Origin of the sequence: Crenothrix polyspora, from assembly GCF_900163755.1 — a bacterium.
GTDB lineage: Bacteria > Pseudomonadota > Gammaproteobacteria > Methylococcales > Methylomonadaceae > Crenothrix > Crenothrix polyspora.
Genome location: NZ_FUKI01000057.1, coordinates 5,247 through 62,359, shown reverse-complemented (window position 1 = coordinate 62,359; position 57,113 = coordinate 5,247). Strand labels below are relative to the sequence as shown.

Here is a 57,113-nt window from a genome sequence, read left to right as displayed (position 1 = left end):
CAAAAACGTTTGGGCATTAAAAATTGTGTGGCGTTTGATGTGCAAGCTGCCTGTTCTGGGGCTATTTTTGCCTTGAGTATTGCCGATCAATACATTAAATCGGGCATGGTCAAAACCGTGTTGATCGTCGGTGCAGAACTGTGCTCGCGCATTACCGACTGGACAGATCGGGGCACTTGTATTTTATTTGGCGATGGCGCGGGCGCGGTGGTATTGGCCGCTAGCGATAAGCCGGGCATATTATCTACTCATATTCATTCCGACGGCGAGTTTGAAGACCTGTTGTTTTGCCCTAATCCGCAGGCGGCCAGTGCTGAAAATAGCGCTGAAGCCGGTTACATTCAAATGCGTGGTAATGAAGTGTTCAAGGTGGCCGTTAACACATTAGGCCGCATTGTTGATGAAACCTTAGATGCTAATCAGCTGGAGAAATCCGATGTCGACTGGTTAGTACCGCATCAAGCTAATATTCGCATTTTAGCGGCGACCGCCAAAAAATTAAATATGTCGATGGAGCAGGTGATTGTTACGCTGGAAGGCCAAGGCAACACTTCATCAGCATCGGTATTGCTGGCCTTTAATGAAGGTGTGCGCGATGGCCGTATACAACGCGGACACATTGTGTTGCTGGAAGCTTTTGGTGCAGGCTTCACTTGGGGTTCTGCGTTAATTCGATACTAAATATAGCCATGACTCATACACATAATAATCTCGCATTCGTTTTTCCAGGACAAGGTTCGCAGTCAGTCGGTATGATCACCGACCTGGCGAACAACTACCCTGAAGTACGCCAACTGTTTACCATAGCTTCTGATGTATTGAGCAAAGACCTGTGGCAGATAGTGACACAAGGCCCTGAAACCGAATTAAACCAAACCTATAATACCCAGCCTGCCTTATTAGCAGCCGGTGTTGCGTTATGGAAAATCTGGTGCAAACACAGCACGGTGCGCCCTGCGTGGCTTGCAGGCCATAGTTTAGGTGAATACACTGCCTTAGTGTGTGCTAACGCGCTGTCTTTTGAAGACGGCATTAAGCTGGTTGCACAGCGAGGATTGTTGATGCAAGCCGCCGTGCCTGCTGGTGTCGGTGCAATGGCCGCTATTTTGGGTTTGAATGACGCACAGATTATTGACATTTGTGCAGCGGCCGCTGAAGATGAAGTGGTGTCTGCGGTTAATTTTAACTCGCCAGGTCAAGTGGTTATTGCCGGCAACACAGCCGCTGTAGAACGTGCCATGTTAGCGTGCAAAGCGGCTGGTGCTAAACGTACCGTGCCGTTGCCGGTTAGTGTGCCGTCACATTGCGCTTTAATGCTACCTGCGGCCGAGCAACTTGATAGCTATCTACAAAATACTGTCTTTAATGTGCCTGACATTCCATTGCTACACAATGTCGATGTGATGACGCATGCTGACCCTGTGGCGATCCGTAGCGCATTAAAACAGCAGCTGTATCAACCAGTACGCTGGGTCGATAGCGTTAAATGGATGGCAGAACACGGCGTAACCCGCTTTGTAGAGTGTGGGCCAGGTAAAGTACTCATCGGTCTTAACAAACGCATTGTTAAAGAAGCCGAGCATTACACTTTTTATGACAGCGAAACTTTAAATACGACAATGGAGCAACTGCATGACTAAAAAAGTCGCTTTGGTAACCGGCGCAAGTCGCGGTATTGGCAAAGCCATTGCCGAAAGACTGGCCGATGATGGTTTTTTTGTGTTGGGCACAGCCACATCTGACAGTGGCGCTGAAGCTATTTCAGCGTATTTGAGTGCTAATGGCGCTGGTTTAAAGCTGGATGTTGCCGATGCTGAATCGGTTGCTGAGCTTATTAAAACCATTACCGATACCTACGGCACACCGGCGGTATTAGTTAACAATGCAGGCATAACCCGCGATAATCTATTGATGCGCATGAAAGATACGGAATGGGACGATATTATCAATACCAACCTAAGCTCGGTGTTTCGCATGAGCAAAGCGGTATTACGCGGCATGATGAAAGCTAAAACCGGTCGCATTATTAATATTTCATCGGTAGTTGGCTCTACCGGTAACGCAGGCCAGGCCAATTATGCCGCTGCCAAAGCCGGTATGATAGGCTTTACCAAATCAATGGCCAAGGAAGTCGGCTCACGCAATATTACTGTCAACACGGTCGCCCCTGGTTTTATCGATACTGATATGACCAAAGAGTTAAGTGACGACATTAAAACTACCTTGTTAGCCGCTATTCCGCTGGCACGGTTAGGACAAGCAAATGAAATTGCGCACGCAGTTTCATTTTTAGCCTCTGAAGGTGCAGCTTACATTACAGGTGAAACCCTGCATGTTAACGGTGGCATGTTCATGCCTTAATAGTGTGACATTGTTGCAATATCAAGTATAATTCCCCCGCCGTCTGGGATTGCCAGTGACGGGGTTTCTAGTAAAACTAATGATAATACCCTTGTGAGTGTCGCGTTAACGCTGATTAAGCTTGCATTGTTTGAGGATAATAATTATGAGTAATGTTGAAGAACGAGTAAAAAAGATTGTTGCAGAGCAATTAGGCGTAAAACCAGAAGATATGGTTAATGCGAACGACTCCTCTTTTGTAGATGATCTGGGTGCCGATTCATTAGACACTGTTGAACTCGTTATGGCGCTTGAAGAAGAGTTTGAATGCGAAATTCCAGACGATGAAGCTGAGAAAATAACCACTGTTCAGCAAGCCATTGATTATGTAACAAAAAACGCATCTTGAGTTGAAAGTTTAGTGGATGAATTTTTTCATCCACTAACCGTAACACCCTCTTTCTCAATTCTCTTTTATTTGTTTTTCCTACGGTACATTACATTGAGTAAACGTCGAGTTGTAATAACTGGATTAGGGGCGGTGACCCCACTGGCTAATACGGTTGCAGAAACTTGGGATGGTATTGTCAATGGTAGAAGCGGTATAAGCGCGATAGATTCCTTTGATATTTCTCCTTTCGCCAGCACCTTTGGCGGTGTTATCAGAAACCTGGATATCAGCCAATACATTTCTGAAAAAGATGCTAAACGCATGGATGGCTTTATTCATTACGGTATTGCAGCTGGTTGTCAGGCACTTGATGATTCAGGCTTAGAAATCACCGAAGCCAATGCTGAACGTATCGGTGTTGCTATAGGTGCAGGTATAGGCGGTGTTACTGGTATTGAAGAGTGTTACGCAACCTATGAAAAAGGTGGGCCACGTAGAATTTCACCGTTTTTTGTGCCTGGAAACATCATCAACATGATTTCCGGTAATTTATCGATTAAATACGGTTTAAAAGGCCCCAATTTTGCCATTGTTACCGCCTGCACAACCGGTACGCACAATATTGGTGATGCTCTGCGTATAATCCAATACGGTGATGCGGATGTGATGGTAGCCGGTGGTGCTGAACGCTGTACCTCGTCGCCTACTGCGATGGGTGGTTTTGCCTCCGCTAAAGCCTTGTCGCGCCGTAATGATAATCCACAAGCGGCTAGTCGTCCGTGGGATAGAGACCGCGATGGTTTTGTATTAAGTGATGGCGCAGGGGTTGTTGTGCTAGAGGAACTGGAACACGCTAAAGCCCGTGGCGCTAAAATTTACGCAGAAGTTATCGGTTACGGCATGAGCGGCGATGCGTATCATATTACTAGCCCCGCGCCCGGTGGTGAAGGTGCTGCACGCTGTATGCGTAATGCCATGCGCGATGCACAATTAAATCCAGAAAATATCGACTACATTAACGCGCACGGTACCTCAACACCCGCAGGTGATGTTGGCGAAACCCAAGCTATGAAAGCCGCATTAGGTGAGCATGCGTATAAAGTTGCGGTAAGTTCGACAAAGTCTATGCTTGGTCATATGTTGGGTGCTGCGGGCGGTATTGAAGCTGTTTTGACAGTGCTAAGTATTAAAAATCAAATTGCCCCACCAACGATTAATATGGAAAATCAAGATCCACAATGCGATCTCGATTTTGTGCCTAATGTTGCAAGACCGATGAAAATTGATATCGCCATGTCTAATTCCTTTGGTTTTGGTGGCACTAACGGCACGTTAATCTTTAAGCGTTACTTATAAATACATGCCCAAAGTCGCCTCGCGTTATGCTGCTGGTCAACGGTGAGGCCAAGGATTATATTCCGGTTACTGATCGCGGCTTACAATACGGGGACGGCTTATTTGAAACCATTGAAGTACGAGGTGGTAAGCCGGTATTTTTAAAGCAGCATCTGGCTCGCTTACAACAAGGTTGTCTTAGGCTGCATATCCCAGTACCTAGTGCCCAACACATCGGCTGCGAAATCGTAGCACTTCTTGAACACTCTGATCACGTAACTTGGCAATCCAGCGATTGCGTCTTAAAAATTATCGTCACACGCGGTTCTGGTGGGCGCGGTTATCGTCCGCCTGACAGTGTTGAACCCACGCGCATCATCAGTTTACACCCTTCCCCTGATTATCCCTCCAGTTATCAACTGCACGGTATTAACGCCCGTTTTTGCCAGACACGCTTAGGCTTAAATCCATTATTAGCGGGCATAAAACATTTAAATCGTTTAGAACAGGTTATAGCGCGTGCAGAATGGAGTACTCTTGATATTCAGGAGGGCATTATGCTGGACATTAATAATCACATTATCGAAGGCACGATGAGCAATATATTCTTTAGCAAAGACGGCATATTGCATACACCGGTATTGTCGCATTCAGGCATTTCTGGCATCGTTCGTAACCTTGTCTTTACATTAGCTTACCGCCATCACATTACTATTTGTGAGCATTTCTTTGATAAAGAAATGCTATTATCAGCCGACGAAATATTTGTCACTAACTCAATTATTGGTATATGGCCGATAAAGCAGCTCGAAACAACCGTTTTTCGTATAGGTTCATTAACACAACAACTGCAAGTGTGGCTAGATCAACTCAAAAAAGAATAGGATGCGATTATGATTTATAAAGTTTTAGCAAGTATATTACTTTTATTGGTGATCATAGGTGGCTGGTCTTGGACAGAATACCAAAGCGCAAGAAACACACTGGCTGTTCCTGGTGAACAAGTATCCATTGATATTAAAAAAGGTGACTCATTTGACAACATCACTCATAAATTAATCGCCCAAAATGTCAATATCAAGCCATTTTGGTTTAAAGTAGTGGCAATGCAAGAGAAGGCGACAACAAAAATAAAAATTGGTGAGTACGTGCTTAAGGGTGGTATGACGGCACCTGAATTATTGGCGGTTTTGGTCAGTGGCAAACAAAAACAATATTCAATTACCTTTCCAGAAGGCTGGGCTTTTAAAGAAATTTTGCAAGAGATTGCTAAAAATTCTTATATTGAACACACATTAACCGATAGCACAATTGATTTCTCCGCCTTAATGGCGAAATTAAAGGTAGAAAAAAACCACCCGGAAGGTTTGTTTTTTCCTGACACTTACTTTTTTGAAAAAAATACCACCGATATTGCCATACTCAAACGCGCCTACGATAAAATGCAGGTGGTGTTAAATGAAGAATGGGGCAAAAAAGAAGCTAACTTACCGTTAAAATCACCTTATGAAGCGCTGATTTTGGCTTCTATTGTTGAAAAAGAAACCGGTGCTAAAGTTGAGCGCCCGCTGATTGCCGGCGTTTTTACCAGAAGACTGGAGATTGGTATGTTACTGCAAACTGACCCAACCGTTATTTACGGTATGGGCGATAATTACCAGGGTAATATTACGCTTAAAGATTTACGTACGCCGACTACATATAATACTTATACTATCAAAGGCTTGCCTCCTACACCGATTGCTTTGCCTGGCAGAGATGCCATTGTCGCAACCTTACACCCAGCCGCTGGTGACAGCCTGTATTTTGTTGCGCGCGGTGATGGCTCTGGCACACATGTGTTTTCAGCCTCACTTAAAGATCATAATGCAGCCGTAAATACTCATCAAAGGAAAGCAAATTAACTGTGCCAATAGGAAAATTTATCACCTTTGAAGGTGGCGAAGGTTTAGGTAAAACCACCAATATCTGTTTTGTGCGTGATTATTTACAGCAGCGCGGGTTTAAAGTTGTGAGTACCCGCGAGCCTGGAGGCACTGAGTTGGCTGAAAAAATACGCCAATTATTACTCAATCCTGACGCTGAGTCATTCTCGGATCATACGGAATTACTGTTGATGTTTGCCGGCAGAGCGCAACACATTAAGCATGTTATTCAGCCGGCTTTGGCACAAGGTTGCTGGGTATTATGTGATCGTTTTACCGATGCTACTTATGCTTATCAAGGTGGGGGGCGCGGTATTAGTTTGGACAATATCGCGTGGCTGGAAAATTTAGTTCAAGGCGCATTACGACCGGATGTAACGCTGCTATTTGATGCGCCTGTTGAAATTGGTATGGCGCGAGTTACACAAAGAGGGGCGGGGATTGATCGCTTTGAAGCGGAAAAAATGAGTTTTTTTGAACGGGTTCGCCACACCTATTTAACAAGAGCACGGCAAAATCCGCACAGGTTTAAAATTATCAATGCTCAGCAAACCCTGCCAGAGGTGCAGCAAACACTGGTAGCGTTACTGGATGCGCTGATAGCAGCATGAGCGCGTTAGCCGAAATATTGCCTTGGCAACACCAAGAATGGCAGTATTTGCAACGCTATATTGTGCAAAAGCGTACTCCGCAAGCGTTGCTGATTACCGGTACTAACGGTTTAGGCAAGCGTCAGTTGGCTGATCAGTTTGCCCGTGTTTTACTGTGTGGACAGTCTGATGCACACGGTATAGCCTGTGGACAGTGTCAAAGCTGCTTGTTATTTAATGCCAAAACCCACCCCGATCTCATCTATGTTGAACCGGAAGAAATTGGCAAAAAAATTACAATCGCTCAGATTCGCAGCTTAAACACAGCGCTCACGTTAAAGCCACAATTTGACAGTTACCGTGTGGTCATTGTTAATCCCGCTGAGCAGATGAATAACGCAGCAGCCAATGCGTTTCTCAAGTGTCTGGAAGAGCCGACAGAACGTACCAGTATTATTTTAATCACAGCAACCCCCAGTCGACTGCCTGCCACTATTAGAAGTCGCTGCCAAAAACTGAGTATCAGCACACCGGATACCGCAACTCTGCATGCGTGGTTAAAACATAATAATATTCACAATGATTTAGAAATACTGGGAAAATTGACTAGAAATGCACCTCTACTAGCTCTGCAAGTTGCCACTGAAAATCATATTGCTAGCCGACTGGCGTGTTTTGCTAGTTGGCTTGCGATTGCAAAACACCAAAATCATCCGGTAATTGTCGCCGAGCAATGGCTGGCTTTACCCGACACGGCCTTATTATTTTGGCTTACTAGCTGGGTAATGGATTTAATTAAATGTGTTCATCAAGTGCAAGCTGAGCATCTGTATAATGCAGACTTAACAAAACCCTTGCAAGAACTGGCAAGACAGCTAAAATTAACGGACTTGTACGCATTATATGATTTGCTGCTGACCAGCCACAAACAGCTGCATACGCAAATTAATAAACAGTTACTATTAGAAGAAATTTTAATTACTTGGTCTAACCTTAGCGCGACGCACTAAAATCATGGCAGAATCATCAACCAGGCAAAGTGGTATATTATCCTTGGCAATAAAAGACAAAAGCGCACTTTACGCCGCTTATATGCCTTTTGTTGTTCATGGTGGTTTATTTATTCCGACTAACCGAGACTATGACATGGGGCAAGAGGTATTCATGTTGCTCAATTTAATGGAAGAAACTGAGCGTTTACCGATTGCTGGCAAAATTATTTGGAAAACACCTGTTGGCTCAGGCAGCTATCGCGCATGTGGTGTGGGTGTGCAATTCAGCGATCAAGACGGTGGTCTTGCGCGTAATAAAATAGAAACTTATTTGGCAGGTGCATTGGCTGCTGATCGCTCTACACATACCATGTAACTAATTGAATTTATAATGTTAATAGACTCCCATTGCCATTTGGATCGTATTGATCTAACGCCTTACGATGGCGATTTTGCTCGCTTTATGGATGAGGCCACTCACAGTCAGATTGAATATTTACTGTGCATAGCGATTGATCTTGAAAATTATCCGGCGATGCTGACATTAATTGACGGATTTTCGCGCATATCGGCCACCGTTGGTGTACACCCTAATACGCAAGATTGTCACGATCCCAGTGTTGATGAGCTGGTTAGCTTAGGCCAAAATACCCGCGTGATTGGTATAGGTGAAACCGGACTGGATTATTTTCGCAGTGAGGGTGACTTAGAATGGCAACAGCAGCGCTTTAGAAACCATATTCGTGCGGCTAAAATTTTAAAAAAACCGTTGATTATCCATACGCGGCAAGCCAAAGAAGATACCTTGCGTATTCTTGCCGAAGAAAATGCCGGTGAAGTAGGCGGTATTATTCACTGTTTTAGCGAAGATTGGGCGTTTGCCAAAAAAGCGATGGATTTGAATTTTTATATTTCTTTTTCCGGCATTGTAACTTTTAACAGTGCCCAGGACATTAAAGAGGCTGCCAAAAAAATACCGGCAGATCGTTTTTTGATTGAAACGGATTCACCGTATCTAGCGCCGGTACCGTTTCGCGGTAGAACTAATTACCCTACTTATGTACGTTATGTGGCCGAGCATATTGCCGATTTGCGCGGCACAACCCTCAATAAAATTGCCGATTTATCGACTGAAAATTTTTATACGCTGTTTAATCTTTCCTCAAACTAAAGTCAGTGATAGTCATGTTAACGTATTGTTATATTTTCACAAAAATAATAATGATCAAGTAGATTGTGCTGCCTGCTGTTTGGTAACCCAACATGGTAAACGGGTTGGTTATGTTGGCTTGAGAAGCGCGCTCAAGTCAAGCTGCACTTTTTAGCTTAAGTTGCTAGCCGCCTTATACAAGGTATGGCAAGGCTTCAGTAAAGTATTCAAGTTGAACTAAACTTAGCCTACTTCAAGCTAAAAACTCATAACGGAGTGGCGTACAATGAGCAAAAAAATATCTTTACTAGCCGCATTTAAAATCACAGCTCTGATCAGTTTGATAATAGGCGTGCAAGCCAATGCGAGTGCTAACAATTTTTATGTGGCGACGCATGGTATTCAACAAGGCGTTACACTGCATACGTTTAAGTTACAAGCATTAACCTCATTTAGTACGCCATTTCCGGTTACTGCACTGGCGGTAGGATTAAATAATGATGTGTATTTGGTTTCTGGTAATCGTATCTATAATTACACGGCTGATGGCGTACTGATTAAAAGCCTAGAGTCTAAGTCTACGGTTAATTATACGGGTATTTCCGTTATGGGTGATCGCGTTTATGCGTCTTACTCAGGTTATAATCGTGGTGTTAACGTTCGTGATCTCGCTTTGAATTCGGTATCGAGCTTTAGCACAAGTTTTATAATTAATGCTATTGCGGCAGGCGCTAATAATGAGCTGTATTTGGCATCGGGTAACAGCTTATATCGCTATCAAAGTAACGGAACGTTATTGGCATCAATCACTTTTTCTGATAAAGGACTCTATTATAATCATGTGGCTATTATGTGCGGTAAACTATTGTCGTCATATTCTGGTTCACAACGCGGTGTTTCAATAAGGGATTTAACCACGCTGGCGCAATCGTCATCTTTTTCTACCGCCTTTGAAATAACGGGACTTATCAGTGGACAAAACAATGATGTTTACTTAAGTGCCAATAATTATTTGTTTAATTACACACTCACAGGAATTCAAAAACAAAATGCTACAGCGTCTCAACCAGCTCTTTTATATGGCGATTTAGCGCGATAGTAAGCGTGTTATTTTTAAGCTGTCAAGTGTCTGCGCTGTCTTGCTTTGCTGGTTATTTAGGTACGCACGCGCTTTAAGAAATTTTGCACTTTTCAGTGTGCCAAGCTTGGTTTTCTTTAAAATTGTAAGATTTATCGGCTAATCGTATTCAGTTTTCCTGTTACAATCAAGCGCAGCACTTAAAAGACTGTGTAAACTATCTCACCTTAACCTACCGCTAAATAATGACGATTCACCTGCCCATTGGTCCTGTAATGCTTGATGTTGCTGGCTTAACGCTAACGCAGCATGAGCGCACTGTTATTAATCACCCTAATACCGGCGCAGTTATCTTTTTTGCTAGAAATTACCAAAGTCCAGAACAAATTACCCATCTGATTAATGACATTCGCGCTGCACGGCAAGGTGATATTTTGATTGCTGTCGATCAGGAAGGTGGGTGTGTGCAGCGTTTTCGTGACGGCTTTACCCGTTTGCCGTCAGCCAGTTGCTATGCAGGTACAGCCAGTTTGGCAAAGGCCGCCGGTTGGTTAATGGCGGCAGAATTACGCGCCGTGGGAGTTGATTTTAGTTTTGCGCCAGTATTGGATGTGGATTGTGGTATCAGTCAAGTGATTGGTGACCGATCTTTTTCAAGCCAATGCACTGAGGCTGCAACGTTGGCCAGTGCCTTCAGGGCGGGTATGAACAGCGCGGGTATGGCGGCAACGGGTAAACATTTTCCAGGGCATGGCGCAGTGTCAGCAGACTCACACTTGGCATTGCCCATAGATGAACGAGACTTTGATAGCATTATGACTAAAGACGTGCTGCCCTTTAAGCAGTTGATTGCTGAAGGCTTGGAAGCCATTATGCCTGCCCATGTAGTGTATTCTAAAGTAGATGCCAATCCTGCGGGTTTTTCAGATTTTTGGATACAACAGGTGTTACGTAAACAGCTTAATTTTAACGGTACTGTGTTCAGTGATGATTTGAGTATGGAAGGTGCGGCCTTTGCAGGTGATTTTCCCGCGCGTGCTCGTATGGCTCAGCAAGCGGGTTGCGATATGCTACTGGTCTGTAATAATCCTAAGGCAGCCGAACAGGTGTTGGAGTCATTACCTATAACGCAAAACTCAATGCGAGAGCAGCGCTTAACCGCCATGCAGGGCAGGGCAGGGGCGCTGGGTCTTGCACAATTACAGCAGACCGATAAATGGCAACACAGTGTTGCGCTGATCAATCAACTCATGGCTAAACATGCTTAACGAAATCCAACACATTCAAGAGACGGCGCAGTTACTGCACACCGAGCGACAAGTTGAAGCCGCATTAGATACCATGGCACGGCAAATTAATATCGCATTGGCTGATAAAAATCCGTTAGTGTTATGCGTGATGAATGGCGGGATTGTTGTCGCTGGCAAGTTGCTGCCCCGATTGACCATGTCGCTCACGCTCGATGCCATTAATGCCAGTCGTTACCAAAATAAAACGGTTGGTCAAACAATTGCGTGGGTGGTCAAGCCATCGACGACACTTAAAGACAGAACAGTGCTGATTGTGGATGATATTCTCGACGCTGGCATTACCTTAAAAGCCATTTATGATTATTGCTTTGAGCAAGGCGCTACAGCGGTGTACAGCGCTGTTTTAGTTAATAAGTTACTCGATCATGAAAAACCTATTACAGCAGATTTTATTGGCCTAGATGTAGAAAATCATTATGTATTTGGTTATGGTATGGATTATAAAGGCTATTTACGTAATGCCGCTGGTATTTATGCTGCACAACAGGCACAATCATTATGAAAAAAATAGCAATCATTGGCGGTACAGGGTTAACGCAGCTCAACGGCTTACAGCTCATCAGTAGTGAGAAAATCGATACGCCTTATGGATTGCCTTCTGCCGAGCTTATTACCGGTAAGCTGCATAACAAGCACATTGTATTTTTAGCCAGGCACGGTAATCCGCACGCTATACCGCCACACAGTATCAATTACCGCGCCAATCTGTGGGCGTTAAAGCATCTGGGCGTACAAAGTATTATTGCGGTGGCAGCAGTGGGCGGTATTACTGCGGCGATGGCACCTGCGTGCTTGGCTTTGCCTGATCAAATAATTGATTACACTTATGGTCGTAAACACACGTTTTTTGATGATGACACCACCCCTGTAACCCATATCGATTTTACCGCGCCGTACAGCTCAGCATTACGAGCACAGTTGATTGTGGCGGCAGCGCATGCCAACATTCAACTGGTAAATACTGGAACTTACGGTTGTACACAAGGCCCGCGCCTGGAAACCTCGGCAGAAATTAAACGCATGGAGCGCGATGGTTGTGATTTGGTTGGTATGACAGGTATGCCAGAAGCGGTGCTAGCGCGTGAGCTCCAGCTTGAATATGCGGCACTTGCGGTCGTTGCCAATTGGGGGGCGGGTAAAACCGAAGGCGAAATCACCATGACGGAAATTGAACACAACTTGCACGCAGGTATGGCGAATGCACTTGGCGTATTAGAGGCGTTTATCAGTAGCACAGAATAGGGTCATCACTAATTTGGATTCATTCGTCAGAATTTCACAATTACCAACTAAATTCATCTACACTACCTCGTTCAATGATTAAGTTTTTAATTCTTGATTTTAAAGTGACTTACTAAATTAAGTCTTACCACTTAAATGCTATCATGAAGCATCTGGGGGATTGATGAAAACACCTTGATCTGTTAATTTTTCTTAGCGTGTCAAAAAATCTTGAGTATTGGGTGCTCAGTAATTTTTTGACAATGTTTCGTTCTACATCAGTTTCTGGGTAAGCGTTTTTGAGCAACACCATCGATTTAAAGCCTTAACTACGGGCTTTTCAAAATCACCAAACAGTCTGTATTTTAAAGATTTTAGTCAAGCTGTTTTGACCACCATCAAGTTTATCGGGCATTAAAGTAGATCGTATGTCTGGTTTTGTGGTTTTTCCAGTAAAAAATTTTACAGTGGCGACACCGTATTGAACTGACGCAAATTTTTAATATTTGTGTTGTGATTTTTGAAGTATTATTATGTCGGTCAGGCGAAGGTATTTATAAGGTTGATAGTTGGTGTTCAGTATTGGGCATTGACATCTGTCCCCTTTCTACTTTACAGTTACTGCCGCATAAAGAATATGTAATTTACTATAACTATTTTAATCATTTTGGAGTGTATATCATGGCAAGACCTTTAATTCAAATGGCTTTAGACTCTTTGGATTTTGACGCAACCGTTGCGCTTGCAGAGCAAGTTGCGCCACACGTTGATATTTTTGAAATCGGCACACCTTGCATTAAACACAACGGTGTTAATCTGGTTAAAGCATTAAGAGCTAAATTCCCAGACAAATTATTGTTGGTTGACTTAAAAACGATGGACGCTGGCGAATACGAAGCCACACCATTTTACGCTGCTGGCGCGGACATTTGCACCGTTTTAGGTGTATCTGGTCTTGCAACTTGCAAAGGTGTTATTAAAGCGGCCAATGCACACGGTGCTGAAGCGCAAATCGACTTGATCAACGTGTCTGACAAAGTAGCTTGCGCACGCGCAACAGCAGAAGCTGGCGCTCAAATTGTCGGTATTCACACAGGTCTTGACGCTCAAGCGGCTGGTGACACGCCATTTGGTGATTTGAATGACATCGCTAGATTAGGTTTGCCCGTTAGAATTTCAGTGGCGGGTGGTATTAAACAATCTACCGTACAAGACGTAGTTAGAGCAGGCGCGAACATTATCGTTGTCGGTGCAGCTATCTACGGTGCGCCATCACCTGCTGAATCAGCGCGTGAAATTCGTGAATTGGTTGACGCTGTATAATTACAGAGAGTCAAGCACATGCATCAGAAGCTTATCATAGACAAAATTTCAAGTATTCTTGAGGCAACCGATAGTTCGTATGATGGAAAGCTGACGCAGCTTCTTGATGCTGCTAAGCGTATTTATATTGCCGGTGCAGGTCGTTCTAAGCTGGTGGGTAACTTTTTTGCAATGAGACTGGTACACAGCGGTTACGATGTCAGTGTTGTTGGTGAAGTGGTTACACCCAGCATTAAGAGCGGCGACTTACTGATAATTATCTCTGGCTCTGGTGAAACAGAGCAATTGATTGCATTCACCAAGAGTGCTAAAAAAGTAGGTGCCAGCATTATTTTGATCTCTGCGAAAAGCAGTTCTACTATTGGTGATATGGCCGAGGCTGTATTTACTATTGGTAGTGCCGATCAATACGGCAAACTTTTGGGTATGCCAATGGGTACAGTGTTTGAGCTGTCCACCTTGGTATTCCTGGAAGCAACGGTGTCTCACATCATTCACGACAAGGGAATTACCGAAGAGTTAATGAGAGAGCGTCACGCTAACTTGGAGTAATACATCAGTAGAGCGAATAGCCGTTACGGTTATTCGCTCCGCGTGTCTGTCATGCTGAATGATGACCGCCATCAAAGAATTTCGCGATACATAATAATAACTTAAGTATTGCAGTGTTTAATCATTTATTGAAAATTTAAGGGGAATAATATGACTTCGCGTCGAGAATTAGCGAACGCCATACGCGCTTTGAGCATGGATGCCGTACAAAAGGCAAACTCTGGACATCCGGGCGCCCCGATGGGGATGGCGGACATTGCTGAAGTATTATGGAATGACTTCATGAGTCATAATCCGACCAACCCAAGCTGGTCAAACCGTGACCGTTTTGTGCTGTCAAATGGTCATGGATCCATGTTGATCTATTCGCTGTTGCACTTGGCGGGTTATGATTTGTCCATTGATGACTTGAAGCAATTTCGTCAGTTGCATTCCAGAACAGCGGGTCACCCTGAATACGGTTATGCGCCTGGCGTAGAAACCACTACTGGCCCATTAGGCCAGGGTATCACCAACGCGGTCGGCATGGCTATTGCTGAAAAAGCCTTGGCTGCACAGTTTAATAGAGACGGCCACGACATCGTCAACCATAAAACCTATGCGTTTTTAGGTGATGGTTGTTTGATGGAAGGTATCTCGCATGAAGCCTGTTCATTGGCGGGCACGCTCGGTTTAGGCAACTTGATTGCGTTCTGGGATGACAACGGTATTTCTATTGACGGTCACGTTGATGGCTGGTTTACCGACAATACCCCGATGCGTTTTGAGTCTTACGGTTGGCATGTGATTGCTGACGTTGACGGCCATAATCCAGAAGCCATTGCCGATGCCATCAAAGCGGCTCACGCGGTGACTGATAAACCGAGCATGATTTGCTGTAAAACTATTATCGGTTTTGGTTCACCTAATAAAGCCGGTAGCCATGCCTGTCACGGTGCGGCATTAGGCCAGCCAGAGGTTGATCTGACTAAAGAAGCGTTAGGCTGGAAATACGGTGCGTTTGAGGTGCCTGCTGAAGTGTATGCGGGTTGGGATGGTAAAGCCAAAGGCGCTGCTGCTGAACAAGCGTGGGATACAAAATTTGCCGCCTATCAAGCGGCGCACCCAGAACTAGCCAGTGAATTTACTCGCCGTATGGCAGGTGATTTACCTGCTACGTGGGCGGCTGATGCAGAAGCATTTGTAACAGCGGTCAATGCAGAAGCTAAAACCACCGCAACACGGTTGTCTTCTTTGGCGGCTATCCAAGGTTTTGCCGATTTATTGCCAGAAATTTTTGGTGGTTCTGCGGATTTGGGTTGTTCCAATATGACCGAATGGAAAGGTTATAAACCCATGCGTGCTAACAAGCCTGACGCTAACTACATCAATTACGGTGTACGTGAGTTTGGTATGTCAGCCATCATGAACGGTTTGGCATTGCACGGCGGCGTTATCCCGTTTGGCGCAACCTTCCTGATGTTCTCGGAATATGCGCGTAACGCTTTGCGTATGGCTTCATTAATGAAGATACGTTCTATTTTCGTGTATACCCATGACTCTATCGGCCTTGGCGAAGACGGTCCGACTCATCAACCGGTTGAGCAAACAGCAACCTTGCGATTGATTCCAGGTATTCAAGTGTGGCGTCCGTGTGATGCGGTGGAAACCACTATTTCTTGGAAGGCTGCAATTGAACGTCAAAATGGCCCGTCTATTTTGGTATTCTCACGTCAAAACTTACCGCACATGCCACGCACGCCAGCACAAATTGCGGCGATTTCACGCGGTGCTTATGTGTTGGTTGATACCGATGGCCAACCTGATGCAATTATTATTGCCACCGGTTCTGAAGTTGAATTGGCTGTGAAAGCAGCTGAACAATTGAAAGCTGCGGGTAAAAAGATTCGTGTGGTTTCCATGCCATCTACCAATATTTTCGATGCACAAGACGCGGCTTACCGTGAGTCTGTTTTACCTGCGTGTGTTACTCAACGCGTTGCGGTTGAAGCGGGTGTCACCGATGGTTGGTGGAAATATGTTGGCACGAATGGCAAGATTGTCGGTTTGGATCGTTTTGGTGAATCTGCACCTGCGGGTGATTTGTTCAAAGAATTCGGTTTTACCGTTGACAACGTGGTAAAACACGTTGAAATGGTGCTTTAATTCTAAGGCCATACGAGAATAACTTACGACATACCATTAGGTGAGTGTTGTTGAAGCGCCGCTTTAACAACACTCACCACTTCTTTTGACTCATAGGTGAACAACGTGAAAAAGAATAATTTTAAAAATGGTCTATTAGCCGTGTTAGTGTTGAGTAGCGGCATTGTTTGTGCTGATGATCAATATCCGGCTGCAGATTTCCAACCGTCCGTGGTGTATTCGGATGATGCCTACATCGCCAAAGACAGCAAATCTGCAACCAGCAGCCAAACTGCACCAGCAGCGGCTAAAGCAGAAAGCTCTGCTTCAGATGATAAATATCCTGCGGCTACCCATAAATCAGAAGTTATTTATTATGATGCTGACTATAAACCCAGCAAAATGCCAGCGAGCGCTTCAGTAGATTCAACTGTTAGTTCCGCAGCAGCAAGTGCCGCACCTGATGCCGCAGCCGCGCCAGCTGATACGTTAACCAGTTATTTGATTGGTTTGGTGGTAATGGCTTTAGGTGGTGTTGCCTTTTTTAGAAGTCGCAACTGTGGTAAATGTACAAAATCTGCCAACTCTGCTGCCGCGCCTTCTAGCGCAGCTAAGTCGAACGGCGGCGGTGGATTGACTGGTGTTGCTAAATATTTGAGTAAAGCCTCTGGTACCGGTGTGAGCCGTTATTTGGACAAACACGTACAATCGGTAAAAGCTAGCGCGGCTACCGGCGTTGAAAAATACCTACGTAATCGGAGATAATAGATGGCACGCAGTCGCGCAATCGATTTAATCGATAAATCGTTATCTCGTCGTAAACCGATTGAAAGCCAGGAGAATTTTTTGGTTGCTGTTAATCCTAGCAATAAAGTGACCGGTGTGGCGAGATATTTGGCGACTCGGCCATCTGTTACTGGAGTTTCCAAGTACATGGAGACTATGCAAACCGTGTCATCGGTGGGTAAGTATTTACGGAAAAAAGACCTGTCATCACCTATAACCAGTGTTGCTAAGTATTTGCTTAAACAAGCGGTTATTGACAGGGCAAGCCCTGCTATGACCGGTGTTGCAAAATATACTGTCAAACTGAAAACTGAAGTTCCGGTTACGGCGGTTAAGCTAAGCAGTGTGGCAAACTATCTTGCTAAGCAAGATGTTGAAGCTCAGCCTATTACGCGTTTAACAGGCGTGGCTAAATATCAGGCGGAGAAGGACTGCGCTGCTCGTAAAACTGCGGCCGCTGCGATTATTGCCCGTTTTGTTGTGCAAGAAGCCAAACTTGCCCAAGACAAAGCAGAAGCGGCCTTAGTTGCTGCATCTGTTGTCACAGAGCCGTTAGTTACGCAAGATGACTCAGTATTAACTAGCGTTGAAAAATATAGCCAACAACAAGCAAAGCGTGCGGCGGGGAAACCAGGTGCCAGCGGTGTTGCCAAGTATTTAGCTAAGCTGCTGATTGCAGAAAAAAAACGGCCACCGCAAAGCGGCGTTGACAAATATGTTGCTTTGCAGCAGCGTAGTATCATACCCAGGCCAGTTGTCAGTGGTGTCAGTAAATACCTGAAATCGCAAGCCAGTTTGCCTGCGCGGGTGTATCCTGTGGTCAGCGGTGTTGAGAAATACCTTATTAAAGAAGCTGGCAATGTTAAAGCCAAACCATTAGAAAGCAAAGTTGCTAAATATTTGGCTGTGCAAGCGACAGCGCTTGCTGACATCAAACAAAGCAACATCATTGTTGTCAATTTTGAACCAGGCACAACAGGGCTGTCTCGTTATTTAGAAAAACACAGTCGAACTAAACTGCTAGAAGGTGAATTTATACCAGCAGGTCAAGAGGCTGTGACAGGTGTGGCTAAGTATCTTCGTAATAGTACAGCGGCATCTTAGGCTTGCGTATAAATAAACCGTTTTCTATCGGTATTTTTAGCTTCGGGGTAGCTGCCATACGTGGTAATACCCCGAAGTCAGTTATACAGTGGGGTGTCGAGGTTTTATCCCATGCCCGTCACTATAGCCGAGTAAGTGTTAACTTCGGTATTGCCACTGAATGAATTTTCCATTGCCATAAATGTCCAACCGCTTCTGATGCAAGACTTTATGGCTTGGGGTTGTCGATTTTTTTAACTTGAAAGTAGGTACTGCGTATGGCAAAGAATTTGTTGGAACAACTCAGAGAAGTGACTGTAGTCGTGTCTGATACCGGCGATATTGAGGCGATTGAAAAATTTAAGCCACAAGATGCGACCACTAACCCGTCATTAATTACCGCTGCGGCACAAATGCCGCAATACCAAGGTATTGTAGACGATACTTTAAAAGCGGCACGCGCAAGTTTAGGTGCAGACGCATCTGCTGCTGAAGTGGCTAACTTGGCGTTTGACCGTTTGGCGGTGTCTTTTGGCCTTAAAATACTGGAAATTATTCCAGGTCGCGTTTCCACTGAAGTAGATGCGCGTTTATCTTACGATACGGAAGCGACGATTGCTAAAGGCCGTGAAATTATTGCCCAATATGTGGCAAATGGCGTTGATTCTGATCGTATTTTAATAAAAATCGCTTCTACTTGGGAAGGTATTCAAGCAGCTGCCGTGTTGGAAAAAGAAGGCATACACTGCAACTTGACCTTGTTGTTTGGTTTGCATCAGGCGATTGCCTGCGCTGAAAACGGCATCACGCTGATTTCGCCTTTCGTGGGTCGTATTTTGGATTGGTATAAAAAAGATACTGGCCGTGATTCTTATCCTGCCAATGAAGATCCAGGCGTAGTGTCAGTCACTGACGTTTACAATTATTACAAGAAATTTGGTTACAAAACCGAAGTAATGGGCGCAAGCTTCCGTAACATTGGCGAAATTACCGAATTGGCTGGCAGTGATTTATTGACGATTGCACCGTCTTTATTGGCTGAATTGCAAGCCACCGAAGCGGATTTGCCACGCAAGCTTGACCCAGCAAAAGCGGCGGCTATGCCTATCGAAAAAATCGCTATGGATAAAGCTACCTTTGACAGTATGCATGCGGAAAATCGCATGGCAACTGATAAATTGGCTGAAGGTATCGTAGGCTTTGAAAAAGCCCTGGAAGCTTTGGAAGAATTGTTATCCGCTCGTTTGGCCAGTTTGGAAGGTTAAATCCTGTATTTCAGTCGAGGATTAATCCTCGACTGAAATCTTGCAAACCAACGCCTGAAAATTTTATTTCGGTCGTGTGTTACTGCACGGCTTAAACTCCTGTTTTTATAAAAATTAAATATGTCACAGAAAATTTTAGATGTAGTGAAGCCCGGCGTTGTCACCGGTGAAGATGTGCAAAAAATATTTGCCATTTGCAAAGCAAACAAAATGGCATTACCGGCGGTTAACGTGATCAGCACCGGCTCAATCAATGCGGTTTTAGAAGCCGCTGCCAAGGTTAAGTCGGCAGTTATCATTCAATTTTCGCATGGCGGCGCACAGTATGTTGCCGGTAAAGGCCTTAAAGCAGAAGGCCAGCAAGCAGCTATTTTGGGCGCTATTTCTGGCGCACAACATGTACACGCTATGGCAGAAGCTTACGGCGTACCGGTTATTTTGCATACCGACCATGCCGCTAAAAAATTATTGCCTTGGATAGACGGGCTGTTAGATGCCGGTGAAAAACACTTTGCTGCAACCGGCAAACCGTTGTTCAGTTCACACATGCTTGATCTTTCTGAAGAAAGCCTGAAAGAAAATATTGAAATTTGTGGCGAATACCTAAAACGCATGTCTAAAATGGACATGACGTTGGAAATTGAATTAGGTGTCACCGGTGGCGAAGAAGATGGCGTAGACAACAGTGGTTTAGACCATTCTTTGTTGTATACACAACCTGAAGATGTTGCGTATGCCTATGAAGAACTCAGTAAAATCAGCCCACGTTTTACCATTGCAGCGTCTTTCGGTAACGTGCATGGCGTGTATAAGCCAGGCAATGTTAAACTGACACCGACTATCTTGGCCAATTCACAAGCGTATGTGTCTGAAAAATACGGCGTGCCTACCAATACCCTGAATTTTGTTTTCCACGGTGGTTCTGGCTCTTCTGAACAAGAAATCAGCGAATCGATCAGCTACGGCGTTATCAAAATGAACATTGATACCGACACCCAATGGGCAGCTTGGGACGGTATTAGACAGTTCTACATAAAGAATGAAGGCTATCTGCAAGGCCAGATCGGCAACCCAGATGGCGATGACAAACCGAACAAAAAATACTATGACCCGCGTGTATGGCAACGTGCTAGTGAAGTCAGCATTGTGACCCGTTTGGAACAGGCGTTTTCAGATTTAAACGCGGTTGATTCTTTGTAAGATACACAAGCATTTGATGTAAAAAAGCCGATGCAGTTTTTGCATCGGCTTTTTTGTTGGTAGCTTTTGAAGTTAAATAAAGTCGATGCCGATGGCATCCACTAACAAGGTCTTTTTATTAATGCAGTGTTTGACACCGGCAAACTCTCGGTGATTAACCAGCAACACCAAAATATCTGCTTGGGTGATTGCGTCATTTAAAGACACTAGCTGATGATTAGCTAATGGTTTCGGTAATGCCCTGATATTAGGCTCGACCAGTAACAATTGCGTCGTTGTGGTTTTGGCAAATTGTTTGGCAATATGCAAAGCAGGGCTTTCCCGCAAATCGTCAATATTGGGCTTAAATGCCAAGCCTAAAACCGCCACTTTAAGTCTGGATTCTTCAAGGCCGCTAGCTGTTAAGCTAGCAACCGCATGACGAATCTTACCAAGCACCCAGTCTGGTTTGTGGTCGTTAACCTCCCGCGCAGCACGGATAAGCCTGGCTTCATTGGGAGTTTTATCGACAATAAACCAAGGGTCTACCGCGATACAATGGCCGCCAACACCGCAGCCGGGTTGTAAAATATTGACCCGTGGATGATGGTTGGCAAGCTTAATCAGCTCCCAAGGATTGATGTCGAGCTTATCGCAGATCATTGACAATTCATTGGCAAAGGCAATATTGATGTCACGAAAAGCATTTTCGGTCAATTTGCACATTTCTGCCGTGCGGGCGTTGCTAATCAGTAATTTACCGGTCACAAAAATTCGGTAAACATCTGCGGCACGTTTTGAGCACGCATCACTCAAGCCGCCGATGATACGGTCATTTTCCACCAATTCCCGCACCACATGCCCCGGCAGTACACGTTCTGGGCAGTAGGCAATATTAATGTCAGGATCAAGTTCATGCTCTACAGGCAGGCGTAAATCCGGTCTGGCCAAACTTAGCCAATCCAGTATTTTTTCAGTAGTGCCGACAGGGGATGTCGATTCCAGAATAATAATATTACCTTTTTCCAGTACCGGCGCAATGGATTCTACGGCGGCTTGCACGTAGCTCAAATCAGGTGCGTGGTCGCCTATAAACGGCGTAGGCACGGCAATGAGAAAGACATCGGCGGGTTCGGGTTTTGTCGTGGCGCGTAAGTAGCCTTGAGTGACGGACGCATGCACCAGCATATCCAAATCAGGTTCAACAATGTGGATTTTACCTTGATTAATGGTATCTACTGCGTGCTGGTTAACATCAACACCAATCACTTTGATTTTGCGCGAAGCCAGCATAGCTGCGGTTGGTAAGCCAATATAGCCAAGACCAATAACAGACGCGGTAGAGATATTAAATTGCTGCATGGGTGATTCCTTGTTGATCGTTTTTAATAATATTGACAATGTGCTGGCAAGCCTTGCCATCACCATATGGGTTATGGGCGTAACTCATGCGATTGTATTCGTCTTGATTGGTTAATAGTGTCGTGATGGCTTCGGTGATAATGGCAGTGTTGGTACCGACGAGCTTCACCGTACCGGCACTCAGCGCTTCAGGGCGTTCGGTGGTGTTGCGCATAACCAAGACCGGTTTGCCTAACGAGGGCGCTTCTTCCTGGATACCACCGGAGTCGGTAAGGATAATGTAAGATCGTGTCATTAAATACACAAAAGGCAGATAATCTTGTGGCTCAATCAAATGCACATTGGCGACATTGCCGAGTAATCGATTCACTGGCTCTAAAACATTGGGGTTTAAATGTACAGGGTACAAAAAATCAACATCTGGAAACTGTAGGGCCAATTGTTGAATAGCAGCACAGATATTTTTGAAGCCATCGCCAAAATTTTCTCGTCGATGTCCGGTAATTAGCACTAACCGCGCATTATCACGCAGGTAGGGGAAGTTTTTATGCAGTGATGCGTTAACGGCCTTATCGGCTTCTAACTTTTCCTTTACCCACAACAGTGCATCAATAACGGTATTGCCTGTGACATGTATGCTGCCTGCCGGCACGGCTTCCTTGAGCAAATTATCCTGGGATTGTGGGGTAGGTGCAAAGTGCAAGCGTGCGAGCGCACTGGTCAGTTTGCGATTAGCTTCTTCTGGCCAGGGTGAATACATATTGCCGGTACGCAAGCCTGCTTCTACATGCCCCACCGCGATGCGTTGATAAAATGCAGCCAGTGTGGTGCAAAATGTGGTGGAGGTGTCGCCATGCACTAGCACTAAATCGGGCTTAAATTCTATTAGCACAGGTTCTATGCGGCTGAGGATTTCTGTGGTAATTCCAGACAGCGTTTGCCCAGGCTGCATAATGTTAAGATCATAATCTGGCGTTATCTCAAACAGTTCTAAAACCTGGTCAAGCATGTGTCGATGTTGCGCTGTGACACAGACACGACTATCAAATTCCGGTTGTTGCGCCAATAATTTAACCAACGGTGCCATTTTAATGGCTTCTGGGCGCGTTCCGAACACGGTAAGTATTTTCATAGGCTTAAAGTTATTGTATAAATAGTATTTTTGACAAATAGCGCCTGAAAAATATTAACCTTTACCTTTTTTGAAAAAAATAGAGGTGTCATTATCAATTGTAAGTCTGAAGACTTTTTAATTAAGCACGTTAATACCTCGTGCAATGCGCTTTCAATGTTAATTATTATGATAGTTTTGTCGTTAAAAAAATTAGTTTTTTGCATTAATTGCTTGTATTTGGTAAAGAATATTTGCATTAAAGCATAGAGCATTATAGTTAATTTGCAGCATTTTACGGTTAAAATACCACACAATAAAATCATTGCAGGTTTTAGCTGTTGGCTTTGAGATTTAGATAAAACCACGAATAACCGGCATTAATATCGTTTTAGCGACAAAGTCTGAGGCGACTAAAGTAAAATGTCCGTAATCGTAAGTAATTAAGCCTTCTTTACGATCATTGTTAAGATAGGTGATGCAGCCGTGTTTATCGCATAATGGATTAATCAAGGACACATATCTCACCTCTTTTGAATTGTTGTACTTAGCGTGCAACAGCGTATCGGTATGCAGCACCGCTTTGTCAAGATGCGTGTTCATGCGCTGCGGATAATCCATCCAGTGCTGTCTTAGCATGATTTTATATAAAAATGGCTGCCATTGTGGCACAGGACCTACTAAGATAATATGCGCTACTCCGGCGGCTTTTAGGTGCAAAATAGTTTTGTCATAGTCATTATTTTCATGATTTTTCTGTTGCGCCAAAATAACGACCTTCGGCTTTAATTGTTGAATTTTTTCTAAAATAAACTGATTAGCTTTATTGCAGGTTTGCAAAGGGTCAGGATTTAAACGCTGTGTCGTAGGTGGGCAGCCAGAAGCCCCGGCTTGTAACAGCGAGACATCCGTTGGTAGATTATGTGTCAAGCCGTAATTTAAATGCTGCATGTGAGAATCACCCCACAGAAATACCACATTTTTAGAATGGGGTGTGTAGCACCGGCTATCAATTTCGGCTCTGGGCGTGGATTTTTCGATGTCGTAAAAATTGCACTCGTGATGTTCCAAGGCAACTAAATGGTGGCTGTGCGTGTAATTGAGGCCAGCAAAAAATTCGCTGTAATCAACCTTATCTTGCATACGAAAAGCAAAGCCATTGGCGGTTTGTGTGCTATAGCCTACTGCCAGTAATAAGGTTAATAGCACACAAAGCCCTGTGGTTTTATGGTGTGTGTTTGCGCCAAAGCGGATGGGTTGCTCAACGATGCGATAGGTTAACCACGCCAGAAAAATACTGGCAGCGACTAGGCTTAATCGCAGCGCCAGTGTTGGTGTGCCCAATACCATAATGCGAGCGAAGCTCAGTAAAGGCCAATGCCATAAGTACAGCGGAAAACTGATCAGACCGATAAAAACCAAAGCGGGATGTGCTAATAGTTTTTTGTTAAACCAGGCTGTAGTGCCCGCAAAAATTAGCAAAGTTGCACCCAGCACTGGCAGTATCGCCCACCAACCAGGAAATGCCTTAGTCTTGTCTAAGTAAAACACAGCAATGGCAATGCATAAACCACCGATAAATGCCGCTGTATTTTTAAGCAATGACGCGTATGAGCGTTTATTGTTCTTGTCGCCACGCCCTTCAGTGGGAGATAGTGGCCGATGTGATTGGCCTGGTAATACGCTTAGATAAGCAAGCAGCGATCCTGCCATTAATTCCCAAAATCGTGTAAAGGGTGAATAAAAATCGCTAATTGGATCAGTATGAACACTGCGGATATTAAATACAAAGGAAGCCAGAATAAACGCCAGCATTAGCCAAAGTAAGTTGTAACGTTTTTTAGTGGCAATTATCAATACAACGGGCCACACGAAATAAAATTGTTCTTCAATGCCTAAAGACCACAAATGTAAGAGTGGTTTAAGTTCGGCTTGGTTGTCAAAATAACCGGATTCACTCCACAAGACAAGATTGGCGACAAAGCCCGCACCGCCTGCGATGTGCTTGCCAAGTTCTTTGAATTCGTCGGGTAATAGAATAAACCAGCCCACGCCAAAACAGGCGCTTAACACCACAATTAACGCCGGAAAAATGCGTTTGATGCGTTTTGTGTAGAAAGTGCGAAAGCTGAAATGTTGGCGGGTAATATCGGTAAGAATAATGCGCGATATTAGAAAGCCGGAAATAACAAAGAAAATATCTACACCGATGAAGCCGCCTTTTAGCCATTCTGGAAAGGCGTGAAAACCCACAACCAATAACACCGCAACAGCGCGTAGGCCATCAATGTCGGGTCGGTAGTGTGGGCTAGTTGTTAATGGGTTAGTAGAATATTTTTCCATCATGGATAAGGTATTAATATTTCAAATTAGCACAGAACAATACGGTAACTATAGCTGTGTTAAACCGATTTTCGCTCCAACTCTGTTTTAGCCACCTTATCGCGTAAATACACCGGCATGGCCAATTCTGCACCCACCGCCAAACCTTGCGCAAAACCGTGTACCCCCAACTTAGCAACAGTCCGCGCACTGGGTAAATGCTGCGCCTCAAAATAGCTAAGCTTGTCATCTAAACGCAACTGTAATTCATCTTGATACACAGACCAAGCTGAGCCAACCCCAATGCCTCGTAATTCAGGTGCTACAACCAAACTAGCGGGAGTAACAACTTCCTGGCCAATTAATTGCGCAAAACCTTGGCTATCGCGTTGATAAACGCCCCAAAAAATCTCGCCTAATCGCGCATCCATCGCTGCAAACACCACATCCAACTCCGCAGTATTATGGTTGAAAAAACCTTGTGCCAATGCTGCTAAAGTAGACACCGGTACGACTGGAATATCCAGCCCAAAGGCAATGCCTTGGATAACACCGGTAGCAATCCTGACCCCAGTAAACGAACCTGGGCCACAGCCAAATGCCAACGCATCCAGATCAGCAGGTTTTAAACCCGCTTCGGCCAATAGCGAATCAATCATCGGCAAAATAAGCTTGGTGTGTTGCTGCGGGGCGATTTCAAAACGTTCCAGTATCCCGCCAGCAACAAAAAGGGCGGCGGAACAGGCTTCGGTGGCGGTTTCTACGGCTAATAATTTCATTCAGTTGGTGGGTCTTGGAAAAATGCAGTCACGTCGTCGATATGACGGGTGCGTTTCATGGCGGGAATACTGTCCAAGAACAATTGTCCGTAACTGTTTTTTAACAAACGCCGGTCACAGATCATTAATACGCCACGGTCATTAACATCGCGGATTAACCGGCCGATGCCTTGCCGTAAAGTAATAATGGCAACCGGCAATTGATGCTCAAAAAATGCATTGCGGCCTTGTTGGTTTAGCGTATCCAGCCGTGCTTTTAACACCGGATCACCCGGCGATGCGAACGGTAATTTGTCTATAATAACACACGATAAGGCCTCGCCCCGCACGTCAATACCTTCCCAAAAACTCGATGTACCGAGTAATACCGCATTGCCCAGTTGTTTGAATTCCGCCAATAACTGGGCTTTGGGCTGGCTGCCCTGGATTAATAACGGGTAGTCGAGTTGATCGGCCAAAATATCCGCCGCCTGTTTTAAGGCGCGGTGGCTGGTGAACAGAAAAAATGCCCTTCCTCGACTGGCTTGCAGCACTGGCAGGGCAAATTCGATAATATCCGGCACAAAATTCGGTGAATTGGGCAGCGGCAAGCCTTTGGGGTGATAAAATAGCGATTGGTTGGGGTAATCAAACGGACTGTCCCAGCTTTTGCTGACTGTGTTGCTAAGCCCTAAGCTGTGGGCAAAGTAATCAAAGGTATTGGCTACGCTCAAGGTAGCCGAGGTAAATATCCAGCTCGCTTGATAATATTGCATAAAGTTACGGAACTCCGAGGCAATATCCAGCGGTGTGCGGCTCAGGGTAAAGGATTTTTTATAGGTTTCGTACCAGCGTATCCATTGGCCGCTTTTGTCGTCCATAATAACAGTGAGCTGCGCCATGAGCTCGTCGGCGCGTTTATAACATGATTCCAGACCCTTGGCTTTTACCGAAGCCAGTTCCAGTTGCTTGGTTAAGCGCTGCAATTGGGTTTTGAGCTTATTAAGGCTGGCCAGAATATTAGGATTGCCGGCAATATCTTGCCAATCGCCGCGTTTTTGCTCCACACCAAACGCTAGGCGCAAATCTTTCACCTCGGTTGCCAAATCTTCCGACGCGCTGCGCAATACCGGCATGTCGGTGGCATCTTTAAAATATTCTTGCAGAGTATCGCTGGAAAGATCCAGTAGTCTTTTGCTACCGATACTGATGCCTAAAAAGTTGGAGGCGGTATCGGCCAGTTGGTGAGCCTCATCAATAATAATCACTTCGGCTTCGGGTAATAACTCGCCAAAACCATTGTCTTTAATCGACCAATCGGCACACAGCAAATGGTGGTTAATCACCAGCACATCGCATTCTTGCGCCCGTCTACGCGCTTTCACCAAAAAACATTCGTCGTAATCGGGGCACTCTTGGCCTAAACAATTGTCTTGTGTGGAGGTGGCGTGTTGCCATACCGGATCACCTTCCGCAATGTCGGCTACTTCGGCGATATCGCCAATTTTAGTTTTTTTTGCCCACAGTTTTATTTTCGACAGTGCGACCGCCTCTTCTTTGCTGTAGCCACGGATATAATCCAAGGCATCCCTCAGCCGGTATTTGCACAGATAATTGCTGCGCCCTTTTAGCAACGTGGCCTTAAACGGGATTTTTAAGGCGTTGCGGATAATCGGCACATCGTTGTTAAATAATTGGTCCTGCAAATTTTTGGTGCCGGTTGAAATGATAACTTTTTTTTCGGATAAAATGGCCGGTATGAGATAGGCAAAGGTTTTGCCGGTGCCGGTGCCCGCTTCCGCGATTAGATTGTGATTGTCATCAATAGCCGAAGCGATAGCGCTGGCCATTTCGGTCTGCGCTGCACGAGGCTGATAACCGGTTATGCTGTGTGATAATGCGCCATCGGCACTGAAGATTTTTTCTAAATTTGTCATTGCGTCACTAAAGAATACGAGAAGCTGTATTGCGATTTTCCGCTCATGGTAGAACACTGTGTAAAGAAACGCCAATATCTTGAGTAATTGGTTGAAATATAGGGCTACTCATTTAAGCAGGGACAATACGTAGTACTTAGTCATTCATTAAATGTCGAGTAAATTTCAAACACGAGGTTTTAAAAACTTCGTAGGTCTTTGCAATATCCGACAGGATAAAACTGACTGAGTAGTAGGTTGGTAGTGCGGTAACGAACTACAACATTGAATGTGTTTTGGCGTTGGGGTTTCTAACGTCACCACCAACCTACATCAGTACCTTATTTTTGCCCCAATTTACGTTGATAGCTAAATATCGAGAGTCTGAGTGAACCCTGAAATAACAGAAAACAGTTTTGATATCCCCACATTTTTAAAGAACCTGACCACTCGGCCAGGTATTTATAAAATGCTCAATGATCAAGGCGACATCATTTATATCGGTAAAGCCAAAAATCTTAAAAATCGCGTGTCCAGTTATTTTAGAACGCAAAGCGCCTCGCCCAAACAACAGGCGATGGTCACTAAAATAACCAGCATAGATGTCACCGTCACCCACACCGAAACCGAAGCGCTGTTGCTGGAAGCCCAGCAAATCCGGCACCACAAGCCCCGCTATAATATCTGTCTGCGTGATGACCGTTCTTACCCGTATATCCATTTGTCCAGCCACGAGTTTCCGCAAATTGGCCTGCACCGGGGTGCCAAGAAAAAATCCGGCCAGTATTTTGGCCCGTACCCTAGCGCCAGCGCCGCCAAAGACAGCCTTAAGATGTTACAAAAAATTTTCCCGATTCGTCAGTGCGATGATTCGGTGTACAACAACCGCACGCGACCTTGTCTGCAATACCAGATTAAACGTTGCACTGGCCCGTGCGTGGGTTTAATCGACAAAATCAGTTATGCACATGATGTTGATAACACAATCTTATTTTTAGAAGGCAAGGGCGGCGCACTGCTTGATCAACTGATCATCAACATGGAAAATGCCGCCATTGAATTAAATTATGAACTGGCTGCCAGCTTTAGAGATCAAATTGTTAAGCTGCGCCTGGTGTTGGAGCAAAATTTTATTGAAGGTGAAAAAGGCGATGTCGATATTATTGCTTGTGCGACCAAGGCCAATCTGGCCTGTATCCAGGTGTTTTTTATCCGCAACGGCCAGCATTTGGGCAACAAAGCCTTCTTCCCTAAAATGACCGATGCAAACGACCCCGCCGCCGTTATTCAGGCATTTATGGCTCAATATTATTTTGATAAACCGGTGCCGCATGAGTTTATTGTCAGCCATGAGCTGGAGGAATCTATTTTACTGGCTGAGGTTTTAGCCAACCAAGCCAAACATGCGGTAATCATTTCCCCACGGGTGCGTGGAGAAAGGTTAAAATGGCTACAGATGGCCATCACTAATGCCGAAAATACCTTGCTTAGCAAGTTGGCGAATAAGCAAGACAGTTATGCACGTTTTTTGAGTCTGCAAGACGTGCTAGGGTTGCAAGAAATCCCTAAGCGACTGGAATGCTTTGATATTAGCCACACTCAAGGCCAGCAAACCGTGGCCTCTTGCGTGGTGTTTGATAGGGAAGGTCCGGTAAAATCAGCGTATCGCATCTTTAATATAGAAGATATTACGGCGGGTGATGATTATGCGGCTATTCATCAAGCAGTGTACCGGCGCTTTAAACGCATTAAGCAAAATGAAATTGTCGCGCCGGATATTTTGTTTATTGACGGCGGCAAAGGCCAGGTCGCTGCTGCGCAAAAGGCATTGATAGAATTAGACATAAACAGTGTTATGATAGTCGGCGTTTCTAAGGGGCCTGACAGAAAAGCCGGTATGGAAAAAATGATTGTGGTGGGGCAAGAATGCCCACTGGATATTAATCCCCGCGCCAGTGCGCTGTTATTAATCCAGCATATCCGCGACGAGGCGCACCGTTTTGCCATAACAGGCCATAAACAGCGCCGCGCCAAAGCCATGCAGCAATCGGTGTTGGAAGACGTGGCCGGGTTAGGGCCTAAACGCCGTCAGCTTTTATTGAAACAGTTTGGGGGGCTGCAAGGGGTAGCAGGCGCAGGCATTGACGCGCTTTGCAGTATAGACGGCATTAGCCGGGCATTGGCACAACGCATTTACGCATTATTTCACCAAGATGAAAATTGAATTTAACTTACCGACCAATTTAACACTCCTGAGGATCGCGTTAATACCTTTGTTAGCGGTAGTTTTTTACTTGCCCTGGCAAAACGCTAACGTGGCCTGTATGTTTATATTTTTGGCGGCGGGTATTACTGATTGGTTAGATGGCTATTTTGCTCGAAAAATGCAGTTAGAAACCCCGTTCGGTGCTTTCTTAGACCCTGTGGCCGATAAGTTGATGGTGGCTATTGTGCTGGTATTATTAGTGCAACAACAAGCCAGTGCCGCCTTGGCTATTCCGGCAGCGATTATTATTGGTAGAGAAATCACTATTGCATCGCTGCGGGAATGGATGGCAGAAATTGGTCAACAAGCGACGGTTAAGGTATCGCAACTAGGTAAGTGGAAAACCTCGGCGCAGATGCTGGCCATTGGTATGCTACTTTACCGCGAAGATTTGTTAGGTATTCCTATCAATTATTGCGGTTATACATTGCTGTACATCGCGGCCATACTGACATTATGGTCTATGATTAGCTACTTAAAAGCAGCTTTTTCGGTATTATCGGAAAATAATTAACACATATACATCATTAGCGCATACAACGTTCAGATTGATGCTTTTGCGTTAAGCCCTACTACTATATAGCAAGATAAAAATCAGCCGCTTGGGCTTTAAAAAATACCTATATAGCCCATTGGATACGTTACGACAGAAGAAGAATGGATCAAGAAAAACTAGATACGCATACAACCGTTGACACACAGGATCAAATATTACTGGCAGCTTTAAAGTTATTTACTGAAAAAGGCTATTTTAATACCTCGTTAATTGATATCAAACAGGCTGCGGGCATAAAAACCCTGGCGATTCTGTATCAACATTTTCCCACTAAATACGCGATTGCAGCGGCTTTGTACGCTAATATTATTGATAGCTTGAATATCTCTATTGATGATATTCGTCGCCGTAATCAAAAATCATCCGAACAGTTGCGCGGTATTGTGGATTTATTATTTAAATTGACCGATGACGCGCCCGACGTGATGCGCTTTTTGTTATTGCTAAGATTTAACGAATTTTTGCCTGACGAAAAACCGCTGATGGAATCGGCTGCTTTTGTTAAAATCATTAAGATCATTCAAGCGGGCATTAAAGCCGGAGAAATCCGCAATGTAGATTCGGCTCTGATTAATACACATTTTTTCGGGATTATTAATAATACCTTGCGCTCGGTGTTGTCTCGCGAGTTAGATAAAAAAGCCGATGCCTACCAAGCACAAACCTGGCTTTCTGCCTGGAACGTAATTGCTAACAAACGTTAGTAATGCTTTAAAGTTAGTTGTCCAGATTTTGTTGAGAGACTTCGCTTAATCTGGAGAGCTGCTTGGGTTGGCTACGCGTGTTGGATTTAAGCCAACACGCGTGGCTATCTGGATATGGCGTACCTGTTTTTAAAATCCCTCCGCTTTTTTTCTTGCTGCTTTAGCGCCTTCTGGATTGCTCAGTAACTCTCTGGCCTTGGCAATTAACAGCCAGCTATGTTTTTTTAATTCCCTATCCTCTGATGCTAATAGCGCGGCTTTTTTAGCCAAATCTTCAGCTAAACGCGGTTGCGATTGGTTAAGTCTTGCCACTGCCAGTTTGTAATACAAGGTGGCATTTCTGGGTTCAATTCTAATGGCGCGTTCAAGAGCGACACCAGCCGCTTCTGGATTGCCGCGGTCAGTATCTTGCTTGGCAGCCAATACCAAAGCATTAACTGGCGCAGATAAGTGTGCATTGGACTCTAGCGGTGTAAAGGCTACGGGTGTGTCTGGTTCTGCGGGTACTTCTGGTACGGGTACAGGGTTTTCTTCAACGAATGGCGGCAGCTCTTCTACTTTTTCTTCTGGTATCGGTCTTGGGGGTTTCGGTTTTTGTCTGACGGGGTCGGGTGTTATTTCTATAGGGACAGCGTGCGGGTTAAACTCTTTTAAAGGCTTGGTAACTACTGTAGGTGGCGGGGCAATAGGTTTATATACAGGGGGTGGAGGGGCGGGAATATCACCTCCGTAGACAGGTGCGGGATAGTTGTTTTGGTATTCACCGGCACAACTTGTTAATAAAACAATCAGTGTGCAAGGTGCAAAAAGTTGTTTAATTGTCATGAGTAGATTCCATTGAAGCAGTTGAAATAGAGCGGATTTTAACTCGCTAATCTATCACCAATTGCCTGGATTAGGTATAAAAATATGGTTGCTAAAAACAATTGTGGCTAGTGTGAGTGCTCTTGCATCTTTACTGTTGTAAGATACAAGAGCGTTTTGACGTACAGTCTAGCAGCTAAGGTATTATTTGCCGATTTTTAATGCAAGGAATATTGGGCTACCACGACGCTGTATTAATACCGCAACCGATTTGCCCTCAGCCATATTATTAATGGCTTTATTAAAGTCATCGGTATCATTAATCACTTTGTTTTGTATGCGTAAAATTACATCGCCACGCATAATGCCGGCATCGCGTGCTGAGCCCTTACCGACTTCTTGAACCAATACACCGCCGGTAATATTTTGCAAGGCTTCCGTTTGTTCGGGGGTTAAATTACTAACGCTAATACCCAGTTTATTAGTGGGTTTTTTCTCTGCTTTACTTTCAACTATTTTTTCATCTTGATCGGGTAATAAACCGATTTTAAAGTTTACTTTTTCAGTATCACCTTGTCTGATGATGGTTAAGGTTGCTTCTTCGTTAATGGGTGTTACACCTACCATCGGTGGTAAATCGCCGGATTTTTCGATTTGCTGACCATTAAACTCAGTAATAACGTCGCCAATTTGCAAGCTGGCTTTTTCGGCAGGACTGTTAGGCAATACCTTGGAAATCAACGCACCTTGTGGTTTTTTCATACCAAAAGATTCTGCCAATTGCCGTGTGACATCTTGAATTTGCACACCTAGCCAGCCGTGCGAGGCTTTACCATTGGACTTGATTTGATTAACCACGTTCATAGCAATATCCATCGGGATAGAGAATGAAAGCCCCATGAAGCCACCGGTGCGGCTGTAAATTTGTGAGTTAATGCCGACTACTTCGCCTTTCATATTAAACAGTGGTCCGCCTGAGTTACCTGGATTTATCGCAACATCGGTCTGAATAAAAGGCACATAATTACCGCCTGGTAGGCTTCGGCCTTTGGCGCTAACGATACCGGCAGTCGCAGATTGTTCAAAGCCAAACGGTGAGCCGATAGCTAACACCCATTCACCAACCTGAAGTTGTGCCGCTGAACCTATGTTAACGACAGGTAAACCGGTTGCATTTACTTTGAGTAGGGCAATATCGGTACGCGCATCAGAGCCGATTAATTTAGCAACCAATTCTCTTCTGTCGGTCAGTTTAACCACAATTTCAGCAGCATCTTTTACTACGTGGTGGTTGGTTAAGACAAAGCCATCTTGCGAAATAATAAAGCCTGATCCTAGTGATTGTGCTTCTTCTGGCGCAGAGCCACCTGGCGCACCGCCGCCTTGGCCATTAGGGTTTTCTAAGAAATGTTTGAATAACTCTTCCATTTCAGGTGGGATGCCTTCGGGCATTTGTTGTTTAATTGCGGCATCCATCTCCAAGGCATTGGCCTTTTGAGTTGTGCTGATATTAACGATAGCCGTGCCATTGGCTTTTACCATTTGGGTGAAATCTGGTAATTCAGCACGGGTCGGTTCAGAAAACAAAATAACCAGAAAAAAATACCAACTTAATTTTTTGAGCATAAATTCCTCATTCTACAAACAGTGACAAAACAGTTATTTAAGTATTACACCTGTAATATTACCAGCTAAAGTGAATACTATAAATTTCTTGTACAGTATAGTGCTGATTTATTGGGTGAGTCGATACATTTTAAAGCTAATATCGATGGGGTAAGTGCCGCGTAGCACTGTTATTTAAGTTAACAGCAGACTCTTTTTCAGAGTGAGAAGCTTACGGATGAGAGAGATTTAGCGGGTTAATTTTATTGTCCTCGTCTCAATTCTCTCTATCAGCAGAGGGCGTTTTTTCCTCAACGGTGGCCTGTGGGTTTTTAGAATGGGTAAATGCGCTTATATTGGCTGGGAGTAAAATAACAGTGGTCTTCAGTCAGTAACCGCCCCTTAACGACTACTGAAAAGTGCAGTGATTTTAGTTGCTGCACTGCTGAAGACGTGTGTTACTCCTGCGTTATGTCTTTAAGGCTTAAAAATACAGCGTTATTTTCTGTTAAAGGCGGCAGTTTCTGCAATATGACTTGCTGATTTATCGGCAGTTGGTACGGCATTTTTACTTTGAGCCTGCATATAATCATTAATTTGTGTATTCAGCGGTAACTGTTTAATAATGCCCTCTGGATTTTTTTTGGCTTGTCGCTGTGCCTGTGTCATCGCTGATGCCGCTTTCATTTGCGAGCCATTTATTGTCGTTACATCTTTGGGTAAAATGACAGCAATTAAGGCAGCAGAGGCGACTAATGCCAGCATTTTGTGTTGTGGCTTAATGGTTAACGGCTGTTTGCGCTGCGGCAACAAATAAACCGGTTCGTGTTCAAGTTCTTGATGAATTCGATCTAAAAAATCAGCTCTGGGCAGGATAAAGGTTTCTGTTTTTAGCGCCTGTCCAATGGCTTCATAGCGTAGTAGCCTGTTTTTTAAATCTTTATCTAAAAGCATCTGCTGCATTAAAGTCATCGACTCATTGGCATTGAGCTCATTATCAAGAAATTGAGAAATTTTCTCATTTGTATGTTCGTGCATCTAAAATCACCGTTAATCTAATAAGGGGGTTAACTTACTATCGATAGCTTCACGCGCTCTAAACAGGCGCGATCTTATCGTACCTACAGGACAATCCATTGCCTCAGCAATCTCTTCATAACTCATACCTTCAAATTCGCGTAGCATAAAGGCAACGCGCATTTCTTCGGGTAGTTTTTCAATCGCTGTTTTAATTGTGTCTACAATCTCTTGACTCATCAGCAAGCGTTCAGGGGTTTCTAAACCTTGTAATTGTGGCGCATTCTCAAAAGACTCCGCATCGTCGATATCCACTTCATAATCGGAGCTGCGCCGCGTGCGTGCCACTAAATAATTTTTTGCAGTATTAATAGCAATGCGGTATAGCCAAGTATAAAACGCCGATTCGCCTCTGAAACCACCGAGCGCCCTGTACGCCTTAACAAAGGTTTCTTGAGCCACATCTTGCGCTTCACTTGGATCTTTGACATAACGGTTAACCAGCTGAATAATTCTGTGCTGATATTTTATAACCAATAGGTCAAAAGATTTTTTGTCGCCCTGCTGGACTTTGGTGACTAAGTCTTCGTCGAGTTGTTCACTTTGTTTGTTATGGCTATTCACGATTTAGTTTTATGTTGAAGAGACAAAATTAACTTCTATAAGTTCTATAGTGGGTAAAAAATAATTGCTATCACCCTAAAAAGCTTTATTATCGCCGAACTAATGCGACTAAGCCACAGATGGGATGGTAATTTTCACTTTATGTCTTTATCTACAACATACGATATTCTTATCATTGGTAGCGGTGCAGCGGGTTTAAGTCTAGCGCTTAAACTGGCCGAACATTGCCCGCGCGTTGCTGTTTTATCCAAGTTTGCCCTAACCGCAGGCAGCACGCATTATGCCCAGGGTGGCATTTCAGCGGTCTTTGATGCGGATGATTCGATTGAATCGCACATAGACGATACGCTCAATGCGGGAGCTGGGCTGTGCGACCCTGAAATCGTGCGCTTAACGGTCACTGAAGGTAAAAATTCCATTGATTGGTTACGCCAGCAAGGTGTGAACTTTACCGAAGAAAAAACCAATTCGGGCGAGACAAAACTGCATTTAACACGCGAAGGCGGGCATTCGCATCGCCGTGTTGTACATGCGGCCGATGCGACTGGCAAGGCGGTGTCATTGTCGTTAATTGAACGTGCCCGTGAACACAGTAATATTGATTTATTAGAAAATCATAATGTCATTGAATTAATTACTAAAACTGTCTCCTGTACCGAAAAAACAGTGCAGGGCGCGTATGTGCTGGATAGTAAGCACCAACAAGTAAAAACCATTGCCGCACGCGTGGTGGTATTGGCTACTGGTGGGGCTAGTAAAGTGTATCTGTACAGCACTAATCCGCAAAGCTCAACCGGTGACGGCATTGCTTTGGCATGGCGGGCGGGTTGTCGGGTCAGCAATATGGAGTTTATGCAGTTTCATCCTACGTGTTTGTACGACCCCAAAGGCAGTTCGTTTCTTATTAGCGAGGCGTTAAGAGGTGAGGGCGGTAAGCTTATTTTACCGGATGGCTCAGCGTTTATGCAGCATTTTGATGCACGCGCTGAGTTAGCGCCCAGAGACATTGTTGCTCGCGCTATTGACCATGAAATGAAAAAACGTGGCCTGGATTGTGTTTATCTGGATATCAGTCATAAGTCCGAAGCTTTTATTCGCGAACATTTTCCGATGATTTACCAGCAATGTCTGGCGTTTGGTATTGATATTACCGAGCAGCCCATTCCTGTTGTTCCTGCTGCACATTATACTTGCGGTGGTGTGATGACCGACAGCTACGCCCGTACAGACATTGCTAATTTGTATGCGGTGGGTGAGGTGGCCAGTACGGGCTTACACGGTGCTAATCGTATGGCGAGTAATTCATTATTAGAATGTTTGGTGTTTGCAGACCGTGCCAGTGAAGATATTTTACGCAATATTGACACTATTCCATCGGTTGGTGCTATCGCAGATTGGGATGAATCCAAGGTCAGTGATTCTGATGAAGAAGTGGTGGTGTCGCATAATTGGAATGAGCTGCGCCATTTTATGTGGGATTATGTTGGTATTGTCAGAACCGATAAGCGCTTGTACAGAGCGATGAGCCGCATAGAATTGCTGCAAAAAGAAATTGCTGAGTATTACGGTAATTTTCGAGTGACCAGTGATTTATTGGAACTACGTAATTTGGTGATTGTGGCCGAGTTGATTGTGCGCTGTGCTTTATTACGCAAAGAAAGCCGAGGTCTGCACTATACCTTGGATTACCCTGAAACAGATGATAGCCGACCGGCACAAAATAGTATTTTGACACCCGCCATATTTGTAAAAAATTAATGCGCTGACGCGCTGTATTTTTTTAATAAAACGTCAATGGCAAGTGCGGCTTTTTCACAGCTTACCGCAGATTTTTCAACTCGCCTTCGTAATAAAAGCCCTGTGCTTAACCCGTCGATGTCACGGGATACATATTCATTTAAGTCAGCACACACCGTTTGCATCTGCTGTTCGGCATGCGATAAGGAGGGATTGCATGGCGTTGTAGCGTCATCATCAGACAATGCCATCATTTCGCTGGTCATTTTATTTTGTAAGCGAAACACTTCTTCTACATAGCGGATAAAATCTTCTTTGGATTGTCCTTTAGTGCCGTAAGTACCTAAAGATGAACACCCCGTTAAAATGGTTATCATCAGTGTGTTAATCACAAAATAACGCAAGGTGAGCAGGTGGTTAATGTGTGATTGTCTCAGCATTTTTGTCGGTATATCAGTCATGTCAAAGTCTAAACAGGCTTTACAGCGCAGTTGTGTGCATGCAAAAAAAAATCATGGTGCGGTTTACAATTCTACTCCAATAAAATACCTTTAACATTGTTCGTGTTTTTTGTATTATCGAGTTATTATCAAGCAAATAAGGCCTTTGTTCTCGGCGTTAAAAGACACTGAGGCCGCTAATGATACGAAAAATAATAATTACCGTTAAGTTAAAGCATTGGCGATGGTTGTAATATTCCCGCGCTAGGCTACGTTGAGTATAGCTATAAAAATATAACAAACAAGGATCTATCCATGACTGAAAAGACAGTGAGTAAGTACCTGCTCAATCTTGAAAAACACTTTGCTAATGACAATCCGATATTATTAAAGGCGGCAAAAATTTTTCAGGAGTTGGATCAGATTGAATTTGATTTAGGACTTATTGATAAAGACGAGACCACTGCCAGAAAAAATTCATGGTGGCCAATTGTGAGTTTAATCGGCGGTAATTCTACCGCCAAATCTCGGTTTATTAATAGCTACTTCGGTTCGGAGCAATTGTTTTCTGGCATCCAAGCCGCGCATCATAAATTTACGGTGTTATTGCATAATAATCAAGCTGCTTCAACTATTTTGCCAGGTACGGCATTAGATGTTGATCATCGCTATCCATTTTATCAAATCAGTCATAAAATTGAGGAAAAGCAAGCGGGCGAAGGCAGTCGCATTAATGCCTATTTGGAATTGCGTACCCTTAACAGTGATCGTTTAAAAGAACGATTATTTATTGATGCACCTAATATGAGTGCCGCTGCAAATAGTCCTGTTATTTCACTATTGACTCGGCATGTGGTTGAGAATTCCGATCTGGTGTTTGTCTTTACCGATATTTTTGACACCAGCACCCCGCTTATTGAAGAGTTGATAGAGCATATTAGTCAACAGCAAGATTTTAATAAATTTATTTATTTAATTGACGGGCCAGCGCCCACTTTTTATCCCACTCGACACGACGATCTGATTGCCTCTTGGCAGCGAAAATTGGCTGAGTTTGGTTTAGATACTGGCCAGTTTATCGTAGTACCCAATCATCAGGGTACTAATAGCCCAAGCAACAGAATTGATTTTGCCGCTATCGATCAGCGCATGGATAACGTGGATCATAACCGATCGTACCGTATTTTGCATGCACTTACCGCCAATATACAGGCGCTTGAAACTGTAATAATACCCGAAGTTAAGCAAAACATTGCCAGTTGGAAAGAGCGTTCAAATATGTCCAGCCTAGTGGTGCTTGGCTTTATTGCCTGCTTAGCGGTGGTAGCAGAAGTGCAAATAGGCTTTTTGGAGTTTTTGATAGATCCTGTTACAGGGCCGATAATTCTCGCTGTGGTGGTTGCAATCATGATACCGTTGCACCTGATGTTTAATAAGCTTTTTGCAAAAATTACTACGAAACACTTAGTTGAACGGCAAGCCACGCTACGGCTCATGGAAAATTTGGCAGGGCTTTTTGAAAAAAACCTGACTTTTACACGCATTATGCTGCCAAGTTCTGAACCCGTAGGCTGGAATAAAAAAATGAAACTGCGTTTGGTGCAATTATCCGATAAAACCCAAGAGTTGGTGCAATCATTGAATGATCGTTTTGGTACGTATCACGATAAGATGCAGCCGTAAGTGTCAGTAAATATGCTATTAATTAGATTCTAATATTCACACGCTCTGTTTAACCTTAAAACAGTTATGGATCTTATAAAACTCTTTTTGCCGCTGTGTTGGCTAAAAACAAATCCACTGGACTTACCTAAGTCAGCGGCATTTTTTAGACAAAATTTGCTGTTTTCTTTTGTTATAGAATATTTTATGCAAGCTAATATGTCCGATGATCCACTCGAAGCATTTTTCGAGGTTGGTATAGAAACGGTTTTAACCTTGCTGTTTTTGGGTTTTATGTTGTTTTTAAATAAAACGCTTTCTGTTTACCTGCAAATAACCACAGCGATTTTATTTTGTGCCAACGTTATTTCGGTTGCGATTGTTCCAGTAATGGTTTGGTTAACAGTGAGCGAGTCGGCGTTAAGTTATTACTTATTAGGTCTTTTGTTTCTGTGGGATTTTGCTGTGGTGGTCTATATTTTTAAACGAACCGTTATTGTTAATACGGCCGCCGGTATTGCGTTAGCATTATTCTATTTTATTTCAACTTATTTAGGTGCATTTGCCTTAGGGCAGCTTATTTAGATCAAATATAAACTGATCTAATTTTGGGCTACCATTTAAGCTAACGCTTGTAGGGTGGTTTCGCGCCAGCAAATCGCCAATCAATGCTCATATTAACATCCAGTAGACGTATTGTGGGCGGATTGCCTAGCGGCGAATCTACCCTACAATTTTGTGCTGTCGTATGTTGCAAAGACCTACGAGGTTTTTAAAACCTCGTAGGTCTCACGTTGGTCAGAACATATCCGACATATAAAGATTGGCCGAGTACTAACTATTGGCGTGGCTTTCAGTTATTAATATCTAGGTTGTTGATATTGTTGTTGCTGCTGATATTGTGGTTGTTGTGGTTGCTGCTGTTGCTGTGGCTGTTGGTATTGTTGTTGAGAGCCGCCTTGCTGAGCCCCAGCATTATTATTGGCAACAATGGCTAATTCTACACGGCGATTTTGTGCGCGATTTTCTTCACTGGTATTGGCCATTTTGGGCATTCTTTCACCCATACCTTGTTGGCTTAAGCGTGAGCCATTAACACCATGCTGAGACAGATAGCCAGAAACGCTGGATGCGCGTCTTTCAGATAAATTTTGGTTGTAATTATCGGCACCTTTATCGTCTGTATGCCCCGTTACTGTAATAGTTGAGTCAGGGTATTTGTTCAGTACGTTAGCCACCGAATCTAAAGCGCTTGTTGCCTGTGAGGTGATATTTGACGAATCAAAACCAAAGGTAATGCTGCTGGGCATATTGAGATTTAAAGTATTGTCAGACAGACGCTGTACTTCAATACCGGTGCCTTGCAAAGATGCCTGCATTTCTTTTTGTTGATGATCCATATAAGCCCCTACCGCCGCGCCTACTGCGCCACCTGCCAATGCGCCCCAGCCAGCATTTTTAAGATCGTTACCACCAAATGCTGTACCTGTCGCCGCACCGAGTACAGCCCCAATACCACCGCCTGCGGCAGTTTTACTCATTCCAGACTGTCCTGTATAAGGATCGGTAACGCACGCTGTTAATAGAAAGCTGCTGCTAATACCAACAAGCAAGATTTTTTTTATCATTGTTTTAGCCTTTTTAGTTTATAAATGGATTAACTGCGCTTTAGCTGTAATAGGCAGTTTAATACGCTACAGTTGAGATAAAGCGCCGTTTTTTACATGCCTTAGCGGCTTAAATATAACACAACTATCTTAATGGCAACTGAATCAACATTTAGTTTTACAGGATTATCAGTTAGACAATTATTTAATGGCAGACATTATCCGTGGTAATTATTCAGTTCCCTCCTTTGAAAAAGGGGGAAGTGAACACATACTATCCATGCAGGCACTGAGTTTTTTCCACACCACAGCGGCATATTATTTATAAATAACCTTGGCTTTTTTAAATGACAACACCGTGTTGTATAAAAATCAAATACAGTCTTGAAAATACGCTCAAAAAATCTCGATTTATCGGTGTGGTATTGCCGTGTTATAGCGTGCAAGATGTACAAATCAGTCTTAACCAGTTTTCAATTGATTACGCTGATGCCAGTCATATCGCGTTTGCCTACCGACTTAAAACCGACAATGGCATTATCTACCGTTTTTATGATGCAGGAGAGCCCACTGGTACCGCGGGTAAACCTATTTTTCAGCATCTTGACGGTAAAAATCTGATTAATGTGTTGGTGGTGGTGATTCGTTATTACGGCGGTATTAAGTTGGGGGCAGGGGGATTAATGCGTGCGTATGGCAATACGGCGAAAGATGTGCTGGAAGCGGCTGAAATTGTGCCTTATATTGAAATGGCAAACGTGCCACTTACTTTGGATTACCAGCAGTTGCAGCCTTTGGAGTATCTGTTAAAAAAACTTGATGGTATTGTTATAAATCAACAATTTTCTGGTCAAGTGCAGTTGCTGGTGCAATTGCCAGTGCAACATGTTGATACTTTATTGCAGTCATTTTCCCACTACAGTTAAAGACGTTTTCGTTGCTTTCTGGCATTTTTACTTACAAAACAGGCTTTACTCCGCCATATTGCGGCTAAAGCCTTTTCTACAGTACAGTAAATAATTAAGCTTTAATTTCAAAAAGATGCTTATAAGACACGTACATTAATGTCGAGGTCAGCATATACAGCACGGGTGTTAATAAAGGTGTTAATCCACCACACATCAGCGCTTCAAAAAAGATAAAACCGAGCATGTTATAGAAAGCTTTTTTGCGTGTGGCCAGCGTGCTGATACCAAGGTCTTTAGCGCGACTCAATCCGTAATCCTGAAATAACATCAGTGGATAACTGAACCAATTGGCCAGTGTACACAGCATTAGTAACGTAAACATTAAGGCAACGCTAGCGTAGTCATAAAATTGGCTAGAAATTTCCCGCACCGTTCTACGTTTAATATGCAAGTCGGAAAAATCTAATTGCAAGAAAAAATCTAAAATTTTACCGTATTCACCAGACAACAAGTTACTAAACGTCATAAAAGCAAACCAGCACGCCATAATGGCTATGCCGGCCAACAACGCTAACGGCAGACTTTTTTTAATCGCCCAAGACAGCGGTTGATTGGTTTCTTTGTTATGTCGCATGTCGATGTATTTGCACACCCCCACACCAACAAATAACGAGGCTACCGCACATACAATGCCCAAGGCTAAAGACAGCGTGCCAATTAACAAAATAAGGCCGACCGCTACAGTGTAGCCACACCATATCCACGGATCAAGTTTCACAAATAACAACGATTCTTGTAGCCACTCGCCAAATTTTTCTTTTCTTATCACAATGCTATCCTGGAAATACCCACTGCCTCACGCAGCTGTTTAATAAAAGGCACACTGATGGCGCGGGCTTTACGTGCGCCTTCTTGTAATTGTTCTTCGATATGTTGTGGCTTTTGCATCAGTTCATCGTAATGCTCCCTGGCAGGTGCAACATGGGTATTAATCAGCTCAAACAATTGCTGTTTCATGTCACCCCAGCCAATGCCATCGGCATAGCGTTGTTTTATGGCGGCAATTTCTTCGGCTGTGGCAAAAGCTTGATAAATACTGAATAGCGTACAATCGGTAGGGTCTTTGGGTTCGCCGGGTTCTTGCGAGTTGGTTTTGATTTTATTAATCAATTTTTTCAACTTTTTTTCCGGCTCAAACAAAGGGATAGTATTGTTGTAGCTTTTGCTCATCTTCCGACCATCCAAACCGGATAAAGTTGCAGTATTGGCATCAATAATGGCTTCTGGTAACACAAAATGCTCGCCGTAAATATGATTGAAGCGTGCGGCAATATCGCGTGCCATTTCAATATGCTGGATTTGATCTTTACCGACCGGTACTTTATGAGCGTTAAACATTAAAATATCGGCGGCCATTAACACAGGATAGCTGAACAAGCCCATACTGATGCCTTTGTCAGCATCATTTTCGCCGTTGTGTTCGTTATCGGCTACCGAAGCTTTGTAGGCGTGGGCTCTGTTCATTAAACCTTTAGCGGTTACGCAGGTAAGCATCCAGGTTAATTCCATAATTTCCGGTACGTCGGACTGTCTGTAAAACACCGCGTTAGAGGTATCAAGGCCTAAAGCCAGCCAGGTGGCAGCAATTTCTAAGCTAGACTGGCGCACTTTTTCGGGCTCATGGCATTTGATAAGCGCGTGATAATCGGCCAAAAAGTAAAATGGTGCGACATTGGCATCTTTACTGGCGGCAATGGCAGGGCGTATTGCGCCCACGTAGTTGCCTAAATGCGGTGTGCCAGTGGTGGTGATGCCAGTTAATACAGTCTGTTTGCTCATGCAAGGATACTCGGTTGTGGGTTTTAAGATCAGTGTATTTTCATTGTATCCAAATTTAGGTAAATATTCAGCTCTAAGCCTTATTTAGCGCTAAATGTGTTTGAAGGTACGTAAATCTGGTTCAGAATCGTTTGAGAATCAAAATTCTTAGAAGGGTGGTATTGAGCAGAGTGCGTATGGGGTCAGTGTGACTTGGCGTGCATTGCTATAAAATCAAGCGGAAATGCTCCCGTTTTTAATCTCCCTGTGGAGAAGGTGTTCCGACTTTAGCTGTTGGGCAACGTGCTGTAGGTTGGCAAGGTTTAGTGGTATAAGTACCTTGCCAAAATTTTAGCATTAAGACCCAAAGTGGTTTTATTTTTTAGTCATAAAATAATAGACATTAGTGCATTCCAATGTCATTTTCTGATCATTTTTTTCAACCGCTGTGCAGGTTTCAAATTTTGATCTGCCTGGCATAGTTTGTTTAATAAGTTTTCCATTTTCAACGGAATAGGTAATGCTCGCGCGCATTTCAGGTGATCGTGCGTTAACATCCGAATCAATGGTTATGCCTTCCATAGTGCCATCTTTAAGAAAATTCCACGTTGAATTAAGTTTTTTGGCATGAGTACCGTCGCTGCTGGTCGATTCGGAATCAATTTGCCATACACCTAAAATATCGTTTTCAGTTAATTTTACTTCGGCATGCGCCGTAAAAGTCATACCTAAAAAAAGCAGTGCTGATGTTAATCGCATAAATAACGGCCTTTATTTTAATGTGGGAACACGCAATATAGCACACCTACGCGCACTTTTTATCGCCAGCTTAAGGCGACTAATTAATTAACCACTGTTGCCGTAACGACTCTCTGTTCAGCGCCAACCACTGTATAGCAATAATGGGAATAGCGGATTCTATCGCGCCGATTTGTACCTTGTGATACGCTTCTTCAAACGGTACGGCAGTGACCAAAATATCTTCATGCTCTTCATCTAAACCATGCACACCACCAATTTTAGAGCTTTCTACTTTGCCACAAAACAAAGTAATTCGCTCCGATGCCCCGCCTGGCGTGGTGTAAAATTCGCTAATTGTGATTAATGCCTGTATTTCACAGCCCGCCTCTTCCCATGATTCTCGATACGCCACTTGTTCAGCGCTTTCTCCGGCTTCAATAGCACCGGCAACAATTTCAATTAACCAGGCTTGTTCAGGACGAATCATTGCGCCAGCGCGAAATTGTTCAATTAACACTACTTTATCCGCACTAGGATCATACAGTAAAACCGCCACACAACTGCCGCGCACAAATAACTCGCGGCTGATTTCTTCGCTCCAGCCACCGCCATACAGCGTATGCTTTAGCCGGTATTTTTCCATCCGAAAAAAACCATTATAAACAATGTCTTTGTTGATAATTTCAAACTGTTTTTTCATCGCTTTCCTGTGTATTTTACTTGATAAATAACACCCAGTTGATCGTCACTGATTAATAAGCTGCCGTCGGGCATTTCCAAAACATCAACTGGCCGACCTAAAACCTTATCGTTCTTGTCTAACCAGCCGTCAATAAAAACGTCTTCAGCAATAGGAAGATCGTGATCGAATTTAACTAAGGCAATACGATAGCCATCTGGTTTGCTACGATTCCATGAGCCATGTTGCGCTACAAATAATTGATTTTTATACGGTGGCGGAAACTGATCGCCACGGTAAAACCGTGCGCCTAAAGGCGCGACATGGGCTTTAAACTTCCAGGCGGGCGGAGTAAAGTCGGATATTTTTTTATCCGTGGTCATTATGGGATCAGCAATATCACCGGCATGAAAATACGGGAAACCAAAATGTTCACCGACAGTCAACCAACGATTCAGCTCATCGGCGGGCGCATCGTCACCTAAATAATCACGGCCATTATCAGTAAAAAACAAAGTTTTGGTACCTGGTTGCCAATCAAAACCTACGGTATTACGAATACCAATGGCAATAATTTCAAATTGACTACCATCCGGATTTAAGCGCACCAAAGATGTGTAAATGGCTTCTTTAGGTTTACAGATATTGCACGGCGCACCCACCGCAGTATAAAGCATTCCATCGGGACCAAAGCGCAAATATTTCCAGCCATGATGCGGGTCTGAAGGCAATTGGTCATAAATTACCACTGGTTTGGGCGGGTTATTTAAATGCTCTAAAATATGATCATAACGCGTGATACGATTAACCTCTGCTACAAATAAGGTACCTTCTTGGTATGCTACCCCATTAGGCATCATTAATTTTGTGGCGATAATATGACGTTTATCGGCCTTACCATCGGCGTTAGTGTCTTGGATGGCATATACCTGGCCTTCTTGCCCTGTGCCGACAAAAACGACACCGTTGTCAGCTAATGTCAAGCTACGTGCCCCCGGTAAGTTATCAGCATAAACAGATAACGAAAAGCCCTCAGGAACGTGCAACTGTTTTATCAGTGTTTGATAGGTGTCAGGTTGTGCAAAAACTAAACTTGTGTTAAATAAAAGCAAGGCAAACATTATTTTTTTCATAAAAATACACACCATGTCTTTCATAAATAAAAGATTACCCCCATTATTACGTTAAGGAGCGTTTGAATATTACCTGACTTTTATTAAGCTACCCTTTTACGATACATTAACTTAACGAGGATTTACTTATGATGCGAATCATTCTTTTTTTAGCAACCAACATTGCAATAATGATTGTTATTAGCATTGTTTTCAATGTTTTAGGTTTGGGTGGCGTACTTGATGCGCAAGGTATTAATCTTAATTTAACGTCATTATTGATGACATCGGCTATCGTAGGCGTTACCGGTTCGGTCATCTCTTTGGCAATGTCTAAGTGGTCTGCCAAAAGAGCAATGGGCGTGCAGGTTATTGATCGCGCTCAAAACCAGACCGAGCAATGGTTGCTTGAAGTCGTCACTCGGCAAGCGCAACAAGCGGGTATTGGTATGCCTGAAGTGGGTATTTTTAACACCCCAGAACCTAATGCGTTTGCAACTGGTATGAACAAAAACAGTGCTTTAGTAGCAGTAAGTACGGGGTTGTTACACAGTATGAGCCCCGATGAAGTCGAGGCTGTCATCGGCCATGAAATCACCCACGTTGCCAATGGCGATATGGTAACAATGGCGTTAATGCAGGGCGTAGTTAATACCTTTGTGTACTTTTTTGCCACCGTTATCGGCCATGTGGTTGACCGGACGGTTTTTCAAAACGAACGCGGCCAAGGCATGGGCTATTATATTGTGCAAATGGTTGCACAAATAGCACTGGGCTTTTTGGCATCTATGTTGGTGGCGTGGTTTTCACGTCGTCGTGAATTTAAAGCCGATGCCGGTGGTGCATTATTGGCGGGGCGTGACAAGATGGTGAATGCCTTACGCGCCTTACAACGCGGTCACGAAGCACCTAATTTGCCAGGACAACTGGCAGCTTTCGGCATTAATGGCAGTGGCTTTAGTAAATTATTTATGAGCCATCCGCCTTTAGAAGAGCGCATTGCCGCATTACAAAACAACGGCTAAATAATAATCTTAACCGGACAGCCGTTGCTGTCCGGTGTTTGTATAGCGCGTATTTACAAATACTGACTAGCTGCTGGTAAAACCAGAAAATATCTTACAAAAAATATAATTAGTCAACATTGCCTTTTCTATTTCGTATAGTTTGCTATATTTAATGTGTAACTATAAGACATATTAAAAGGAGCGCCGTCATTAACAAAATATCTCAAAAGCGGTTAGTTGTCCGTGACAACGGCTTTCAAGCCAATTACAGGATTGATGAGCAGCGTTTTGGGCTCAGCAATATTTTACAAACAACACTGGAGTTTAAAAAATTACTCACGCTCTTCAGTGGCAATATTCACCCTCTTATTCCGCACAATGCCTACATTTATCGCAATACACTGTTAGATTTGGAAATTAAACAAGGCGTAATGGGTAATTATTTATGCAGTTATCCGCTGAAGGTTGAGGGCGAAGATCTCGGCGAAATTACCTTAATGCGTAACCGTGAATTTACTCATGCAGAACTCGATTTATTTCAGAATTTACTGTGTACGTTACGGTATCCGCTAAAAAATGCGACGCTGTACCATAAAGCATTAAAAATGGCCGCCACTGATGAGTTAACACAAACACTTAATCGGGTTTCATTTAATGATACTGTTAAGCACGAAATGAATTGGGCAAAATTGAATAGCGCACATTTATCGGTTATTTTTTTGGACATTGATTATTTTAAAGCCATTAATGACCAATACGGACACGATTGCGGGGACAGTACACTGGTAGCTGTCGCCAAACTGATTAAAGAAAATTTACGTAAAAACGACACCGTGTTCCGCTTTGGTGGCGAAGAATTTGTTATTTTGATTAACCAGATGAGTTTAAAAAACGCTGAACTTTTGGCCAAAAGAATTCGCTCAGAGATTGAGCGTAACATTCTTGTGTACGATAAGAAACCTATAAAAGTTACCGCTAGTCTAGGCGTTAGCACGCTACGCAGTGACGACAGTTTTGATGCGTTTATCAAGCGTGCTGATCATGCCATGTATAAAGCCAAAGCCAATGGTAGAAATCAGGTGGTATTAACTGATTAAGGTTTGTGAATACGAGGCCTGATTTTATGTGGCTTGCTGGGTTTAATGCTCTGCGCTTTGTCGACAACTTCAGCATCTGTTTTGTCAAGTTTTGCAAATTCAAACAGTAAATCTAATTCTTTGTCAGTAATTTCATAAAAAGAGTGATTTTTTAAGCGCTCCGGTAACACAATCGGTCCATAACGTACCCGAATTAAACGGCTTACCACCACAGCTTGCGATTCCCATAAACGTCTCACCAAGCGATTTCGGCCTTCACTGACCGTGACGTAATACCATTTGTTAGCGCCTTCACCCGCATAGAATTTAATGTCGTCAAATTTGGCAATACCGTCTTCCAGTTCCACGCCTTTTTTCAGTTTTTCGATGATGGCATCAGATACCTCGCCTAACACGCGCACTGCGTATTCGCGCTCGATTTGTGATGACGGGTGCATTAAACGATTGGCGAGTTCGCCATTATTAGTGACCAATAACAAACCTGAGGTATTAATATCCAAGCGACCTACGGCAATCCACCGCGCGGTGGCCAATTTAGGTAATTGAGTAAATACAATCGGCCGACCTTGAGGATCACGGCGTGTTACCACTTCACCGGCAGGCTTGTGATACAGTAATACCCGCGTTGGTTGAATTGCAAATTTTTGCCAGTTAACTAAACGATCATTAAGCAGTAGATGGTCGCCGACATTTAAGCGATCACCCAATTTAACGACGCTACCATTTAGCTTTAATCGGCCTTCACTAATCCATACTTCAATCTCTCTACGCGATCCAATGCCACCTCGCGCTAAGACTTTTTGGACGCGCTCACCAACATCTTGGGTAGCATCAATATTTTTTCTTTCTGCTACCGAGCGGGGTGTTTTATCAGCTGATGGTTTCTGACGTGGACTCTCTGGTTTTGATGGCGCTTTGTTCGGTTTCCTGCTCTTCACTCTTTACCTGCATGGGTTGTGGGTCTACTGATACATCAAGATCGACTATTTGTTGTATAGTCGGCAGTTCATTTAATGACGATATGTTAAAATAATCAAGAAATTGTTTAGTTGTTCCGTATAATCCGGGTCGGCCGGGCACTTCTTTGTGAGCTACCACACGTACCCATTCACGTTCTAGCAAGGTTTGAATAATACTGGAACTGACGCTAACACCACGTATATCTTCAATATCGCCACGGGTTACCGGTTGCCGATAGGCAATAATCGCCAGTGTTTCTAACAATGCTCTGGAATAACGCGGCGGCTTTTCTTCAAACAACCGTGACACCCAATGTGATAACGCCGGTTTAACCTGAAAGCGATAACCACTGGCGACGCGTTTTAATTCAATCGGGCGGGGTTGGTATTCAATAGTAATGGCCTCTATTGCACGCTGTATGTCATCCAGTTCAGGCTGTTCAATTTCAGGAAATACCTGTTGAATCTGTTTGGCCGTCAGGGGGTTTTGAGTGGCAAATAAAATGGCTTCGACGATGTGTTTTATGTCCATGCTATTGTCTGCATTTAATTAGCGTTGCTGATCGACGGTGTTTTAACACGTAACTCGGCAAATGGCTCTGGCTGAATAATGTCAATTAGCCGCTCTTTGCTCAGTTCCAAGATGGCCAAAAACGACACCACAACACCACTTCGGCCTTCTTTTTTTAAAAATAATTGCGAAAACAGCAGGGTGTCCACGCCTCTTAAGCTGTCTAAAATACGGCTCATACGCTCACGCACCGATAATGGCTCTTTACTAATATGATGATGGCTCAGTTGATCGGCTCTTTTTAATACATCCTGAAATGCCAATAACATTTCTTTGAGCTGAATATCCGGCAAAGGCCGAACAATGGCCAGCCTAGAGGTATCAACAGTTATGGCAAATATATCACGTTCTAAGCGTGGCAATAATTCTATGTCTTCTGCTGCCTGCTTGATGCGTTCATATTCCTGCAACCTGCGGATTAAGGTGGCGCGTGGGTCATCTTCTTCACCTTCGGCATCAACTTGCCTGGGCAACAGCATTTTAGATTTTATCTCGGCCAGTAAGGCCGCCATGACCAAATACTCTGCCGCCATTTCCAGATTCAAATGCTCCATCACTTGAATATAATGGATGTATTGCTTGGTAATTTGTGCGATGGGGATATTAACAATATCGAGATTTTGCCGCTTTATCAAGTACAGCAACAAATCCAGCGGGCCTTCAAATAGCTCTAAAAACACTTCCAGCGCATTGGCCGGAATATATAAATCATCGGGGAGTTGTGCAAACGGTTCGCCGTTCACCATCGCATACGCGGGTAGTAAGACGGGTGTTGGCTCGGTAAGTGGTATTTCAAGGCTGGAATCAGTCACAATTCAAGACTTAATGCAATTTTCAATGCATTATTTAGCTCGGTAAGTTTAAAAATTGACAATACGCCTATATAATCGGTTAGCACAGATTTGGGCAAACTAATCAGCTCATCGCAATGAATACTGCTTGAATGTTTTAATCCGTCGTCAATATCAACATGAACTTGGGTAGAAAAGCCATGATATTGGGTATAAATAGGCGCACAAATGACAGTTGAAAATTGTGAATCAATCAAAATTTGACGACTAACAATAACAAAAACTCTTGAACGTTTTGGATCGCGAGTGGTAGGATGAGTCACTCGATATAAGTCACCTCTTTTCATAACTCATCTGATAAGTCAGTACATCGGCGGCTTCCTGATTCAACTCTTCCGCATGGAGGTTAATTTGTTCTAACTCATTACTAGATTCGTTATGCGTGGCGAAAAAACAGCGTAATGCTTCGGCAACAAGACCAGAACGATTTTCTGGCTGTGGCGCACGACGCTGTAATTCATTAAATATTTCGTCAGGTAAAAAAATATATGCTTGAATCGTCATAGTTATCTCCAAACAAAAATAATTTTAGTCTCTGTGTAGGGTAATTTTAACAAACTATAGCCCAGCAATGGACATAAACATATTTTGAACAATATACATGGGGTATTCCAACACCACGTTGAGGATTTTGGTATACAGCAATACTAACAAAATAATAAAACCATAACGTTCTAGCTGGTTATATTGCCAGGCCAATCGTGATGGTAACATACCGGTCAGAATACGACTGCCGTCTAAGGGTGGAATGGGTAATAAGTTAAGCACCGCCAAGGCGATATTGATAGAAATACCGGCAATGCCCATATAAATAAGTGGCATGGAGATGCTTTCCACGTTAACAATAACCCCTACGCGGGCTAATAACGCCCAGGCCAATGCCATCAATAAATTAGACACTGGTCCTGCCAGCGCTACGATAGCCATATCTTGGCGTGGATTTTTAAAATTGCGTACATCCACCGGCACGGGTTTAGCCCAGCCAAAAACAAAACCCGTACCGGTTAACAATAATAAACCAGGCAAAATAATCGTACCAACCAAATCCATGTGCTTAATAGGATTAAGTGTCAACCGACCGAGTGCGGATGCGGTATTGTCGCCGTAGCGTTGCGCCACCCAACCGTGTGCCACTTCGTGGACGGTAATAGCAAAAATAACCGGCAATATCCACACTACTATGCGCTGCAATAGCGACAGTTCATCCATCATAATAGGGTCTCTCTAATTTAGCATGGGCGCTAAGCCTATGCCTTGTCTAATAATTTCTGCGCCGGTTTTGGTAAATTCAATCATGGTGCTGGATTCAAATGGAATAATGCCGGCATCTATAATTAAATCGGCTTCATACTCTAATCTTTCCCTGATGTCATAAGGATCACTCATGGCTTCGGTGTCGCCAGGCATTACTAAAGTGGAGGTGAACAGCGGCTCGCCCAGTTCTGCAATTAATAATTGCGCAATAGGATGGCTAGGAATACGCACACCAATGGTTTTTTTATTGGGATGTTGTAAACGTCGCGGCACTTCGCGGGTGGCATCCAGAATGAAGGTAAATGGTCCAGGTGTTAACGATTTTATCAAACGATGGGCATCGTTGCCGAGTTTGACAAACATGGATATTTGCGCCAAGTCTTTGCATAACAAGGTAAAGTTATGCTTGTCACTCAACTGCCTGATACGGCGTATTTTATCCAGAGCGTTTTTGTCGTCTACCTGACACGCGAGTGCATAAGACGATTCGGTGGGGTAAACAATAACCCCGCCACTACGGAGTGTATCCACGGCGCGATGAATAAGTCGCAACTGCGGATTTTCCGGATGTATTTGAAGAATTTGAGCCATTACCGTATCCTACAGTCGCTTAAAACACGGGCATTATAGCGCATATCATTGCCGTGTCTTGTAAGCCGTCGAAATCATTTCGCGCAGCTTACCGTCGAAAGATTGATAGTATTTCTGTGAGTGGAGTTATGGGTAATCTCAGGATTACACCAAGGTAGGCTAATATAATAAAAATGCTTGCCGTTGCTCATCCCAGGCTTTTTCATCGACTTGTACTTGGGCTTCTAAATCGTCGGGTGTCGCTTGTGCATCATCTACCCATTCACGCAGTAATGGCGAGCCATTGATAACATCAATTGCCAAACGATCCAACTCGTATTCATACGGAAAATCTCGCCACAGTGGATAATCCGGCTGTAAGGTGCGTATCGCCTTAAATGCCAAGCTTTGTAAGCGCCAGGGACGGAATGCGTCATGATCGTAAGCCGCGTCTTCTACATGTATCTGCACACCGGCACACAGTTGATGGGCATGTTTGTGGAAGGTGGGTTCAAACCAGCATTCACGTAAGCGACAGCCTTGTAGCCACTGCGGTGCCATGTTTCGCATGGTTTTAATGATGCGTCCAGCATCAATATCCGGCGCACCAAATAATTCCAGTGGCCGTGTGGTGCCACGCCCTTCAGAAAGCGTCGCACCTTCTAACATTACCGTGCCGGCATAACACCGTGCCATGCCTAAATTGGGGGCATTGGGGCTAGGATTAATCCATACCCGTTCGCCCAGCGGCCAACCATGCCCTGGCGCTGTTTCAGGTTGCCAGCCTTGCATGGTGATCACTTGGCAATCGACATTCAGCGCCAACGTTTTAATAAACCACTGGGTTATTTCTCCCATTGTTAGGCCATGTCGCATGGGCATAGCGCCTGCGCCGACAAAACTTTCCCAACCAGTTCGCAAGGTAAAGCCTTCTATTGGGCGACCAACCGGATTAGGTCTATCCAATATCCATACCGTTTTATGATGCTTAGCGGCAGCTTCCAGCACGTAGCGCAACGTGGTGATAAACGTGTAGATACGGCAGCCTAAATCTTGCAAATCTACCAGCAGGACATCAAAGGTAGCCATCATGGCATCGGTAGGAAAGCGCACGTCACCGTATAAACTGAAGATGGGAATATTCAGCACTGGATCGATAAAATCCGGCGATTCCATCATATTATCTTGCTTGTCACCACGCAGCCCGTGCTGTGGGCCAAAGGCGGCGCTTAAGGTTATATCGGACAAACGTGCCAGCGCATCCAGTGTATGGGTTAAATCGTGGGTAACTGATGCAGGGTGTGCTAACAAAGCCACGCGCTTACCTTTTAAGGGTAAACGCAGGGTAGAATCTTCAAGTAATCGATCTATGCCAAATTTCATGGTGCTTATAGTGAGTGTGGTGCTAAAGAATAAATAAAACCGTCGCGCTGATGAAAGTCCGGTGTTTTTGCGGGGTGATGCAATGCCCAATATGAAAGCTCGCCGTTGGCGGTTTCCAGCACCGCCGTTATGCCAATCTGCACGGTTTTGCTGTTATCTATCAGGGCTAATTCATTTAACGGGATAATGACATTCATCTGTAAATCGGTATTGCTGCGTACAATATCAAGCGCATACACATGATCTGAATGCCAAGCGCGGCGCTGGCGGTAATCGCTGAACACATAGTTAGCCCATTGCCCAGACGGTGAAAAATTGAATTCCTGATAAGCACTATCACCTTCTGTAGCAATAAACACTTCAAAACAGGTGTGTTCCCACAAGCCATCGATCATTGCAGGCGGTTGTGTTTCAGGGATGCGCAAGTGCTGTAAATTACCTTGTAAACAGTAGTTAAGCTGTAGCCCAACACCGGATAAACACAGTATATCAACTGTAAAAACAACATTGGTTGGGCAGGTTAAATTGGGGTGGTAAGCTAGGTTATATATCATCGGACAAAAGACATGAAGTGTAGGCCAAGTAGCACGCCTTTTTTAGTGCGATGCGGGCTTTTTTGTGGAAATACGTAATCCATAAAGCAAAGATTGACAATGAATATAAAAAACAGTACAAGAAGAGCGCCCAATATTAAGAATGATGCAGTGCATTAGCTGCGTTATCATCTTGTTGTAAGATATATCAGTAGATTAGCTTATTTTGTTAAGGATCAACTATTTTTCTTATAAATCTAAACGACGATATTATCATGAAAAACAATAGTCGATATTTCAACTTGACTGTTGTACTCGTGTTAAAAAACGTCGAAAAGCATTATTTAGCCTGTAGCTTCCAGGCTTGTTCTTAACTGTTTATTGATTATAATCTTATGAAACACGCTATTGACCCTAAAATCGACTGTGTCTTCAAAGCGTTGCTGGGTAGCGAAGAAAACCAGAATTTATTGATTCATTTTCTGAATGCTTTTTTAGAGCAAGAACTGGCGGAACCTTTGGTTTCGGTGGATATTATTAATCCTTACAATGATAAAGAATTTCTGAGCGATAAGCTTAGCGTTGTTGATGTTAAAGCCAAAGACAGCCATGATCGATTCTACCAAATCGAAATCCAACTTGTTAGTTACACCGGCTTGCCAGAACGAATTCTGTATAACTGGACTGACATTTACAGCCAACAGCTTAAAAGTGGACAAAATTACAGTTTACTTAGGCCAACGTATTCGATTTGGCTGCTGGCTGAAAAGTTGTTATCTGACGATAGTGAGTATATGCATCACTATAAAATGCGTGACGAGCAGGGACGGGTATTTAGCCAGCACGGTGGTATTTGGCTGTTGGAGTTGAGCAAGTTTAATGTCAGCCAGATTGAGCGCGAAGACCAGCGTTGGCTAAAATTCTTTAAAGACGGTGAGCAATTGAATGACAGTGCCGTCTTATCTAACTGGATGAGTACACAGGAGATGCAACAAGCTATGAATACATTAACTGCTTTTTCAGAAAAAGAACACCGATACTTTCAATATCAAGCTCGTCAGGAGTATTTGCGTCAACAGCGGACTATGCAACTTGAATCCGAAGAAGCCAAGCAACGCGAAGCAGTAGCATTGCGGGAAAAGAACATTGCCTTGCAAGAAAAAGACATTGCACTGCAAGAAAAAGACACCGCATTGCAAGAAAAAGAAACTGCGCTACAGGAAAAACAAGCGGCCTTAGCTGAAATAGAACGCCTGAAAGCATTGTTAAGGCAATAAACGTGATTACAATTTTTCAAAGATGATAAGCGATTAAATGACAACACTTTATTCGATTGGATAACAACTCAGGAGATAAAACAAGCCATGAATACACTAACTTCTTTTACAGAAGAGGAGCGCGAAAAGAGCAGAAATCGTGCTCGCGAAGAATATTATCGTGAACAACTGACTATCCAGCGTCAATTGTTGCAGTCTGTACAATCATTAAGATTGGCATTAGCACAAACAATGCAACGTGAAGATGTTGCTTTAGCCGAAATAGCCCGCCTGAAAGCATTACTTGGTCAATAAAATTAGTTCAGCACTTTAACGAATACCTAACTGACGACACCTTACCCGATTAGATGATTTCTCAGGAGATAAAGCAAATCATGAATACCTTTACAGAAGAAGAGCCTAGAGAAGAATTATCCAAATATGATTTGTATAGAGCGCGACAAGAACATTTTAATGAACAGCGGACTATTTACTTTGAATTAGAAGCAACTCGGCAAATATTGATACAAGCACAGCAGCGCGAACAAGCGGCCTTAGCTGAAATAGAACGGTTGAAGACCCTGTAAACTCAATTATCATGTCCAAAACTTAATTTATGGTAACCATACGTTTATGAAACACGCTATTGATCCTAAGATTGACTGTGTCTTCAAAGCATTATTAGGTAGCGATGAAAATCGTAATCTGTTAATCCATTTTCTGAATGCTTTTTTAGGGCAAGAACTGGCGGAACCTTTGGTTTCGGTGGATATTATTAATCCTTACAATGATAAAGAATTTCTGAGCGATAAGCTTAGCGTTGTTGATGTTAAAGCCAAAGACAGCCATGATCGATTCTACCAAATCGAAATCCAACTTGTTAGTTACACCGGCTTGCCAGAACGAATTCTGTATAACTGGACTGACATTTACAGCCAACAGCTTAAAAGTGGACAAAATTACAGTTTACTTAGGCCAACGTATTCGATTTGGCTGCTGGCTGAAAAGTTGTTATCTGACGATAGTGAGTATATGCATCACTATAAAATGCGTGACGAGCAGGGACGGGTATTTAACCAGCACGGTGGTATTTGGCTGTTGGAATTGAGCAAGTTTAATGTCAGCCAGATTGAACGCGAAGACCAGCGTTGGCTAAAATTTTTTAAAGACGGTGAACAATTGAATGACAGTGCCGTCTTATCTAACTGGATGAGTACACAGGAGATGCAACAAGCCATG

At 43.7% G+C, this 57,113-nt stretch carries 60 protein-coding genes (2 of these 60 cut by a window edge); 35 read left to right on the top strand and 25 right to left on the bottom strand.

Annotation, left to right across the window (positions count from 1 at the left end):
* From CRENPOLYSF2_RS03740 to fbaA, 22 genes are all read left to right on the top strand, one after another.
* Positions 1-681, top strand: the 3' portion of a protein-coding gene (locus CRENPOLYSF2_RS03740) for a beta-ketoacyl-ACP synthase III (RefSeq protein ID WP_087142618.1). 288 nt of this gene lie to the left of the window's left edge; only the last 681 of its 969 coding nucleotides appear in the window; its start codon lies beyond the left edge, outside the window; it ends in the stop codon at positions 679-681.
* 8 nt (positions 682-689) lie between these two features.
* Entirely contained in the window at positions 690-1,640 is a 951-nt protein-coding gene (gene fabD / locus CRENPOLYSF2_RS03735) for an ACP S-malonyltransferase (protein ID WP_087142617.1), read from the top strand.
* The gene (gene fabG, locus CRENPOLYSF2_RS03730; RefSeq protein WP_087142616.1) at positions 1,633-2,361 is read left to right on the top strand and encodes a 3-oxoacyl-ACP reductase FabG; all 729 of its coding nucleotides are present in this window, start codon (positions 1,633-1,635) and stop codon (positions 2,359-2,361) included. Before fabD ends, fabG begins: the two co-directional genes overlap by 8 nt.
* Before the next feature lie 145 nt (positions 2,362-2,506).
* Positions 2,507-2,749, top strand: a complete 243-nt coding sequence (acpP, locus tag CRENPOLYSF2_RS03725; RefSeq protein ID WP_087142615.1) for an acyl carrier protein — start codon at positions 2,507-2,509, stop codon at positions 2,747-2,749.
* Positions 2,750-2,842: 93 nt separating this feature from the next.
* Positions 2,843-4,087: a beta-ketoacyl-ACP synthase II gene (fabF, locus tag CRENPOLYSF2_RS03720; RefSeq protein ID WP_087142614.1), complete on the top strand. Its 1,245-nt coding sequence runs from the start codon at positions 2,843-2,845 to the stop codon at positions 4,085-4,087.
* A gap of 26 nt (positions 4,088-4,113) precedes the next feature.
* Positions 4,114-4,950, top strand: a complete 837-nt coding sequence (gene pabC, locus CRENPOLYSF2_RS03715; protein WP_087142613.1) for an aminodeoxychorismate lyase — start codon at positions 4,114-4,116, stop codon at positions 4,948-4,950.
* A gap of 9 nt (positions 4,951-4,959) precedes the next feature.
* Positions 4,960-5,970 (top strand): endolytic transglycosylase MltG, encoded by a 1,011-nt coding sequence (gene mltG, locus CRENPOLYSF2_RS03710; RefSeq protein WP_087142612.1) that lies wholly within the window; start codon positions 4,960-4,962, stop codon positions 5,968-5,970.
* 2 nt (positions 5,971-5,972) lie between these two features.
* The gene (tmk, locus tag CRENPOLYSF2_RS03705) at positions 5,973-6,602 is read left to right on the top strand and encodes a dTMP kinase (protein WP_087142611.1); all 630 of its coding nucleotides are present in this window, start codon (positions 5,973-5,975) and stop codon (positions 6,600-6,602) included.
* On the top strand, positions 6,599-7,591 hold the full coding sequence (locus tag CRENPOLYSF2_RS03700; protein ID WP_087142610.1) for a DNA polymerase III subunit delta': 993 nt from the start codon (positions 6,599-6,601) through the stop codon (positions 7,589-7,591). Before tmk ends, CRENPOLYSF2_RS03700 begins: the two co-directional genes overlap by 4 nt.
* Before the next feature lie 4 nt (positions 7,592-7,595).
* Positions 7,596-7,949, top strand: coding sequence for a PilZ domain-containing protein (locus CRENPOLYSF2_RS03695; protein ID WP_087142609.1), 354 nt, complete (start codon positions 7,596-7,598; stop codon positions 7,947-7,949).
* 15 nt (positions 7,950-7,964) lie between these two features.
* On the top strand, positions 7,965-8,744 hold the full coding sequence (locus tag CRENPOLYSF2_RS03690; RefSeq protein ID WP_087142608.1) for a TatD family hydrolase: 780 nt from the start codon (positions 7,965-7,967) through the stop codon (positions 8,742-8,744).
* A gap of 265 nt (positions 8,745-9,009) precedes the next feature.
* Entirely contained in the window at positions 9,010-9,822 is an 813-nt protein-coding gene (locus CRENPOLYSF2_RS03685) for an NHL repeat-containing protein (protein ID WP_087142607.1), read from the top strand.
* Between the two features lie 224 nt (positions 9,823-10,046).
* The gene (gene nagZ / locus CRENPOLYSF2_RS03680; RefSeq protein WP_176371016.1) at positions 10,047-11,069 is read left to right on the top strand and encodes a beta-N-acetylhexosaminidase; all 1,023 of its coding nucleotides are present in this window, start codon (positions 10,047-10,049) and stop codon (positions 11,067-11,069) included.
* Complete coding sequence (locus CRENPOLYSF2_RS03675; RefSeq protein ID WP_087142606.1) at positions 11,062-11,613, top strand: hypoxanthine-guanine phosphoribosyltransferase; 552 nt, start codon at positions 11,062-11,064, stop codon at positions 11,611-11,613. The genes nagZ and CRENPOLYSF2_RS03675 overlap by 8 nt, the downstream gene beginning before the upstream one ends.
* On the top strand, positions 11,610-12,353 hold the full coding sequence (locus tag CRENPOLYSF2_RS03670; RefSeq protein WP_087142605.1) for an S-methyl-5'-thioinosine phosphorylase: 744 nt from the start codon (positions 11,610-11,612) through the stop codon (positions 12,351-12,353). Before CRENPOLYSF2_RS03675 ends, CRENPOLYSF2_RS03670 begins: the two co-directional genes overlap by 4 nt.
* A gap of 660 nt (positions 12,354-13,013) precedes the next feature.
* The gene (gene hxlA, locus CRENPOLYSF2_RS19130) at positions 13,014-13,655 is read left to right on the top strand and encodes a 3-hexulose-6-phosphate synthase (protein WP_245807884.1); all 642 of its coding nucleotides are present in this window, start codon (positions 13,014-13,016) and stop codon (positions 13,653-13,655) included.
* Between the two features lie 18 nt (positions 13,656-13,673).
* Positions 13,674-14,207 (top strand): 6-phospho-3-hexuloisomerase, encoded by a 534-nt coding sequence (gene hxlB, locus CRENPOLYSF2_RS19125; RefSeq protein ID WP_245807883.1) that lies wholly within the window; start codon positions 13,674-13,676, stop codon positions 14,205-14,207.
* 150 nt (positions 14,208-14,357) lie between these two features.
* Complete coding sequence (gene tkt / locus CRENPOLYSF2_RS03660; protein WP_087142604.1) at positions 14,358-16,352, top strand: transketolase; 1,995 nt, start codon at positions 14,358-14,360, stop codon at positions 16,350-16,352.
* Between the two features lie 105 nt (positions 16,353-16,457).
* Positions 16,458-17,096 carry a hypothetical protein gene (locus CRENPOLYSF2_RS03655; protein WP_087142603.1) on the top strand — a complete coding sequence of 213 codons (639 nt, stop codon included), beginning with the start codon at positions 16,458-16,460 and terminating at the stop codon, positions 17,094-17,096.
* 3 nt (positions 17,097-17,099) lie between these two features.
* Positions 17,100-18,221, top strand: a complete 1,122-nt coding sequence (locus CRENPOLYSF2_RS03650) for a hypothetical protein (RefSeq protein WP_087142602.1) — start codon at positions 17,100-17,102, stop codon at positions 18,219-18,221.
* Between the two features lie 257 nt (positions 18,222-18,478).
* Positions 18,479-19,465: a transaldolase gene (locus CRENPOLYSF2_RS03645; protein WP_087142601.1), complete on the top strand. Its 987-nt coding sequence runs from the start codon at positions 18,479-18,481 to the stop codon at positions 19,463-19,465.
* Between the two features lie 120 nt (positions 19,466-19,585).
* Complete coding sequence (gene fbaA, locus CRENPOLYSF2_RS03640) at positions 19,586-20,665, top strand: class II fructose-bisphosphate aldolase (RefSeq protein ID WP_087142600.1); 1,080 nt, start codon at positions 19,586-19,588, stop codon at positions 20,663-20,665.
* A 72-nt stretch (positions 20,666-20,737) separates the two neighbouring features.
* Here the strand turns inward: fbaA and wecC are convergent, their stop codons facing one another.
* The 5 genes from wecC to CRENPOLYSF2_RS03610 all read right to left on the bottom strand — a co-directional run bounded on the left by wecC (position 20,738) and on the right by CRENPOLYSF2_RS03610 (position 28,134).
* Positions 20,738-22,006, bottom strand: a complete 1,269-nt coding sequence (wecC, locus tag CRENPOLYSF2_RS03635; RefSeq protein WP_087142599.1) for a UDP-N-acetyl-D-mannosamine dehydrogenase — start codon at positions 22,004-22,006, stop codon at positions 20,738-20,740.
* Complete coding sequence (wecB, locus tag CRENPOLYSF2_RS03630; protein ID WP_087142598.1) at positions 21,993-23,138, bottom strand: non-hydrolyzing UDP-N-acetylglucosamine 2-epimerase; 1,146 nt, start codon at positions 23,136-23,138, stop codon at positions 21,993-21,995. Before wecB ends, wecC begins: the two co-directional genes overlap by 14 nt.
* Before the next feature lie 333 nt (positions 23,139-23,471).
* Positions 23,472-25,463 (bottom strand): acyltransferase family protein, encoded by a 1,992-nt coding sequence (locus CRENPOLYSF2_RS03620; RefSeq protein WP_087142596.1) that lies wholly within the window; start codon positions 25,461-25,463, stop codon positions 23,472-23,474.
* Positions 25,464-25,519: 56 nt separating this feature from the next.
* Positions 25,520-26,218: a tRNA (adenosine(37)-N6)-threonylcarbamoyltransferase complex dimerization subunit type 1 TsaB gene (gene tsaB, locus CRENPOLYSF2_RS03615; protein WP_087142595.1), complete on the bottom strand. Its 699-nt coding sequence runs from the start codon at positions 26,216-26,218 to the stop codon at positions 25,520-25,522.
* The gene (locus CRENPOLYSF2_RS03610; RefSeq protein ID WP_087142594.1) at positions 26,215-28,134 is read right to left on the bottom strand and encodes a DNA repair helicase YoaA; all 1,920 of its coding nucleotides are present in this window, start codon (positions 28,132-28,134) and stop codon (positions 26,215-26,217) included. Before CRENPOLYSF2_RS03610 ends, tsaB begins: the two co-directional genes overlap by 4 nt.
* Before the next feature lie 367 nt (positions 28,135-28,501).
* Here CRENPOLYSF2_RS03610 and uvrC point away from each other — a divergent pair, with 367 nt between their 5' ends.
* From uvrC to CRENPOLYSF2_RS03595, 3 genes are all read left to right on the top strand, one after another.
* Positions 28,502-30,337 carry an excinuclease ABC subunit UvrC gene (gene uvrC, locus CRENPOLYSF2_RS03605; RefSeq protein WP_087142593.1) on the top strand — a complete coding sequence of 612 codons (1,836 nt, stop codon included), beginning with the start codon at positions 28,502-28,504 and terminating at the stop codon, positions 30,335-30,337.
* Complete coding sequence (pgsA, locus tag CRENPOLYSF2_RS03600) at positions 30,327-30,893, top strand: CDP-diacylglycerol--glycerol-3-phosphate 3-phosphatidyltransferase (RefSeq protein ID WP_087142592.1); 567 nt, start codon at positions 30,327-30,329, stop codon at positions 30,891-30,893. The genes uvrC and pgsA overlap by 11 nt, the downstream gene beginning before the upstream one ends.
* 143 nt (positions 30,894-31,036) lie before the next feature.
* Entirely contained in the window at positions 31,037-31,639 is a 603-nt protein-coding gene (locus CRENPOLYSF2_RS03595) for a TetR/AcrR family transcriptional regulator (RefSeq protein WP_087142591.1), read from the top strand.
* Positions 31,640-31,768: 129 nt separating this feature from the next.
* Here CRENPOLYSF2_RS03595 and CRENPOLYSF2_RS03590 read toward each other — a convergent pair whose 3' ends face one another.
* The 4 genes from CRENPOLYSF2_RS03590 to rpoE form a co-directional block, all read right to left on the bottom strand.
* The gene (locus CRENPOLYSF2_RS03590; RefSeq protein ID WP_087142590.1) at positions 31,769-32,464 is read right to left on the bottom strand and encodes a hypothetical protein; all 696 of its coding nucleotides are present in this window, start codon (positions 32,462-32,464) and stop codon (positions 31,769-31,771) included.
* A 183-nt stretch (positions 32,465-32,647) separates the two neighbouring features.
* Positions 32,648-34,069 (bottom strand): DegQ family serine endoprotease, encoded by a 1,422-nt coding sequence (locus tag CRENPOLYSF2_RS03585; RefSeq protein ID WP_087142589.1) that lies wholly within the window; start codon positions 34,067-34,069, stop codon positions 32,648-32,650.
* A 477-nt stretch (positions 34,070-34,546) separates the two neighbouring features.
* On the bottom strand, positions 34,547-35,086 hold the full coding sequence (locus CRENPOLYSF2_RS03580; RefSeq protein WP_087142588.1) for a sigma-E factor negative regulatory protein: 540 nt from the start codon (positions 35,084-35,086) through the stop codon (positions 34,547-34,549).
* Positions 35,087-35,098: 12 nt separating this feature from the next.
* Complete coding sequence (rpoE, locus tag CRENPOLYSF2_RS03575) at positions 35,099-35,689, bottom strand: RNA polymerase sigma factor RpoE (protein ID WP_087142587.1); 591 nt, start codon at positions 35,687-35,689, stop codon at positions 35,099-35,101.
* A gap of 141 nt (positions 35,690-35,830) precedes the next feature.
* Between rpoE and nadB the strand changes: the two genes are divergently transcribed.
* Entirely contained in the window at positions 35,831-37,447 is a 1,617-nt protein-coding gene (gene nadB / locus CRENPOLYSF2_RS03570; protein WP_087142641.1) for an L-aspartate oxidase, read from the top strand.
* Here the strand turns inward: nadB and CRENPOLYSF2_RS03565 are convergent.
* Positions 37,444-37,887, bottom strand: coding sequence for a hypothetical protein (locus CRENPOLYSF2_RS03565; RefSeq protein ID WP_245807882.1), 444 nt, complete (start codon positions 37,885-37,887; stop codon positions 37,444-37,446). The two genes, nadB and CRENPOLYSF2_RS03565, sit on opposite strands and share 4 nt — an antisense overlap.
* A 294-nt stretch (positions 37,888-38,181) precedes the next feature.
* On the opposite strand from CRENPOLYSF2_RS03565, the gene CRENPOLYSF2_RS03560 reads away from it, so the two are divergent.
* Both CRENPOLYSF2_RS03560 and CRENPOLYSF2_RS03555 read left to right on the top strand, forming a co-directional pair.
* Complete coding sequence (locus tag CRENPOLYSF2_RS03560; protein ID WP_087142586.1) at positions 38,182-39,549, top strand: P-loop NTPase family protein; 1,368 nt, start codon at positions 38,182-38,184, stop codon at positions 39,547-39,549.
* A 186-nt stretch (positions 39,550-39,735) separates the two neighbouring features.
* The gene (locus CRENPOLYSF2_RS03555; RefSeq protein ID WP_245807881.1) at positions 39,736-40,113 is read left to right on the top strand and encodes a hypothetical protein; all 378 of its coding nucleotides are present in this window, start codon (positions 39,736-39,738) and stop codon (positions 40,111-40,113) included.
* A 275-nt stretch (positions 40,114-40,388) separates the two neighbouring features.
* Here CRENPOLYSF2_RS03555 and CRENPOLYSF2_RS03550 read toward each other — a convergent pair whose 3' ends face one another.
* Positions 40,389-41,156, bottom strand: coding sequence for a YiaD family glycine zipper/OmpA-like lipoprotein (locus CRENPOLYSF2_RS03550; RefSeq protein ID WP_087142584.1), 768 nt, complete (start codon positions 41,154-41,156; stop codon positions 40,389-40,391).
* 326 nt (positions 41,157-41,482) lie between these two features.
* Between CRENPOLYSF2_RS03550 and CRENPOLYSF2_RS03545 the strand changes: the two genes are divergently transcribed.
* The gene (locus CRENPOLYSF2_RS03545; protein WP_087142583.1) at positions 41,483-42,061 is read left to right on the top strand and encodes an IMPACT family protein; all 579 of its coding nucleotides are present in this window, start codon (positions 41,483-41,485) and stop codon (positions 42,059-42,061) included.
* A gap of 94 nt (positions 42,062-42,155) precedes the next feature.
* On the opposite strand, the gene CRENPOLYSF2_RS03540 is transcribed toward CRENPOLYSF2_RS03545, so the two are convergent.
* The 5 genes from CRENPOLYSF2_RS03540 to CRENPOLYSF2_RS03520 form a co-directional block, all read right to left on the bottom strand.
* Complete coding sequence (locus tag CRENPOLYSF2_RS03540; protein ID WP_245807880.1) at positions 42,156-42,872, bottom strand: hypothetical protein; 717 nt, start codon at positions 42,870-42,872, stop codon at positions 42,156-42,158.
* Complete coding sequence (locus tag CRENPOLYSF2_RS03535; protein ID WP_087142582.1) at positions 42,869-43,882, bottom strand: tryptophan--tRNA ligase; 1,014 nt, start codon at positions 43,880-43,882, stop codon at positions 42,869-42,871. Before CRENPOLYSF2_RS03535 ends, CRENPOLYSF2_RS03540 begins: the two co-directional genes overlap by 4 nt.
* A gap of 354 nt (positions 43,883-44,236) precedes the next feature.
* Complete coding sequence (locus tag CRENPOLYSF2_RS03530) at positions 44,237-44,620, bottom strand: hypothetical protein (RefSeq protein WP_087142581.1); 384 nt, start codon at positions 44,618-44,620, stop codon at positions 44,237-44,239.
* Between the two features lie 79 nt (positions 44,621-44,699).
* On the bottom strand, positions 44,700-45,302 hold the full coding sequence (locus tag CRENPOLYSF2_RS03525; RefSeq protein WP_087142580.1) for an NUDIX domain-containing protein: 603 nt from the start codon (positions 45,300-45,302) through the stop codon (positions 44,700-44,702).
* Positions 45,299-46,414 (bottom strand): PQQ-dependent sugar dehydrogenase, encoded by a 1,116-nt coding sequence (locus tag CRENPOLYSF2_RS03520; protein WP_245807879.1) that lies wholly within the window; start codon positions 46,412-46,414, stop codon positions 45,299-45,301. The genes CRENPOLYSF2_RS03525 and CRENPOLYSF2_RS03520 overlap by 4 nt, the downstream gene beginning before the upstream one ends.
* A 128-nt stretch (positions 46,415-46,542) precedes the next feature.
* Here CRENPOLYSF2_RS03520 and htpX point away from each other — a divergent pair, with 128 nt between their 5' ends.
* On the top strand, positions 46,543-47,418 hold the full coding sequence (htpX, locus tag CRENPOLYSF2_RS03515) for a protease HtpX (protein ID WP_087142578.1): 876 nt from the start codon (positions 46,543-46,545) through the stop codon (positions 47,416-47,418).
* 392 nt (positions 47,419-47,810) lie between these two features.
* Entirely contained in the window at positions 47,811-48,497 is a 687-nt protein-coding gene (locus CRENPOLYSF2_RS03510; RefSeq protein WP_245807878.1) for a GGDEF domain-containing protein, read from the top strand.
* Here the strand turns inward: CRENPOLYSF2_RS03510 and rluB are convergent.
* The 9 genes from rluB to CRENPOLYSF2_RS03465 all read right to left on the bottom strand — a co-directional run bounded on the left by rluB (position 48,494) and on the right by CRENPOLYSF2_RS03465 (position 54,639).
* On the bottom strand, positions 48,494-49,435 hold the full coding sequence (gene rluB, locus CRENPOLYSF2_RS03505; RefSeq protein WP_087142576.1) for a 23S rRNA pseudouridine(2605) synthase RluB: 942 nt from the start codon (positions 49,433-49,435) through the stop codon (positions 48,494-48,496). The genes CRENPOLYSF2_RS03510 and rluB overlap by 4 nt on opposite strands.
* Complete coding sequence (scpB, locus tag CRENPOLYSF2_RS03500; protein WP_087142575.1) at positions 49,368-49,988, bottom strand: SMC-Scp complex subunit ScpB; 621 nt, start codon at positions 49,986-49,988, stop codon at positions 49,368-49,370. The genes rluB and scpB overlap by 68 nt, the downstream gene beginning before the upstream one ends.
* Before the next feature lie 14 nt (positions 49,989-50,002).
* Positions 50,003-50,773 (bottom strand): segregation and condensation protein A, encoded by a 771-nt coding sequence (locus CRENPOLYSF2_RS03495; RefSeq protein ID WP_087142638.1) that lies wholly within the window; start codon positions 50,771-50,773, stop codon positions 50,003-50,005.
* A gap of 62 nt (positions 50,774-50,835) precedes the next feature.
* Entirely contained in the window at positions 50,836-51,165 is a 330-nt protein-coding gene (locus CRENPOLYSF2_RS03490) for a type II toxin-antitoxin system PemK/MazF family toxin (RefSeq protein ID WP_087142574.1), read from the bottom strand.
* Complete coding sequence (locus CRENPOLYSF2_RS03485; RefSeq protein WP_087142573.1) at positions 51,152-51,382, bottom strand: hypothetical protein; 231 nt, start codon at positions 51,380-51,382, stop codon at positions 51,152-51,154. The genes CRENPOLYSF2_RS03490 and CRENPOLYSF2_RS03485 overlap by 14 nt, the downstream gene beginning before the upstream one ends.
* A gap of 54 nt (positions 51,383-51,436) precedes the next feature.
* On the bottom strand, positions 51,437-52,090 hold the full coding sequence (locus tag CRENPOLYSF2_RS03480) for a site-2 protease family protein (protein ID WP_087142572.1): 654 nt from the start codon (positions 52,088-52,090) through the stop codon (positions 51,437-51,439).
* A 12-nt stretch (positions 52,091-52,102) separates the two neighbouring features.
* Complete coding sequence (locus tag CRENPOLYSF2_RS03475; RefSeq protein ID WP_087142571.1) at positions 52,103-52,723, bottom strand: L-threonylcarbamoyladenylate synthase; 621 nt, start codon at positions 52,721-52,723, stop codon at positions 52,103-52,105.
* 159 nt (positions 52,724-52,882) lie between these two features.
* Positions 52,883-54,085 (bottom strand): exo-beta-N-acetylmuramidase NamZ family protein, encoded by a 1,203-nt coding sequence (locus CRENPOLYSF2_RS03470; protein ID WP_087142570.1) that lies wholly within the window; start codon positions 54,083-54,085, stop codon positions 52,883-52,885.
* 5 nt (positions 54,086-54,090) lie between these two features.
* A complete protein-coding gene (locus CRENPOLYSF2_RS03465) occupies positions 54,091-54,639 on the bottom strand; it encodes a DOMON-like domain-containing protein (RefSeq protein ID WP_087142569.1) in 549 nt (182 codons plus the stop codon).
* A gap of 374 nt (positions 54,640-55,013) precedes the next feature.
* On the opposite strand from CRENPOLYSF2_RS03465, the gene CRENPOLYSF2_RS03460 reads away from it, so the two are divergent.
* From CRENPOLYSF2_RS03460 to CRENPOLYSF2_RS03445, 4 genes are all read left to right on the top strand, one after another.
* Positions 55,014-55,895, top strand: a complete 882-nt coding sequence (locus tag CRENPOLYSF2_RS03460; RefSeq protein ID WP_087142568.1) for an Rpn family recombination-promoting nuclease/putative transposase — start codon at positions 55,014-55,016, stop codon at positions 55,893-55,895.
* Positions 55,896-55,982: 87 nt separating this feature from the next.
* Entirely contained in the window at positions 55,983-56,189 is a 207-nt protein-coding gene (locus CRENPOLYSF2_RS03455; RefSeq protein WP_087142567.1) for a hypothetical protein, read from the top strand.
* An 80-nt stretch (positions 56,190-56,269) separates the two neighbouring features.
* Positions 56,270-56,461, top strand: a complete 192-nt coding sequence (locus CRENPOLYSF2_RS03450; RefSeq protein ID WP_087142566.1) for a hypothetical protein — start codon at positions 56,270-56,272, stop codon at positions 56,459-56,461.
* A 46-nt stretch (positions 56,462-56,507) separates the two neighbouring features.
* Positions 56,508-57,113, top strand: partial view of an Rpn family recombination-promoting nuclease/putative transposase gene (locus CRENPOLYSF2_RS03445; protein ID WP_217884059.1) — the 5' portion only. 72 nt of this gene lie beyond the right edge of the window; the window shows 606 of its 678 coding nt (coding positions 1-606); the start codon lies at positions 56,508-56,510; the stop codon falls past the right edge of the window.

Excerpts from the sequence above, each read along its gene's own strand:
- CRENPOLYSF2_RS03650 (WP_087142602.1), top strand. The coding sequence starts at position 17,100 with ATGGCACGCAGTCGCGCAATCGATTTAATCGATAAATCGTTATCTCGT.
- CRENPOLYSF2_RS03690 (WP_087142608.1), top strand. The coding sequence starts at position 7,965 with ATGTTAATAGACTCCCATTGCCATTTGGATCGTATTGATCTAACGCCT.
- CRENPOLYSF2_RS03560 (WP_087142586.1), top strand. The coding sequence starts at position 38,182 with ATGACTGAAAAGACAGTGAGTAAGTACCTGCTCAATCTTGAAAAACAC.
- CRENPOLYSF2_RS03450 (WP_087142566.1), top strand. The coding sequence starts at position 56,270 with ATGAATACCTTTACAGAAGAAGAGCCTAGAGAAGAATTATCCAAATAT.
- wecB (WP_087142598.1), bottom strand. The coding sequence starts at position 23,138 with ATGAAAATACTTACCGTGTTCGGAACGCGCCCAGAAGCCATTAAAATG.
- CRENPOLYSF2_RS03620 (WP_087142596.1), bottom strand. The coding sequence starts at position 25,463 with ATGATGGAAAAATATTCTACTAACCCATTAACAACTAGCCCACACTAC.
- CRENPOLYSF2_RS03455 (WP_087142567.1), top strand. The coding sequence starts at position 55,983 with ATGAATACACTAACTTCTTTTACAGAAGAGGAGCGCGAAAAGAGCAGA.
- nagZ (WP_176371016.1), top strand. The coding sequence starts at position 10,047 with ATGACGATTCACCTGCCCATTGGTCCTGTAATGCTTGATGTTGCTGGC.
- CRENPOLYSF2_RS03590 (WP_087142590.1), bottom strand. The coding sequence starts at position 32,464 with ATGACAATTAAACAACTTTTTGCACCTTGCACACTGATTGTTTTATTA.
- scpB (WP_087142575.1), bottom strand. The coding sequence starts at position 49,988 with ATGGACATAAAACACATCGTCGAAGCCATTTTATTTGCCACTCAAAAC.
- pgsA (WP_087142592.1), top strand. The coding sequence starts at position 30,327 with ATGAAAATTGAATTTAACTTACCGACCAATTTAACACTCCTGAGGATC.
- CRENPOLYSF2_RS03695 (WP_087142609.1), top strand. The coding sequence starts at position 7,596 with ATGGCAGAATCATCAACCAGGCAAAGTGGTATATTATCCTTGGCAATA.
- CRENPOLYSF2_RS03545 (WP_087142583.1), top strand. The coding sequence starts at position 41,483 with ATGACAACACCGTGTTGTATAAAAATCAAATACAGTCTTGAAAATACG.
- fbaA (WP_087142600.1), top strand. The coding sequence starts at position 19,586 with ATGTCACAGAAAATTTTAGATGTAGTGAAGCCCGGCGTTGTCACCGGT.
- CRENPOLYSF2_RS03535 (WP_087142582.1), bottom strand. The coding sequence starts at position 43,882 with ATGAGCAAACAGACTGTATTAACTGGCATCACCACCACTGGCACACCG.
- CRENPOLYSF2_RS03495 (WP_087142638.1), bottom strand. The coding sequence starts at position 50,773 with ATGGTGAACGGCGAACCGTTTGCACAACTCCCCGATGATTTATATATT.
- CRENPOLYSF2_RS03530 (WP_087142581.1), bottom strand. The coding sequence starts at position 44,620 with ATGCGATTAACATCAGCACTGCTTTTTTTAGGTATGACTTTTACGGCG.
- CRENPOLYSF2_RS03480 (WP_087142572.1), bottom strand. The coding sequence starts at position 52,090 with ATGATGGATGAACTGTCGCTATTGCAGCGCATAGTAGTGTGGATATTG.
- CRENPOLYSF2_RS03525 (WP_087142580.1), bottom strand. The coding sequence starts at position 45,302 with ATGAAAAAACAGTTTGAAATTATCAACAAAGACATTGTTTATAATGGT.
- CRENPOLYSF2_RS03670 (WP_087142605.1), top strand. The coding sequence starts at position 11,610 with ATGAAAAAAATAGCAATCATTGGCGGTACAGGGTTAACGCAGCTCAAC.
- CRENPOLYSF2_RS03555 (WP_245807881.1), top strand. The coding sequence starts at position 39,736 with ATGCAAGCTAATATGTCCGATGATCCACTCGAAGCATTTTTCGAGGTT.
- CRENPOLYSF2_RS03475 (WP_087142571.1), bottom strand. The coding sequence starts at position 52,723 with ATGGCTCAAATTCTTCAAATACATCCGGAAAATCCGCAGTTGCGACTT.
- CRENPOLYSF2_RS03675 (WP_087142606.1), top strand. The coding sequence starts at position 11,062 with ATGCTTAACGAAATCCAACACATTCAAGAGACGGCGCAGTTACTGCAC.
- tsaB (WP_087142595.1), bottom strand. The coding sequence starts at position 26,218 with ATGAAATTATTAGCCGTAGAAACCGCCACCGAAGCCTGTTCCGCCGCC.
- CRENPOLYSF2_RS03565 (WP_245807882.1), bottom strand. The coding sequence starts at position 37,887 with ATGACTGATATACCGACAAAAATGCTGAGACAATCACACATTAACCAC.
- fabG (WP_087142616.1), top strand. The coding sequence starts at position 1,633 with ATGACTAAAAAAGTCGCTTTGGTAACCGGCGCAAGTCGCGGTATTGGC.
- hxlA (WP_245807884.1), top strand. The coding sequence starts at position 13,014 with ATGGCAAGACCTTTAATTCAAATGGCTTTAGACTCTTTGGATTTTGAC.
- CRENPOLYSF2_RS03520 (WP_245807879.1), bottom strand. The coding sequence starts at position 46,414 with ATGAAAAAAATAATGTTTGCCTTGCTTTTATTTAACACAAGTTTAGTT.
- fabD (WP_087142617.1), top strand. The coding sequence starts at position 690 with ATGACTCATACACATAATAATCTCGCATTCGTTTTTCCAGGACAAGGT.
- htpX (WP_087142578.1), top strand. The coding sequence starts at position 46,543 with ATGATGCGAATCATTCTTTTTTTAGCAACCAACATTGCAATAATGATT.
- CRENPOLYSF2_RS03460 (WP_087142568.1), top strand. The coding sequence starts at position 55,014 with ATGAAACACGCTATTGACCCTAAAATCGACTGTGTCTTCAAAGCGTTG.
- CRENPOLYSF2_RS03585 (WP_087142589.1), bottom strand. The coding sequence starts at position 34,069 with ATGCTCAAAAAATTAAGTTGGTATTTTTTTCTGGTTATTTTGTTTTCT.
- CRENPOLYSF2_RS03595 (WP_087142591.1), top strand. The coding sequence starts at position 31,037 with ATGGATCAAGAAAAACTAGATACGCATACAACCGTTGACACACAGGAT.
- hxlB (WP_245807883.1), top strand. The coding sequence starts at position 13,674 with ATGCATCAGAAGCTTATCATAGACAAAATTTCAAGTATTCTTGAGGCA.
- CRENPOLYSF2_RS03550 (WP_087142584.1), bottom strand. The coding sequence starts at position 41,156 with ATGATAAAAAAAATCTTGCTTGTTGGTATTAGCAGCAGCTTTCTATTA.
- CRENPOLYSF2_RS03645 (WP_087142601.1), top strand. The coding sequence starts at position 18,479 with ATGGCAAAGAATTTGTTGGAACAACTCAGAGAAGTGACTGTAGTCGTG.
- CRENPOLYSF2_RS03470 (WP_087142570.1), bottom strand. The coding sequence starts at position 54,085 with ATGAAATTTGGCATAGATCGATTACTTGAAGATTCTACCCTGCGTTTA.
- CRENPOLYSF2_RS03685 (WP_087142607.1), top strand. The coding sequence starts at position 9,010 with ATGAGCAAAAAAATATCTTTACTAGCCGCATTTAAAATCACAGCTCTG.
- tkt (WP_087142604.1), top strand. The coding sequence starts at position 14,358 with ATGACTTCGCGTCGAGAATTAGCGAACGCCATACGCGCTTTGAGCATG.
- CRENPOLYSF2_RS03485 (WP_087142573.1), bottom strand. The coding sequence starts at position 51,382 with ATGACGATTCAAGCATATATTTTTTTACCTGACGAAATATTTAATGAA.
- CRENPOLYSF2_RS03610 (WP_087142594.1), bottom strand. The coding sequence starts at position 28,134 with ATGACAAATTTAGAAAAAATCTTCAGTGCCGATGGCGCATTATCACAC.
- CRENPOLYSF2_RS03580 (WP_087142588.1), bottom strand. The coding sequence starts at position 35,086 with ATGCACGAACATACAAATGAGAAAATTTCTCAATTTCTTGATAATGAG.
- CRENPOLYSF2_RS03700 (WP_087142610.1), top strand. The coding sequence starts at position 6,599 with ATGAGCGCGTTAGCCGAAATATTGCCTTGGCAACACCAAGAATGGCAG.
- wecC (WP_087142599.1), bottom strand. The coding sequence starts at position 22,006 with ATGCAGCAATTTAATATCTCTACCGCGTCTGTTATTGGTCTTGGCTAT.
- acpP (WP_087142615.1), top strand. The coding sequence starts at position 2,507 with ATGAGTAATGTTGAAGAACGAGTAAAAAAGATTGTTGCAGAGCAATTA.
- nadB (WP_087142641.1), top strand. The coding sequence starts at position 35,831 with ATGTCTTTATCTACAACATACGATATTCTTATCATTGGTAGCGGTGCA.
- pabC (WP_087142613.1), top strand. The coding sequence starts at position 4,114 with ATGCTGCTGGTCAACGGTGAGGCCAAGGATTATATTCCGGTTACTGAT.
- CRENPOLYSF2_RS03465 (WP_087142569.1), bottom strand. The coding sequence starts at position 54,639 with ATGATATATAACCTAGCTTACCACCCCAATTTAACCTGCCCAACCAAT.
- mltG (WP_087142612.1), top strand. The coding sequence starts at position 4,960 with ATGATTTATAAAGTTTTAGCAAGTATATTACTTTTATTGGTGATCATA.
- CRENPOLYSF2_RS03490 (WP_087142574.1), bottom strand. The coding sequence starts at position 51,165 with ATGAAAAGAGGTGACTTATATCGAGTGACTCATCCTACCACTCGCGAT.